This is a genomic window from Undibacterium sp. FW305-107 (assembly GCF_058788535.1).
On sequence record NZ_JBYTAV010000007.1, the window covers coordinates 56,959 to 114,329 of the forward strand.

A 57,371-nucleotide genomic window follows, 5' to 3' on the forward strand; every position below is an offset into this window, starting at 1 on the left:
ATCTGTTTGTGCAACCCACATTAGGAACGGGAATTAGTAAGTCAGCTCATAATGAAGATGATGTATTTGCCACTGGAGATCTTGGAGACGTTATCCCGCAGCATCATGACTGATGCGCAATAAAGATATCTTCAAGGTGTGAAAATTACTCATTGATTCTCGCTACGTGGGAATTGATGGTTGATGTTTCCCATTCTGATGCTAGCATGGATGTATTCAGTTTTACGTGCTAGCTTCCTGTCATGGCTGTCCCTCATAAAATAGAAATTCCTCAAAGCGAACGCGTTTTACAGGTCTTGGCCTGTGTCGCCCGCCATGGACAGGCGTTATCTGCGCGTGAACTGGTAGAACAAACTGGCTTGCCACTCAGCACGCTGTACCGACAACTCGCACCATTAAAGAAATGGGGCCTGGTGCAGGAACATGCGCAAACTGGCCTGTATGAACCTGGCCCATTGGCAGTGCAATTGGCGCGTGGTTTTGACCAGCATTCATGGCTCATGAGTGCTGCGCGCGATGAGCTCACAGATCTGGTGCAAAAGTCGGGTGAAAGCGTGGGCTTGCTGGCCTATGTGAACGGGCAAGTGGTTTGTCTGGATATGCAGGAAAGCCAGCAAGCCTTGCGCTGTTCATTTGCTAAAGGGCGTGCCAGTTCCAGCGTGCGCGGTGCGTCGGCCAAGGCCTTGCTGGCCTACTTGCCGCCAGCTTTGCAAGACGATTTGCTGGCACAGAATTTTTTGGAAAATGCACCATTACCAAATCAGCCCCTGCAAGATTTGCAAACCCAGTTGCACAGTATACGAGAACAAAGATATGCCACCAGTGAGAATGAAGTTGACCTTGGCATCTGGGGTGTCAGCGCACCTGTGTTTTCTGGTCGTGACAAGCTGGAAGCGACCTTGTCCCTGATGGCACCGGCGCAACGCATACAGCAGCGCAAGCAAGAACTCATCAACATGACCCTGGCAGCAGCCGACAGGCTGAGCCGCAAACTACAACATTCATAAATTTGGGAGACATCATGACTGCTTATCACTTTCAACAGGGCAGCCAGCCCCTGCTGATTTCCATGCCGCATGTGGGCACCAGCATACCGGATGATATCGCCGCCCAGATGCTGCCAGTCGCACAAGAAAAAACCGATACCGACTGGCATTTGCGCAGCCTTTACAATATGGCTGCAGAGTTGGGGGCCTCCACCATCGCGGCTGAATATTCACGTTATGTGATAGACCTGAACCGCTCTTCTGACAATGCCAATTTGTATCCGGGGCAAGATACCACCGGCCTGTGTCCGGTTGATACCTTTGCCAAGCAGCCGTTGTATGCGACTGAGAGTCTGCCGACGGAAGCAGAAGTGCAGCGCCTTATCGCCACTTACTGGCAACCCTATCATCAGAAATTGCAGCAAGAGCTGGAACGCTTGTTGAACCTGCATGGCAGCGTCGTCTTGTGGGATGCGCATTCCATCGCGTCTGAAGTGCCCCGTTTTTTTGAAGGCAAATTGCCAGACCTGAACTTTGGTACGGCTGATCAAAAATCCTGTGATGCAGGCATGCAAGCCGCCGTTGCCAATTGCCTGCGAGATTCAGTTCACGCACAAGCCTATACCCATATTTTCAATGGCCGTTTCAAGGGTGGTTTTATCACCCGCAATTACGGCCAGCCATCACGTAACATCCACGCAATACAACTGGAAATGAGTCAGTGCATTTATATGAACGAAGCTGCTCCCTACGAATACCGGCCTGATCTGGCAGCGCAGGTACAACCCTTGCTGAAGCAATTGCTGCAAGCCTGTCTGGACTGGAACAAGACGCAAGGGAGTGCAGCATGAGTAGCCTGTTCGCTCACCAGGCTTTACTGCCACAAGGCTGGACCAGCAATGTACGCCTGCACTGGAATGACAACGGTGACCTCTGCCAGATAGAACTGGGCACTAGCGCGCAGACCCATGAAAACCAGGCTCAATTTGTCGTGCCTGGCATGACTAATCTGCATTCACACGCCTTCCAGCGCGCCATGGCTGGTATGACAGAAATGGCAGGCGAGGGCAAGGACAGTTTCTGGACCTGGCGTGATCTCATGTACCGCTATGCCCTGCATATCACGCCTGAACAAATCCAGGCTATTGCTGCGCAACTGTATGCTGAATGCCTGCGCCATGGCTATACCGCAGTCTGTGAATTCCATTACCTGCACCGTGACCAGGATGGCAGTTTTTATGCCCGTCCAGCCGAGATGGCCGAACGCGTGATTGCAGCAGCAGAACAAACCGGCATGGGTATCAGCATGCTGCCCGTGCTGTACAGTTACGCCGATTTTGGCGAGCAGGCCTTGCGCCATGACCAGCGCCGCTTCTCTACCAATGTGGCAGAGATCATGCAATTGATAGTAGCACTGGAAGGCAAGCGTAATGACCAGGTCGAAATCGGTGTTGCCCCGCATTCACTGCGCGCTGCCAGCATCAGCCAGATACGTGAACTGGTGGCGGTACTTCCTGCCGCACGCCCCATCCATATCCATATTGCCGAGCAACAAAAAGAAGTTGATGCCTGTATCGCTTACTCAGGCAAACGCCCGGTAGAACTCTTGCTCGACAGTGGTTTGGTGAACGAACGCTGGTGCCTGGTGCATGCCACGCATTTGAACAAGGCCGAAGTGCAGGGCATCGCCGCCAGTGGCGCAGTAGCAGGTATCTGCACGACGACTGAAGGCAATCTCGGCGATGGTTTCTTTGATCTGCCAGATTACATCGCAGCCGGTGGCCGCTTTGGCGTAGGCAGTGACAGCCATGTATCACAAAGCCCGGTAGAAGAATTACGCTGGCTGGAATATGGCCAGCGTTTGCGTTTGCAAGGCCGCAATATCGCCAGTATTCCAGGGCAACGCAAAGTTGGTGATTTCTTATATCAGGCCGCTTTGCAAGGTGGCGCGCAAGCCAGTGGTCGCAAGCTGGGGCAACTGGCTACAGGCTATCGTGCAGACATCGTGGTACTTGATGATCAGCATCCCAACCTGGCAGGTATCAGCAGTGCTGACGTACTCAATACCTGGATCTTTGCAGGCAATGATAATCTGGTGCGCGATGTGTATGTGGGTGGAAAGAAAATAGTGCAGGCAGGCCAGCACAAAAATCAGACAGAAATACAGCTTTCCTACGCTAATTGCATGCGACAACTGAGGCAATTGTGATGCCCTGCAAGTACAATTGCAGGCTTATTGAATAGCAAAGGTATACGTGTATAAAAACAGCCAGATAGTCCTTGCCCTGTACCTGCTCTGTGGCGCTGCTGGTCTAGCCCATGCAGCAGGCAATGCCAGCGTTGAAGCAACACGCGTCATCAATTCCAGTGGCATCATCAGAATGTTGAAAGCGACTAGCCAAACTGTGCAGTATCCCTGTATAGACAAAAACTGGAAAAAGTCAGTGCCAGAAGTACGGCGTCTGTTTGTCAGCAATTTTACGATTGACGAATTGCACTCACTTGCCAATTTCTTTGAATCGCCACTGGGTAGCAAATACATTACTGCATTTGAAACCCAGTACTATAACAGCCGTCATCCAGAGCAAACCAGACCGCTTGCCTCGCTCAGCGAAGCAGAACAGAATGAGGTTAAACAATTTTATGAAACTCCGGTGGGTAAAAAATATCTGAATAGTCCAGCGGCGCAAGCTATTACCGACGCGACGATAATGATAGGCGTAAAGATAGGCGTGGCATGCCCCAGGCCCAAATAAGTTAAATAAATCGTGGTAAAAAAATGAGTGCATTATCTGCACTCATTTTTTTTACTATCCGCGCAATCTCGCCGCAGCATCCCGCAACATCTTCTCCGTCGTTTCCCAATCCACGCAGGCATCGGTCACTGAGCAGCCGTATTTGAGCTGCGACAAATCTTCAGGGATGGGCTGGTTACCGGCAATGATGTTGGATTCGATCATGACACCAACGATGTCCTTGTTGCCATTGGCAATCTGGTTGACCACATCTGCCATGACCAGCGGTTGCAGTTCTGGTTTTTTATAGCTGTTGGCGTGTGAGCAATCGACTACGATATTCGGTGGCAGCTTGGCCTTGACCAGGGCTTGCTGAGCCATGGCGACAGACACGGTATCGTAGTTCGGACGGTCACCACCACCACGCAAAACCACGTGGCCATATTGATTGCCGCTGGTGCGAACGATGGAGACGCGGCCCTGACCATTCAAACCCAGGAAAGAATGTGGATGTGAAGCAGACAGGATCGCATTGATGGCGATGCTGATATCACCATCCGTACCATTCTTGAAGCCGACAGGGGTAGACAAGCCAGACGACATTTCGCGGTGAGTCTGTGATTCCGTCGTGCGCGCACCAATGGCCGTCCAGGCAATCAGGTCCCCCAGGTATTGTGGTGAAATCGGGTCCAGCGCTTCGGTTCCGGTCGGCAGACCGAGTTCACAGACATCCAGCAAAAACTGGCGGGCTTTTTCCATGCCCTCATCAACACGGAAAGAATCATCCATATACGGGTCATTGATATAACCCTTCCATCCTGTGGTCGTGCGTGGTTTTTCAAAATAGACACGCATGACCAGCAACATCACATCCTTGACTTCTTCCTGCAGGGCTTTCAGTCGGCGTGCATAATCCAGCCCGGCAACCGGGTCGTGGATGGAGCAGGGGCCAACGACGACGAACAGGCGTTTGTCCTTGCGTTCCAGGATGTTGCGCAGGCTCTCGCGGCTTTGTTCTACGACATCGCCCGCCAGATCACTCAAAGGCAGGCGCGCATGCAATTCTTCAGGGGTGGGCATGTTCTCGAAAGAACTGACGTTGATATTTTCCAGTATGGTATGTGTCATCTTGAGTAAGTGGCTTTTGCCTTCATTTATTGCGTTAAATTTGGCCTACATTATCACCTATTACGGGATTTTAATTGTGACGTCCTAATCACAATCGCGCTTAAATTGCCCTGATCTGTTCTGATCACCAGAAGATAATTCACCTAAAATCAAGAGTGCGCCATTTTAGTGGACTGTAACAGTGAAAGGCGAAGTGCCTGCCATGCGCACGCCGACCATGACGGCGTTGCAAATACTCGCGAAAGCCCCGCTATCGCTGTGTTTTGCGCCTTGTCCTGGTTCATCGGGCACATGTCCTTCACTTACGCTTTCACTGCTACAGTCCACTATGCATCACAAACGATGCACAGCGATGGCATTTTGCTCACTGAAAATGATGACCATGTTAAGTACTGCGCAACAAGAAGAATTTGCCAGCCAGGGGTTTCTGGTATTGCGGCAACAGGCCAGCGCGGCCTATTGCGAAGAAGTAATCGCCTATTGCGAGCAGCAACTGGCTGGCCAGGTACAACCCATAGAATATGAGGCGGATACCCGTTACCCCGGTGCTCCCGCATCACGTGACGCCGAGGGTGGTTTGACTGCCAGACGGCTATTGCAGGCCTACGCCCGTGACCCGCGCCTGGCGCAATGGGCAACAGGCCAGGCCCTGGCAGAACCTTTGTTGCAATTACTGGGGGCAGGTGCCTTGCTGTCGCAGTCGCATCACAATTGCATCATGAGCAAGCAGCCGCAGTATTCAACCGCCACAGGCTGGCACAGGGATAGCCGTTACTGGAATTTCCAGCGGGCAGAACTGGTGTCTTCCTGGCTGGCACTGCGCAATGAAACGCTGGAAAATGGTTGCCTGCTGGTGATACCTGGTTCCCATAAAATCGATATTGATGTGGCTCAACTGGACGAAGCGCAGTTCTTGCGTACCGATCTGGAACAAAACCAGGCCTTGCTGGCGCAAGCCCGGCCCGTACCTTTGCAACAGGGTGATGTCTTGCTGTTCCATAGCAATCTCTTTCATGCTGCGGGCAAGAACCAGACTGCCGCGACCAAGTTTTCCATGGTGTTTACGTACAGGGCGGCGGACAATCCACCGCGGCCAGGTACGCGTTCTGCAGCTTATGCTGAAATTGCCTTATAAGCGCAGGCAGGCAGCTTCAATCTGCACTATGCTGTAAGGCATCTCGCAGACAGAAGTGGAGTACTACCATGCTCAGTATGTCAAAGGCCCTGGTTGCGGCTATTATTGTCGCCTCCTGCATCAGTACCCAATTTGCCCTGGCTGCCAGCAAGGATGGCTTCCCTGCCCAACCCGCCCTGACAGGGACCATGCTGAATGGCAAACCCTATAAGCTCGATACCAGCAAAGGTGAGGTCATACTGGTGACCTTCTGGGCGACCTGGTGCCCGACCTGCCAGGCTGAGATGCCCATGTTTCGCAAGTTTTATGAAGCCAATAAAAAATCAGGATTTGAACTGGTCACCGTCAGTATCGACGATGCCATGAGCGATATTGATGACTATGCCAAACAGTCAAAGTGGTTGAGCAAGGACAATCAAGGCTTTCCTTCACTGTGGCGCAATGCCTCGGATTATCAGGATAATTTCGGCAAAGTGTTTGCCACCCCGACTGTTTTTCTCATAGGCCGTGATGGCAAGGTCATGGAGTCATACAAAGGCGGCATCAAGCCTGCGCAATGGGCGCACATCAAAGCAGTCATTCAAAGGCCCGGCACGAAGAAAAGCTGACACGTACTTTCTTGCTGTTTAAATACTTTATTGTCAAACTTGCTGCATTGTCAAATTGACGTTACTATTTGATAAAAATCGTTCACAAGAAATTCAGTGACGATGCTTGTTTGCTTGTCTGTTTTACTCTCCCGAATGATGCTTGATCCTTGCCAGCCGCAGGGATGTTTTTGTCTGCCGGTTTTTTTTGAGAGTCTGGATGAAAGGTGATGGTGAAGTCAAATGCATCTGTGCAACCCTATTCCGCTTATGCGGCTGAGCTTGCTGACTTTGTTATTCACCTTGAGCCAGCAGGCAGCGCAAGCCAAGGAAGTGGTGATACTGACACCTGATCCCATAGACCAGCGCGGCCAGCCTTTTCCCTTGAAACTGGCAGATAAACTATTTGAGTTTATTGAACGGGATGGGAATTTGCAGATACAACAGCAGCGCAGTCCCTGGCCACGCGCATTGCAGGCCGCAGAAAATGGTGAAGGCGTTTTATACGGAGTCAGCAAGACCAAAGAGCGGGAAAAAATCTTCCACTTTTCCTTGCCCATACAATCAAAGTACATGTTCCTGGTCACCAGAAGCGATGCCCAGTTCCGCTTCAATACCATGGCCGACCTCAAAGACAAGACTATAGGTATACCGCGCGGCTTCAGCTATGGTGATCGCTTCGATGCCATGAAAGACAATCTCTTCAAGGTTGAAGTCGATAATTATGCACCCTTGTCGCGCATCTATAAACTCTTGTTCCGGCGCATGGATGCCGGCTTGTTTGGTGCGGTGAATAAAGACCCGCGTATACTTGAAAACCGCTTGCAGGCTTTGCGCGATGAAAACGAGGGCAGCAGTTCGCCATTTGCCGATGTGCGCCTGACAGTCTTACCCAAGCCGCTGCTGATAGATACGATTCATTTCGCGGTAAGGGCAGACAAGGATGACGGCATTATCGACAAACTCAATGTCGCCATCCTCAAAGCCAGGAAGGCTGGCCTTCTCGAAGAACTACGCTAAAAATAGCTTGGATAACAGCTTAGATATTTTCGAGCGCAATCAGTTCCTGCACAGTCTGGCGACGGCGGATTTGTTTGATCTGTTCACCATCCACCAAAACCTCCGGTATCAAGGGGCGGGAATTATAGTTTGATGACATGCTGGCACCATAAGCACCGGCATCATGGAAGACGAACAGGTCGCCAATTTCGCAAGCTGGCAAATCCTGGGTTGTGACCACGCCACCATCTTCTTGCGTGAACACATCGCCAGATTCACATAAGGGCCCGGCCACCACCGTAGGGCGCAGGGCCGTAGTGCGCGCTGTGCCATCTGCCGCATGGCAGCTAATGCGATGGAAACTGCCATACATGGAAGGGCGCACCAGGTCATTAAAGCCTGCATCGACCAGCGCAAAGAAATTGCTACCTACCTGTTTTTGCGCACGCAATTCAGAAATCAACATACCGGATTGCGCCACCAGGAAACGGCCAGGTTCTATCTCCATGCTGATCTTGTGGCCCAGCAGGGTTTCAATTTCTTTCCTGGCTTTGTCCCAGATTTCAAAATAGTGCGCAGTATCGACCGCAGGCTCATCGCCACGGTAAGGGATGGACAAACCACCACCGATGGAAATTGCCTGCAAGTCACGCTTGCAGATTTTGACCTGTTCTATCATTGCATCGCAAACGCTTTGCAAATGATCATAATCAACACCAGAACCTATATGCATGTGCAGACCCACCAGCGTCAAACCATATTGATCGATGATGGCCAATGCGTTTTGCAATTCTTCATGCCAGATACCATGCTTGCTTTGCTCGCCCCCGGTATTGGTCTTGCGGCTGTGGCCGTGACCAAAGCCAGGGTTGATGCGCAACCATACAGCATGACCAGGATGAGCCTGCCCCAGTTGCTCCAGCATTTGTGGTGAGCCGCAATTCACCGGGATATTCAATTCCACTACGCGCTTCAAGGTCGCACGGTCCAGCAAGTCTGCAGTGAACACGATAGGCGCATGGCCACCGTGCTCCGCCTGGCTGGTATAACCAGCAGCTAAGGCACGTTCAACTTCACCGAGGGAGACAGAATCCACCATCACGCCTTCTTCACGCATCAGGCGCAGCAAATGGATATTGCTGGAGGCCTTCTGGGCAAAGCGGATCACATCAAATTGTCGCAGGCGGGCAATTTGCGCTCTTATAATGGAAGCGTCATAGGCCCAGCAGGGTGTTTCAAACTCGTTGGCAATATGGGCAAGCTGGTGTGCAGTTATAGTTGTCATGGCAATTTTTCCAGAGCATCCTGAGGTTTGGTGTAAGCTCTACTTTAACAAGTGCAATCTATGGTTTGAATGGGATTCCATAGGGAATTGTTCATGCCACCAAGGGTTTAATCGGAAATCTACGCAAAATGCTTATGAATCATAAACTCGACCAGTTTGACCAGAAAATCCTGCAATTATTGCAACAGGATGCCCGCATGTCGCATGCCGAGATAGGTCGCCAGGTACATCTGAGCCAGCCCGCTGTGTCCGAGCGCATCAAGCGTCTTGAAGCTGCCCAGGTGATACGTGCCTATCGTGCCGATATTAATCCCAAGGCACTCGGTTATCAAATTACTGCCATGATCAGGCTGTCTACACAGCAGGGGCGGCCCTACGCCCAGTATGTCGCTAACTGCCCCGAAATTATTGATTGCTATACGGTTACTGGCGAAGATGGCGCCGTCATGCGCGTGCTGGCAACCGATGTAGAACATTTACAGCGTATCATTAATGAATTGAATGCCTTTGGCTCAACTTCGACAGCGATAGTCTTGACCACCCATGTTGCTGGTAAAGCCATCAGTGCGCCCAGTGTGCTGATCACAGAATGAAAGGAAAGCCATGCCCAGCATATTCCGCATATCCCACATATTTCGCCTGAGCTTTGTCGTCCTGACTTGTCTGGCTTGCCAGTTTGCACAGGCGGCTGATGAAGAGGTCGACGCCATCACCCCTTACCGTCCTTCGGTATCCAACTCTGCGCAACTGCCAGTAGCAGGGCAGGTGGAACTGGAAATGGGTATTAATTCCAGCAAAACCGGGCTAGCCCTGCGCCAGAGCCTGCCGTATCTATTCAAGCTGGCTTTTTCCAAAGAATGGGGCATTCTGCTTGGTGGTGAAGCACATATTATTAACAATGATAGTGCAGGTCAGCGCGACCGTGGCTTTGGCGATACTTCACTGACGATCAAACGGGCATTTGTGATCGATGACGATACTGCTCTTGGTGTGGAATTTGGCAATAAATTCCCTACTGCCAAAGACTCGTTAGGATCGGGCAAATCAGACTGGACAGTGAATGGCATCGTCAGCCAGGACATGGGCAAGTTCCATGCTGATCTGAACCTGAATCTGACGCATCTGGGGTTTGCTGAAGATGCCACATCTCATTGGCAAACCGGGCTATCGACTTCACTGTCTACTGAGGTGACTGACAAAGTGGGCCTGACTGCCGAGTGGGCTGGCTGGCGTCGGGCTGGTACCAAAAACCAGGGACAAGCTCTGATCGCTTTCACTTATAGCCCAAACAAGCGCCTTACCCTTGATGCCGGTATGACCAGGGGCTTGACGACAGCTTCCCTTGGCCGCGCCTGGTTTGCCGGTGTTGTCGTTCCTGTTGCCCGGCTCTGGTAGAGCACGCACATCCATGATAGGGCGCAAAACCTGATTGTGACTTAGGCCGTATAATGCGCTCTTGTTTTATTTATTGATTTGTTTCTTGCTTTGGGAAAACCATGCTGGCGCCTTCTTCACCGCGTAAATTCGCCATTTTTTCAGTCATCGCTGCGACAGCGCTGATTGCCCTGGCGGTCACCTTTTTTGTGACTTACAAAGCTAAAACCCCTATGCCGGATGTCAGCTTCACCAATCTCAAAGGTGAAAAAATCTCTACGCAAAGCTTGCGCGGCAAAGTGGTCATGGTGAACTTCTGGGCAACATCTTGCACGACGTGCGTCGCAGAGATGCCAAAGATGATAGAAACCTATAATAAATACAATAAGCAGGGTCTGGAATTTGTGGCAGTTGCCATGAGCTATGATCCGCCGAACTACGTACTCAATTACGCAGAAACCCGCAAACTGCCTTTCCATGTCTCCCTGGATCCTCAAGGCAAGCTGGCGCAATCATTCGGCGATGTCAAACTGACGCCAACCACTTACGTCATCGACAAACAGGGCAATATCCTTAAACGCTATGTCGGTGAACCATCGTTCAGCGAATTGCATACACTGCTGGAACAAGCTTTAGCGGCTTAGTCAGTCTTGCAAGCTTAGCCATTCAGCTTTGGCAGCCACCAGCGCTGCCTTTAAAATTCCCGCTATTTCAGGGTGGCTGACCATGCCATCCTCGTCCAGTTTTGCACCTATGATGGGCACCTTTACCGATGCTGCTTCCAGTATCCTGGCCGACATCACGCTTAATATTTCGCGTAATGCTGCGTCCGCATGCATGGCTCTGGGCGAGGCGTTCAATACCACCACAGGCTTGTAGACAAACACGTCGCTGCTGACCGTCCAGTCCAGCGCATTTTTGATGACGCCTGTTATACCATGCGCATATTCCGGGCTGGCAATCAGTATGATGTCAGCTGAGACTATTTGTTCTTTCAAGTTCACCACGCTAACTGGTGGTGTCAAATACAGGTCGGGATTGAACAGAGGCAGCGCTGCCATGCCGTCGTAGGCCAGGATGTTGATATCAGATGGTGCCAGGCGTATCAGGGCACGGATCAGCATGGCGTTCAGCGAGGCAGCGCGCAGGCTGCCGCAGATGGCAAGTATTTTCATTGATTATTTTGAATATTGAAGGCATTGCAGGCATTATGCGACAAACAAGCCTCCCCCTGTTGCCGGGCCCGCCGGGCCAAAAAAGCAACTGATGTTTCAAATCGCGGCATTTGGTTATATTATTTATTGACCAGTAGTAATAAGCAGTCTATTTTTCAAGAAAAATAAGTAAAAAGGTAAATGGATGTCTGCATCATTGAGCAACGACGAAATTGAGGATAAATTTTTCCTGCTGGGGCAGAGAGAAATTCTGGGCATTTTGAATGAGCTGTCCCACAGGCGCGAGCCAGTCACGGTTTACTTTAATGAAGGGCGCGAATTTATCGTCACCCTGATACTCTCAGCCAGGGACGATGGCCTGGTATTTGATATAGGTGGCGATGCGCGTGCCAACAAGTTGCTGGAAAAAGCCAGTTCCTGTGTTTTCCTCGCCAGACCGGATGGCATACGCGTGCAATTCACCGGACTCAACCCCCAGCGTTTCACCTGGGGTGACCAGGACGCTTTTTGGGTACCCATACCTCCGCGCGTGGTGCGTATGCAGCGCCGCGAGTATTTCCGCAATGAATTGCCTATTGTCGACCCGCTCAAAGTCAGGCTGTATGATGAAAAAGGCGAGACCCTCGCTTATTGGCCCATCTTTGATTTATGCGTGGGTGGCCTGAGTGTGCAAGTGTCTGGCCCACCAGAAATCAAGGTGCAGGATCGCATTGCCAAATTACATATCGTGCTTGGCATACGCAATGTAGTACGTTGCGAAGGCGTGGTGCGCCATGTTACCCAGATAGAAAAAAGCAGGCAGGGCAAATACCGCATAGGTATCAGTTTTCACAAACTGCCGCATGAAATGGATGTCGCCATACAGCGGCATATCAACCAGCTTGAATATGAACGGCGCAAGTTGCTGCCTAAGTAAGGGATATTGCGTAGCCGTACTGAATATCTAATCTCCCAGAATGCCGTATTATCAAATTAAAATTTGTGAAGAGTCGGCTTATCGTATCAGTGTCGATTAACCTGGGCTTCAAAGATACTATTATGGCACTGGTACTGCGTACCCTTTTCCAAAGCGAACTCTTGTCTATCCGGCACGGTGTGGCACGGCCTGCGCCTGACGACACAAAAGAGCTGGAGTGTGAAACTGCCGACCTGGTATTGCTCCCCATCGCTGGTGTGCTGGCCAAGCATGATGGCCCCAGGCAGCATGTCATTGCAAACGCCAATCATGCGATTTTTCTGGGTACTGGTCAGCCTTACCGCATCACTTTTCCCGGTAACATAGGCGATGAAGCTTTGGTACTGGATTTCTCAAAGGAAGCACTCATGCAAATGCTGGTCGATGCAGCTGGCGTACAGCAACTGTATGCTCCAGCGCTGAGGTCGCACAGCCTGCTACCGCCTGCCAGCGTACTTAATCGCGAACTTTTATGGCGACATCTGCATGAGCCCGTCGTCGATCAACTGGCGGTGCAGGAAATCAGTGTCTCTGTGCTGACGACATCGGTGCAGGCTGCCTGCGTAGACGGCCAGCAACTGGAACGTGCCAGACATAGCTTGACGCAAAGTCGCAGACGCCAGCAAGTCGAGGCAGTCAAAGAACTGATTTCACTTTATCCTCATCAGGAGTGGGCGCTGGATGACCTGGCCCGCCATGTGCATACATCCCCCTTTCATCTCGCCAGGGTATTCAAGGAAGAAGTCGGCCTGCCAGTCCACCGCTACCTGATACGCACCCGACTGGTCAGGGCTTTGCGGGCCATGCAGGCGACATGCAATGACCTGACCCAGATCGCTCATGCATGCGGTTTTGCCAGCCATAGCCACTTTACGTCCAGCTTCAAGTCTGTATTCGGTGTGACGCCTACACAGTCCCAGCAACGCGGCATGATGTGAGCAAGATCATGATAGCGGTTTGAATGGCGGGTGTTTAAGATGGCCGGAAGTGTAAACTTCCAGGCAAGACACATGTCCCACTACTTTGATACCAGAGCCAACCCGCGTCAGGCATATCCGATACTGGCATTGCTGATCACGATGATGCTGGTTTTCCCCTTCATTGCGATGCAATATGGCAATGCCTGGGTGCGTATCATGGATTTTGCCCTGCTCTACATCATGCTGGCGCTGGGCCTGAATATTGTTGTGGGTTTTGCTGGCTTGCTCGATCTTGGTTACATCGCTTTTTATGCTTTGGGCGCGTATATGACGGCTTTGCTGGCGTCGCCGCAGTTTGCCGTGTTGCTGGAGTCTGTGGTCAACAATTTTCCCATGCTTGGTCATGCGTTGGTATGGTTGTGTGGGCCGGAGATAGCCGAGCATGGCATACATCTGTCGGTATGGATCATCGTCCCTCTTGGGGCGATGCTGGCAGCAGCATTGGGGGCATTGCTCGGTGCGCCAACCTTGAAATTGCGTGGTGATTACCTGGCCGTCGTTACTCTGGGCTTTGGTGAAATTGTGCGTATCTTCATCATCAACCTGAATGCACCGATCAACATCACTGATGGCCCCAAGGGCATCAATATGATAGACCACATCCGCATTTTCGGTGTTTCACTGGGTGGGGAAGCGGGTTCGCAGGCGACGGTGCATTTCGCTGGTTTTTCCATGCCATCCGTGAATGCCTATTACTTTCTTTTTTTAAGTCTGTGCGCAGGCATCATTTTCGTGACTGTGCGTTTGCATGATTCACGTCTGGGCCGTGCCTTTGTCGCCATCCGTGAAGATGAAACCGCAGCCATTGCCATGGGCATCAATACCCGCAATATCAAACTGCTGGCTTTTGCCATGGGCGCTTCTTTCGGTGGTGTGGCCGGAGCAATGTTTGCCGCCTTCCAGGGCTTTGTCTCGCCAGAGTCATTTTCCCTGAATGAATCGATCACTGTCCTGTCCATGGTGATATTAGGTGGCATAGGCCATATACCTGGTGTGATTCTTGGCGCAGTGCTATTGGCGATCTTGCCCGAAGTATTGCGCTATATGGTGCAACCATTGCAGCAACAGTTGTTCGGCCACATGCTGATAGAACCCGAAGTCTTGCGTCAGTTGCTTCTGGGCCTGACCATGGTCATTGTCATGTTGAAACGCCCGGCAGGTCTGTGGCCTGCACCGAAGCATGAAGATCGATTGCTCTCCAAAGTCCGAACAAGTAATTGAGTGAGCTAGAAAAAAAGTTCTAGACAAAAGTTTCTAGAACATTTATTCTGCATCCATTGTTTAATCTGGATGCAGAATATGTCTTCCTCTGTTGCAAAATCATCTATCCCCAAGCCCACGGCATCTGAGCTGAATTTACTCAAAGTGCTGTGGCAGCATGGCCCCATGAGTGCCAAACAATTGCATGAAACCATACAGGATGAGCGTCCCGACCTGGCTTATGCAACCGTCTTGCGCCATCTGCAAATCATGCATGGCAAAGGGATACTGACGCGGGATGAAAGCCAGCGCTCACATGTATATGCACCTTCGCAAGAGCAGGATTCCCTGCAAACCAATTTGCTCAAGGACATGATACAAAAAGTCTTTGCCGGTTCTGGCAAGGCTCTGGTGCTGGCTGCCTTGCGCGGCCATGTTACCGACAAAGAACGTGATGAAATCGAACAGATCCTGCAGGATGAGAAAAAATCATGATGCCAGCTTCCGCATACACCGAATACACGCTCACTGAATTGCTGGGCTGGCCCCTGCTGCATTTTGTCTGGCAGGGTGCATTGATCGCCAGCGTTTGCGCCATCCTGCTGGCCCTGGCCCGCAATGCCCGCCCGCAATTACGTTATGTGCTGGCCTGTATCGCGATGCTGGCTTGTTTGCTGTGGCCTGCGCTAGGCATATTGCAGCAATGGCAAGACCCGCAAACCATCAACCTGGAAACAGCCATACAACTGGCCAGCAAGGCCAGCATTTCGCTGGACCTGGTCTGGGTCAGGCAAAGCCTGCTTGCTGCGCAGATAGAGGCCTGGTTGCCGCTGGTGGTCAGCCTGTGGAGCATGGGTGTGCTGCTGATGCTGATGCGTCTGGCATTAGGTTTGATGTGGGTGTATCGCCTCGGTCAACATGGCAATGATATTGCAGTCCTGACACAGCAATGGCAGGCACGCACCAATCAACTGGCCTATCAATTTTCCATACGCCGCCAGGTGCAGGTGAAGTTCCAGAAAGACTTGTTAAGCCCGGTCACGTATGGCTGCATCAAGCCTGTCGTGGTCATGCCTGCATCCTTATTGACCGGCATGGCACCCGACATGATAGAGGCCTTGCTGGCACATGAACTGGCCCACATCAAGCGCTGGGATTATGTTGTCAATCTCTTGCAAAACCTGGTCTTGTCGCTGCTGTTCTATCACCCTGCAGTGTGGTGGATATCCAAACGCATTGATGCTGAAAGAGAATTGATTGCCGACGACATGGCAGCCGCCATGCTGGGCCAGGCCCGCCCACTGGCGCGTGCCCTGCAAGTGCTGGATAAATTGCAGATAGCCGCAATGCCGCAAGCTGCGGTGGCAGCTAACGGCGGCGACTTGTTGTCACGCATCAAGCGTCTGGTGCGCCCTGATACACAGCCATGGCACTGGAAGATGGCAGCACCCGTGCTGGGTATCGCGGCGGCCTTACTAATGGTATTGCAAACCCAGGTGAATGCCACACCAGAACCTTCAGTGCCATCAGCCCCAGTTGCTGCCACAAAAGCAGAACCAGTTACCCATATCAGCGCCTACGTCAAAACCAGTTCAGAACATGTGCTGGTGGTGGATGAGCAAAGCGGCAAAGTTTTGCTGGAAAAAAATGCCGACACCATCGTACCTATCGCATCTATCAGCAAACTGATGACAGCCATGGTGACGCTGGATGCAAAGCTGGATAAAGATGAGGCCATCACCATCACCAAAGAGGATGTCGCGGGCTGGCATACCAACCAGGTCAAGCTGCAGCCTGGTACGGTACTGTCGCGCCAGACCCTGCTGGAGTTGGCGCTGATTCCTTCCAGCAATGCGGCTGCCAAGGCATTGGCCAGGACTTACCCCGGCGGTAAGCCTGCCTTTGTGGCCGCCTTGCAAAGCAAGACGGCCAGCCTGGATTTGCAGGCTACCCATCTGGAAGAAGCGGCAGGTATTTCACCCAATAACCGCTCGAATGCCAGAGATATTGCCCGCCTGGTCAAAGCTGCAGCCAGTTATCCAGAATTGCGCAACCTGGCCAGCCGCAGCGAAGGCCAGTACACGGTAGCCGGACAAACCTATGATTACCAAAGCACCAACAGCCTGACCGCCAGCAAGGACTGGGACATCAGCTTGTCAAAAACCGGCTACTCAAAAATTGCTGGCCGCTGCCTGACCATGCGCACCACCATCGCTGGCAAGCCCGTCATCATGGTCTTGCTGAATGCAAAAAACAGCGATGTGCGTACTGACGATGTCATGCACATACGCACTGCACTGGAAGCTGCCAAGCCTGGCTAAAACAGGCTAAACCTCTTCCCCTATTCAACGCATGACTATCTTGCGCCCAGTGAGGCGCAAGGACCAGTCACGTCCTTTAACCTGTAGATGAAAGAAAACACCATGCTTTTTAAGCAGACCTCAACACGTCTGTCCACCATTGCCCTGAGCGTTCTGGCCCTGTTCGCCAGTAGAGCAGTATTGGCACAACAAGCGCCACAGCAAGTAGAAATCAGCGCTAAGTCACAACCTGTCCGCGACCGGCAGGACGATGTCGGTATGCGCAGTGTGTACGGCCGTGAAGACATAGAAAAATACGGCGACACCAATCTCAGCGAGATATTAAAACGCCTGCCCGGCATCAGCGTCACCGAGAGCAAAGGCAAGGGTGCAGAGATACGCATGCGCGGCCTGGGCAATGGCTATACCCAGATATTGCTGAACGGTCAGACCACACCGGTAGGTTTCACCATAGACAGCATTGCTCCCGACTTGATAGAAAAAATAGAAGTCATGCGCGTCGCCAGTGCAGATGTCAGCGCCCAGAGCATCGCCGGTACCATCAATGTCATCCTCAAGAAAAAAAGCAGCAACCAGACTACAGAAATCAAAGCCAATGCAGGCCTGCAAGCCGGGCGCTTGTCGGGTAACCTGTCATGGAGCATGGGGGATCAGTTTGATGACAAACCTGAGATTTTCTACGTGCTGGCAGGCACATTAGAGAGCAATGTCAACCAGCTCAATACCTTGGCGACAGAAAGCCAGGCCACTCGTAAAAACATGAGTGATACATGGCAAACACTGGCCGACAGGCTGTTGCAGCAAAGCCAGCAAAACCGTCGTGATGCTGCCAGCCTGTCGCCACGCCTGAACTGGAAAATCAATGCGCAAGACAGTCTAAGCTGGCAGGGCAATCTGACTCTCGCCAGGCAAGAGCAGACCAAGCAGGAAAAAGAAAATACCTATGTGGGTGACAGTACGGACTTCCCTGATAATCATTCCATCTGGACAGCTCATGTATTCACTTCGCGTAACGATCTCAGTTGGGAACGTCGCCTTGCCGACAGTGCCAGACTGAGCTTGAATTTCGGCTGGAACAGCCTGGACAGGTCTACCAAATTCCACTTCTGGGGCAAGGACAAGAGCGGGGCATTGGGCATACATCGCTATGTTACCGGTGATGCCGATGAAAATGAATACCGCTTCAATGGCAAATACCTGGCACCGTATTCAGAATCACATGTACTGAGTCTGGGCTGGGAAGTCAGCCGTGCCTTGCGGCGTGAGAACCGCGATGAACAGGAATTTGCCCTGCTCACTGGCAGTGCTGATGGCAGCGCCCATACTTACCAAGCCAGCCTGCAAAAGCTGGCAGCCTATATACAGGATGAGTGGGCCATCAACAACGCTTGGTCTGCCTATCTGGGTTTGCGCATGGAACGCATCAGCAGCAATAGCAGAGAAGCAGGGAATTTTGATTTTCAAAACAATGCCACCATGGTCAGCCCCATATTGCAAAGCGTCTGGAAGCTCGATGCACAAAGACAATGGCGCATGGCAATCAACCGCAGTTTCAAATTGCCTGCCGTTGGCAACCTGGTGCCGCGCCTGTTCCGCATCGACAACAATAATACCCCTCTCAATTCAGATTTTCAGGGCAACGCCAACTTGCGGCCAGAACGTGCCTGGGGCATGGAACTCGCTTATGAACACTATCTGACAGAGAGCAGTGTCATCAGCGCCAACACCTATTGGCGACGCATAGATGATGTCATGCTCGAGCAGACTACACAAAATGGCAGTACCTGGGTCAGCAGTCTCGCCAACAGTGGCCGCGCCCGTATTCTTGGCCTGGAAATTGAAGCAAAACTGAACTTGCAGCAACTGGCGGCCAGCATGCCAGCGCTGGAGCTGCGCGCCAATGTCAACCGCAACTGGTCAAGGGTAGAACAAGTGCCCGGCCCTGACAACCATCTGGCACAACAGGCGGGTTTGCTGGCCAGTGCCGGTGCCGACTACCAGATTGATCCCGCCTTGCGTGTGGGGGCAGATTACAGCTATCAGGCCGCGAATGATATACGCGAATCAGCTTACCTGACAGGGCGCAATAATCCCAGGCGACACCTTGATATTTACCTGGCCTGGAAGCAAAGCAAGCAAAGTCAGTTGCGCTTTTCAGTCAGCAATGTGTTGCAGCAAGACAAGCTCGACAGTGGCAGCTATGCCAATGCCGTATCACGCTGGATAGATATCAATCAGCAGCAAACAGCAAGAACCTGGAGGCTGGTTTGGGAATTGAAGTGGTGATTTCCCTGTCAGAATCCACTCATTAAAAACAATGTAGACGCAACATCTTGACGAACTTTAGGAGCATTAAATGAAATCACCAGTCCTGCAATATTTACGAATCAGCATTCTGTCCATAGCTGCCACATTCAGCCTGACAGCCATGAGCGCCGAAGCGGATACTGTCAAACATATCGCTGATGAAGCCATACTCCCGGTCATGAAAACGCATGCCATCCCCGGCATGGCCATCGGTATTTTTGCCAATGGCAAGCAATATGTATTCAACTATGGGCTCGCCTCCAAGGCAGAAAATACAGCCGTCACCGATACTACTTTGTTTGAGATAGGCTCAATCAGCAAGACCTTTATCGCCACCATGACGACCCTGGCACAGGGCAGAGGAAAACTGGCGCTGACTGACAAGGTCGCAGATCATCTGGCGAGTTTGAAAGGCTCGAAGTTTGGAGAAACTACCCTGCTGAGCCTGGCCACGCACACCACAGGTGGCTTGCCTCAACAGGTTCCAGATGAAGTGACAAATGAGAAGCAACTGACCACCTATTTAAAAAAATGGAAGCCCGACCATCCAGAGGGGCAATACCGGACATACAGCAATATCAGCATAGGTCTGCTTGGCGTTATCACCGCCCGGAGCCTGCAGCAGCCTTTTGCCACCATCATGCAAGAACAGATCTTCCCCACCCTTGGCATGAAAAATAGTTATATCGCGGTACCAGACAGCAAACGGGCAGACTATGCACAAGGCTATAAAAAAGATGACACCCCGGTACGCCTGCGTGAAGATATCTTGTCTACAGAAGCCTACGGTGTCAAAACCACCGCCAGCGACCTCGTGCAGTTTATCAAGGCCAACCTAGGCGAGATGAAACTGACACCAGAATTTGCACTCGCCCTGAAGAATACCCACACCGGTTATTTCAAAGCTGGCGGCATGACCCAAAGCCTGGTCTGGGAGTTATACCCCTATCCAACAGACATCGCCGCCATCATCGAAGGTTCTTCAACTCACATGGCCTTTGACGCCACACCCGTAGAAAAAATCACGCCACCGATGATACCAGGCACAAATGTATTCATCCACAAGACCGGTGCCACCAACGGCTTTGGTGCCTACATCGCCTTTGTGCCTGAAAAGAAAATGGGGATAGTTATCCTGGCCAATAAAAACTATCCAAGCCAGGTAAGGATTGAGGCTGCGCAGCAAATTTTGAGGCAGTTAGGGATGTGAGTTATTTGAGAAAATCGATGGTGGCGCATTATGTTTTCAATTTGCAGAATGCAGGAAATATTATGCTCACCTGAAGATCAAAGTGCAGGTGAGCGTAGATGGTAATGGCAACCTGTTTGCGAAAATTAATTAAGGGTATCTCAATCTGTTAGGCTCGCGCTATGCACAAAAGACGTGATCGCTTGTTAAAACGCAAGGCTCGCATGATACGTTCACTCATCGAACATCGCTTTTTCCCGGTCGACGAAGATGCTAGGAAAGCTTTGGAAACACTAAACCCTTATTTAGACTAAAGTGGTTGAACCCAAATCCAATGCCAAGCGGTACCTCATTTTTCCCAGCATACCTTGCCTCTACGTGTATTTTTGTTAATACATTGACTTTACATTAAGTCCATACTATTATTCAAGCATTATCAGATTGGGATATGTGTTCTGAACGCTAACAAGCTGAAAGATGCACCAAATGAAAAGGCCGCTATATGCGGTCTTTTGCTTTTGCTAATGAAGATACCCATTGTTTATCGCTCAATTGGGGCTGCAATCGTTGATGCTTGCAAATTAGCAACACCCATCAAGCGCGCTCACAGCAGAACGCCTCCAAATCACCCCCATCGCATGAAACATGTAGACGGGGCGCTATCGCTTCAGTATTCTTTCATTATTCCAACAGACTTTGCGCCTGTTCAATAGAGGATGTGCCTGGCTGGTTTTGGGTATGTCTTGTAATCCATAGTGGGAGTATGCTGTTAATTGCTATTCCAGATAAGTTTCGTATTGCCGTTACCGATAACGTCGGGGCGGGAATGCTGTGTCTCTACCTGGCCAGGATGTTGAGTGTGACCGCAAGCTTGCGGTGCTTAATGTTAATTGGAGTTCATTGGGCGGGGTGGATTGATTTTTCATGTAATAAATTCGGGAGTTGGTCATGGCCACAGAAGAAACTAGCGTTGTCTACGGTACAGAGGACTTGCTGACCAGTTTGTGTAACTCGGTGATACGGGTATTGAATGTCGCCACGAACAGCAAGGTACATTATTCTGCCATGGTGCAGCGCATCACAAAGATAGGCTTAAAGCCGGATATCGGTTGCTTCGTACTGTTTGATGGTGGCTTTTCTGGTTTGGTGGTGTTGAATTTTGATGGTGATACGGCGCTGGAAATCTATGAGAAGTACATGCTCAACATGGGCATGCCCAAGTCTGAGCTGGCGACTTCGTTTACTTCAGATGAAGTGGCGAATATCCTGGGTGAGTTGATGAACCAGATCGTTGGTGACTTTACCGGCAAGGTACGCCGTGAGCTGCAGACCAATATCACCCAGAACCAGCCCAAGATGCTGGTGCTGACCAAGCAAGTCATGCTGAGTGTGGATACGCCGCTGGACAGGCCGGAATTGCGCCGCGTGTCTTTCTTCACCGAGAAAAACAATATCTTCTATCTTGAACTGGCGATAGACAGGACAGAATTCATCAAATTGCATGATTTTGAGACGCACGAGGTGCCTGATCCTGATGCACTGCTCCATATGCAGCAAGCTGCGGATCAGAATGCCGCAGGGGCAACAGCAGCCGCTATTGATGATGACGACGAAAATTCTGAATTGCTGAAGTCTTTGGGTATGTAAGACATCAGTATCCGTCGTATGTGCTGATCACTAAAACAAAAGGCCGCATTGCGGCCTTTTAGCTATTCAAGTCAAATGGAAGCTGCTAGCTCAGCTTTTTAACCACCACGCAGCCTATCGAATAACCTGCACCAAATGAGCAGATGACGCCTACATTGCCAGTTTCCAGGTCATCCTGGTATTTGTGAAAGGCAATGATGGAGCCAGCCGATGAAGTGTTGGCGTAAGTGTCTAGGATTGTAGGTGATTCTTCCGGCGTAGCATCGCGCCCCAGTATCATGCGGGCGATCAGCAAATTCATGTTCAGGTTAGCCTGGTGCAGCCAGTAGCGTTTGACATCGAGGATGGCGATGTCGGATGCCTGTACCGTAGCGGTAATTACTGAGGCCGCCATGGGGCAGACGTCCTTGAATACTTTGCGGCCTTGCTGGCGGAACAGTTTGTCTGGCTTGCCTATGCCGCTTTCATCAGCGCGGTTCAAGAAACCAAAATTGTTGCGAATGTTGTTGGAGAATTGTGTCTTCAGTTTCATGCCGACGACTTCAAACTGGTGTTTGGATGTCGCCAGGTCTGCACGCTCTATGATGATGGCGGTGCAGGCATCACCAAAAATAAAGTGGCTGTCACGGTCGCGCCAGTTCAGGTGGCCGCTGGTGATCTCGGGGTTGACCACCAATACCGCACGCGCCTGGCCGCTTTGGATTGCGGTGACGGCAGCCTGTATGCCAAAGGTGGCAGATGAGCAGGCGACATTGATGTCATAGCCGTAGCCGTCTATACCGAGGGCATTCTGGATTTCCACTGCCATGGCGGGGTAGCCACGTTGCATATTGCTGGCGGCGCAAATGACAGCATCGATGTCGGCAGCGGTACGGCCTGCGCGTTCCAGCGCCTGATTGGCGGCAGCGACTGCCATTTCACACATGATGGACGGTTCTTCATCGCTGCGTTCTGGCAGGCGCGGCACCATACGGTTGATGTCAAGCACACCTTCTTTGTTCATGACAAAGCGGGATTTGATGCCGGAGGCTTTTTCTATGAAAGCGACGCTGGACTCTTCCAGTGCAACCACTTCACCACTGGCGATGGCCGCGGCATTCTGTGCATTGTGTTGCTGGACATAAGCATTGAAACTGGCGATCAGTTCTTCATTGGAAATGGACTGGGAAGGCGTGTACAGGCCGGTGCCGCTGATGACTACTTTACTCATCTCTTGCTTTCTGGTTATGTCGTTCTGAAGTATGCGCAAAAATGCGCGACGAAGTCGCTCGATTTTACACAATAAAGATGACAGTTAAACGAGAAACGCACAGAAATAGAGTGCTTGTTCCAGTTTGGTGCGTCTGGAACAAGCTATCTTTTACCTGGTAATGCGAGGTATCAGGCAGTCAATTGCTGTTTGTGGTGCAGCAAATGATCTTCAATGAAAGTGTTGATGAAGTAGTAACCGTGATCATAGCCTTCATGGTAGCGCAGGGTCAGCGGCTGTTGCACGCTGGTGCAAGCAGTCTTGAAAGCTTCCGGGTATAGCTGCTCTGCCAAAAATTTGTCGGCAAATCCCTGGTCGATCAGTATGCCTTTGGGGAAGGGCGGCTGGCTCTGCTTTTGCATGAGTGCTGTGGCGTCATAATCGGCCCAGGCACTTTCGTCAGTTCCCAGGTAGCCAGAGAAGGCTTTTTGTCCCCAGGGGCACTGGCTGGGGGCGGCTATCGGGGCGAAGGCAGATACACTATTGAACAGATCCGGATGGCGCAAGGCTAGTACCAGTGCACCGTGGCCACCCATGGAATGCCCCATGATGCCGATGCGTGACTTGTCCATAGGCAGGCTGGCCAGCAGCATGGGCAGCAGTTCATCTACGATATAGCTGTGCATGCGGTAGTGCTTGCTCCAGGGCGCTTGCGTAGCATCCAGGTAAAAACCGGCAGCCACACCAAAATCCCAGTTATCGCTGTCGCCGGGGATATTGGCATTGCGCGGGCTGGTATCTGGCGTGATGAGGATAATGCCTTCGCGTGCAGCAATGGCTTGCGCCCCCGCCTTGATCATGAAGGTTTCTTCCGTGCAGGTCAGGCCAGCCAGGTAAATAATGGACGGGCAGGTTTCACCCGCCATGGCCTGTGGTGGCAGGTAGACTGAAAACCGCATGGGCAAGCCTATCTCGGCAGATTCATGCTGATAAAAGCGTTGCACGCCGCCATGGCAGGCGTGCTGGCTCAGCAATGTCACTTCTTCCGCGTTGTCTGCCGCGATGTTTCTTGTATCGGATTGCGTCATCAGAACAACACCACAGAACGTATCGATTCGCCACTCTTCATCAGGTCGAAACCTTCATTGATGCGTTCCAGCGGCAACCTGTGGGTGATCAGGTCATCGATATTGAGTTTGCCTTCCATATACCAATCAACGATCTTAGGCACGTCGGTGCGGCCACGCGCGCCACCAAAGGCTGAACCTTTCCATTCACGGCCAGTGACGAGCTGGAAGGGGCGGGTAGAGATTTCTGCTCCTGCCTCAGCGACGCCGATGATGATGGATTTGCCCCAGCCCTTGTGGCAGCATTCCAGCGCCTGGCGCATGACCTTGGTATTGCCTATGCACTCGAAAGAATAATCAGCGCCGCCATCGGTCAACTGTATGATGTGGTCAACCACGTTTTCTACTTGCGTAGGGTTGATGAAGTGGGTCATGCCAAACTGGCGTGCCATGCTTTCACGGGCAGGGTTCAGGTCCACGCCTATGATCTTGTCTGCACCCACCATCTTGGCAGCCTGGATGACATTGAGGCCTATGCCACCCAGACCGAATACCACAACGTTTGCACCAGCTTCAACCTTGGCGGTAAAAACCACGGCACCAACGCCGGTCGTGACGCCGCACCCGATGTAGCAAATCTTGTCGAAGGGCGCGTCTTCACGCACCTTGGCGACGGCGATTTCTGGCACCACGATGTAATTGGAAAATGTCGAGGTGCCCATGTAATGGAACAGCGGCTTGCCATCCAGCGAAAAGCGCGATGTCGCATCCGGCATCAGGCCTCGGCCCTGGGTAGAGCGTATAGCCTGGCAGAGATTGGTCTTGCGGGACAGGCAGAATTTGCACTGGCGGCATTCTGGCGTGTACAGCGGGATCACATGATCGCCTTTGCGCACACTGCTCACGCCAGGGCCGGTATCGACGATAACGCCCGCACCTTCATGTCCAAGGATGGCCGGGAACAGGCCTTCGGGATCAGCGCCAGAGAGTGTGTAATAGTCGGTATGGCAAATGCCGGTGGCCTTGACTTCGATCAGCACTTCACCAGCTTGCGGGCCTTGCAGCTCAACTTCTTCTATTGTCAGTGGTGCTCCGGCTTTCCAGGCGATGGCGGCTTTGGTTTTCATGGCTGTCCTTTACGAAGTGAATGCAAGCATTGTAAAGGAAGACAGGCATTTGTGGCTTGACCTCACATCGCCTTACATTGCCATATAGCGGCCCGGCCTGTGGTTCAGGCTGATTGCCAGGTTCAGGGCAAAAGCACCCAGTACAGAAGCCAGCAAAGCCATCGGGGTGACGACTGCCAGCGAAGCCAGTACGATGATGAAGTCAAGGCCCATCTGCAGTTTGCCTGCACGTATGCCGCGTTTTTCTTGCAGGTACAAAGCCAGGATATTGATGCCACCGAGGCTGGCCTGATGGCGGAACAAGACGATAAAACCCACGCCCATCATCAGGCCACCAGTCAGGGCAACATAAAAGGGAGCCATGACAGTTGTGGCGGTCAGATGCAAGAGCTTGGGATGCAGGCTGGAAAATACCGAGACCAGGGCCACTGCACAAAAAGTCTTGAGGGTAAAGCGCCATCCCATGCGTCGCCAGGCCAGCCAGTAAAAAGGCAGGTTGATCAGAAAGAACACCATGCCAAACGACCAGCCTGTTGTGTAATGCAGCAAGAAGGCCAGGCCTGCTGTACCGCCCGTCAATAAGCCCGCCTGATTAAATAGGGCAACCCCGAGCGAAACCAGCAAAGTGCCGGTGATAATCGCCAGCACATCTTCCAGCAGGCTATGCGTGATAAAGCGTTTTGATGCAGTGGCGGTTTTCATGAAAGCGCAAAGAATGGGAATGAAAGGCAATTGTACGCCGCAGTTTCCAGCCCATAATCATGCTTCAGTGTGCATTCCCGCTTTCATTGACCTGTGTCAAACCGGCTGCTTCAGTTTAGCAACAGACAGATGCCAGTGGTGAATAAAAAAGCATGACTTACCGCGGTGGATAAGTCATGCCTGTTTTTTTAACTCAATGTGCTCTGGTATTTTTGTAATCAGGCTTTCAAAGCCTTTAACTGTTCTTCTGCATCTGCACGCAGTTTTTTGCTCAAGGCTGGTTTGAAGCTCAGTGCTTTTTCAAAATACGAAATTGCCTTGGGTTTTTCATTCACAGCTTGCAGGCATTGTGCAAGGCGGTAATAGATGCCTGCGTTGGTATCAAGTGTCTGGGCTTTTTCAAACCAGCTCAGGGCTTCCTTGTGCTTGCCCTGTTCCTGTAATGAGCGGCCCATGCCAAATGCACCGTGATATTTGGAAGGGTAGCGTTGTTGCAGGTCCGCAAAGATGCGCTCGGCATCGCTGTATTTCTTTTGCTGTACATAATTCGCACCTATGCTGTACAGGATGTTGCGCTGCATGGTGATGAGTGACTCAGTATTGCCGGGGATTGCACTCAGGGCTGCCGTTTCGGCACTGGCAAATTTATCGTCTGCCAGATCCATGTTTGCCTGCAATAAATTACCAGCAGCGCTATTTACTTTCGCAGTCTCTATGACGAGGTTTTGTGCCTTGCTTTTGCCGCCACCGGCAATCGCCGGTGCCTGCAAATAAAATTGCAGCAATGAGCTACGGGCGCTGTAATTTTTGGGGTCCAGTTCTACGGCCTTGATAAAGGCATCGCGGATTTTGCCAGCATACGACATGGCGGCAAACATGCTGCCGGACGTGGCCTTGGTACCTAAAACATTGCCCAGCATTTCATGGCATTCAGACAGTTGAGGATGGGCACTGACACATAGTTCTGCGTATTTCGCCGCTTCATCGAGTTTATCGAGTTTGCCTTCGGCCAGTATCAATTCTGCTTTCACCAGCAAGGCGTCAGCATTATTGGCATCTGTGCTTAATTTGGCGTTCGCTGCTTTTTCTGCTTCAGCGTATTTCTTGGCCTTCATCAAGGCATCATATTCATGGGCACTGGCGGCTTGCGTTGTAAGCAAGGCGATAGCGCTGGCAAGCAGTGCAGGTATGAGTTTCATGGATTACCCCGGAAAAGAGTTGATCCGACGTAAACGCTGCGCCAGACATTTGGTTGACTGGCGCAGCAATGAATGAAGGTGACAGTGCCGTTGACCAAAGACAGTTCAATCTCACTCTTTCTTTTCCGTTTCTATTTCGCTTTCACTTTCTTTTTTGACTTCCCTGGCCGGGAAGAAATAGTCGCGTGGATTTTCTTTGAAGCGCGCCCATAGCAATACCGTCAGCAAACCACCCTGACCGAAACTGACACGGCGTGAGCGCAAGGCCACCAGCATCGCCAGGCTGAAGCTGACGCCCAGGTTGACCATGCCTATGCACATGATGCCAAACAATGAGTAGGCCGCCACTTGCCAGCTCATGACATTGTCAAGGCCGACTAGGGCAAAGGCAAAGTTGGCACTGGCAAAAGTGATGTGGCGTATGTCTATCGGCAGACCAAAGAAACTGCCCAGTTGCCCTATCGTGCCCAGCATGATGCCAAAGAAAAAATTACCTGCCAGCGCGCCCAGATTATTACCTATGTAAGTAGTGACACGTAGCAAGCGCGTTTCACCCAGCAGACTCTTCAGCCAACCCAGCTGGCGCAGGCGCTCAGGAATATTTCCATAGCTGGCCTTGTTATCGTAATAGCCTGAGATCAGGCCAGACAAAAACAGGCAGACACCTGCGATGGCCGCATGTGGCAGTGCCAGGCTGCCAAATGGGTCAATGTCGTGCAGCAGATGCGCAGCTTTTTCTGGTGACACCAGATGCTTGCCAGTGATGGCGACCCAGGCCCAGGCAATGCCATACGCAGTGGGCATGGCCAGGCCAATATTGCCTATGATGGCAATGAATTGTGAGCGCAATACCTTTACGATGAGTTCAGCCAGTTCATCGAGTTTCTGTTTGCCGCCATCAATGGCGCGTGCCAGCAAGGCTGCAGTCATCGCCGGTTGTTTGGTGGCGATAGTGAAGTGCAGTACATGCACCAGCATGAAGCCGCCAGAATAATTCAGGCTGTACAGCACTGCATAACCAAACGGTGCCATTGCCAGGGTGCCAAACAATATCTTGATGAGCGCCATGAAGCCGACGATGAAACCAGCCCCCAGGGCTGAGCGCAACATCTCCAGCCATTCTGCCCGGTTATTTGTCACATAGTGTTCACCACTTTTTCCGGCTCTTTCTGTCACTTGCAGTGACAAGAGTTCAGTATTGCTTTGCATCAGATTGCGCAGACTATGGCGCTGGTTTTCAGCAATGGACAATTCCTTGAACAGGGCAGTGCCTATGGCTGTGGCATGGTCAGTGCTGCGGCTGTCGAGCATGTCGAGCAGCTGGCGCAAGCGCGCTATGCTTTGCATTAACTGTAGTAACAAACGCGTCAGGCTGATTGATACACCCTGCAGAGCTGCGGTACGGCGTATGCGGTTGGCGATGTCTTCGCATTGCGTCAGCAAGACTTCAATATGTTTGCTGTCTTCGCGTTCGCATGACTTGTCTGCCAGCCACTTGTTATAGCAAATCACATAGTCATTGATGGCATCATTCTGGCGTAAAAAGGGCGACTCGAATTTTTCTATGTCTGGATAATTGCGTACCAGTTCGGCTTCCAGTCCGATGTTCGTGATGCGGTAGGACAGCACCTGTACTGCACTCAGGATTTCACATGTCAGCGCAGCATAGGTGGTGCGTGGGGAGCGTGAGCGAAATCCTATGGCCTTGAGCAAATCCATCCAGGACTGATCTGCGACTGCATTGATCCAGACATGATCTGTTTTTTTATGGAACAACTGGCCAAACACATCCTTGATGTAGGCATCGTTGACCAGCGGTGGTAAAAATTTATTGAAAAATCTTTGCCTGGCTGCCGACCAGAAACCAATATTCTGGGTAATACCCACGTCGGTGAACAAATGCACCAGCTTGCGCGTAGTCAGCACCTGCACCAGATAGCAGCGCAAGGCCTTGCGCCACGCGGGGTTATTTTGCAACACAAAGCACAGGGCACGCAGATTGTCGGTGGCCCGTGCGGTATCTTGTGGGCGGGGCGGGCGTATTTCTGCAATCAGGTCACGCAAATGCTGGATATCATTGAGTGCAGGATATTCGCCAAGGCGGACTTCGATTTCCGCTAAAACACTGTCTAAGCTCAAACCTTTCTCCTCAAAATGCCATGAACATAAGCTTTTAACGCAATTCATGGGTTTTGTCATGCAGCTAATGAAAGTGGAGAGCCTTCCATTAGCATACGTAAGGCTTTAAGAGGTGTGGCAAATTGCTGATTTTTCAAGAGCTGCCTGAGGCTGGTGATTGCATTTGCATGCAAAAAGAGGCAATTTAGTCTAAAGTGTCGGGGTGTTCATTAAAAAGGTTAAGCGTTGGATAATTTATTGTTGGTGCTGGCTGCCCTGTTACTGGTCTTGTTAAATGGCTTTTTCGTGGCGGCAGAATTCGGTCTGGTGAAGTTGCGTCAGACCAGGGTGCGCAGTATTGCGAAGACTTCAGGTTTGCGAGGCCGCCTCTTATTCACGGTGCATCAACACCTGGATACCTATTTATCCGCCTGTCAGTTGGGTATTACCCTGGCATCGCTTGGTCTGGGCTGGATAGGTGAGCCCGCCTTTGCCCGTTTGTTGCATCCCCTGTTTTCACTGGTCGGTGTCGATTCTGCTGAGTTGATACACGGCATCTCTTTCTTTTTCGCTTTCTTTGTTATTTCCTTCCTGCACATCGTGGTTGGTGAGCTTGCTCCCAAATCCATGGCGATACGCATGCCAGAGCGAGTCTCTTTGTGGACAGCGCCAGCCCTTTATGCGTTTTACTGGGCCATGTACCCTGCTATCTGGACGCTGAACTTCAGTTCCAACAAGGTCTTGAAATGGATAGGCCTGAGTGCTGAACATGGTGGCGACGCCCATTATTCGCCCGAAGAACTCAAGCTCATCCTGCGCGGCAGCCATGGCGGCAAAAAAGAAACCCGCGATGAATGGAGCATCATGGCCCAGGTGCTGGACTTTGGTGGTCTGGAGATATCCGACCTGATGCGCCCCATCAATGAAGTCGTGGCCATGTACAAGGGTGCCAGTATTGAAGAAAACATGCAGACTGCAGCGCGCAACCGCTTCAGCCGTTATCCCTATTTCGATGAAGATGAAGAAACCGTGCTCGGCATGCTGCATCTGAAAGACCTGTTCCTGGCGCAGCAGGCAGGCAAGCCTCTGGATGACCTGAGCAAGCATTTGCGTCAGGTTGAATTTGTGCCGCCTACCATGCCGGCGCTGGAGTTGTTCCGCCGTTTCCGCAAAGGTGCACCACATTTCGCCATCGTTGGCGTGCGCGGCAGCAAGCCAGTCGGCTTTTTGACGCTGGATAATTTGCTGAGTGCCCTGGTAGGCCAGATACGCGACGAGTTCCGTCAAAATGAAAATGACTGGACCTCGCTGGATGACGGGACACTGATAGGCAAGGGTAGCCTGCCCCTGTTCACGCTGGGCAGCGCCCTGGGCTTTGATGTGGACAGTGATGAGGTCGAATCCATAGGCGGCCTGATCATGCATAAACTCGGTGACTTGCCGGTTGAAGGGCAAAAAGTTGAATTCGAACGCTTTGATGCGGTCGTCAAGAAAATGAATGGTCCACGTATTATCCTGGTCAGGATACATCCCAAAGCTGAGGCATAAGCGTCACAATAAGCCATAGTCAGGCAAAGTAAGGCTTGCTTCAGGAGAAACTTGTTTTAGAATAGGTGCTTACCTCCGGTCAGCGCTTGTTCTGCGCACTTTGGCTGTTTTTTTGCTGACCCTTGTTGCCCGGTTCTTGAAAGCACTGACGCAATGGCTACTCATGACAGCTTATCCATCTACTCGCGCAGCTTTTGGCTGACGCTGGTGGTATTCGCTGTGTTTACCCTGGTTTTTGGCTGGTATGTGTATTCAGAGAAAACTGTAGATCGCCTGAATGATTTGCGCTTTGAATCCCATGCCCTGTCCCTGGAGCTGGAGCAAAGCTCAGAAGACCTGACACGCATGGTGCGCAGCTATGTGGCGACGAGCAACCCCGACTATAAGCGCTATTACCAGCACATCCTTGATGTGCGCAATGGCAAAGCTGTCAGGCCTGCGCTGGGCAAAAATTTGTTCTGGGACCTGGTGCCAGCCAGCCAGACCCAGCTCGCAGATACTGCTGAGCAGGCTGGCCTGCGTATCCCCTTGATAGACCTCATCCGCAAAACCGGTATCAGCCAGGAAGAACTCAAGCTGCTGGAAATGGCCAAGCATAATTCTGATGCTCTCACGGCGATAGAGTACAAAGCCATGGAGATGATAGAACATCCGGGCACGGATGTATCTGCGGCCAGGGAGCAGGCCAGCAAGCTGCTGCATGACGAACAATACAGACTGGCCAAACTGGCGATCTTGCGCCCTATTGCTGAAGCCAGTGATTTGATGGAAAAGCGTGGGCTTGCCCTGGTAGAGGATGCTGCCCAGTTTGCTTTGCACGTACGTAGCTTGTTTATTTTTGTCGGCATCCTGCTGGTTGGTTTGCTCTGGCGCGCCTATCGTTCCCTGAACATGAGCCTGGGTGGTTCCATACACGAAGTGTCTGCCAGCCTGATTAATCTGGGCAAGGGCAATTTCACTGCACCTGTCATCGTCAAACCCGGTATGGAAGAAAGCATCATGGGCTGGCTGGCCGTCACCCAGGCCAGGCTGGCCGAGATAGATGCAGCACGCAATCAGGCAGCACAAAAAAATGAGCGGCTGAGCCGCTTGTACAATGCCCTGAACCAATGCAATCAATCGATCTTGCGTGTGGAAAACAAGGACGATTTATTGCCACGCATCTGTGAAAATGCAGTGATCGTAGGCGGCCTGAAAATGGCCTGGATAGGGCTGGTGCCTGAAGGTACACAAATGCTTAAGCCCGTGGCTTCTTTTGGTGCCGGGGCTGGCTATCTCGATGGCATGCAGCTCTCAGTTCATCCTGAACAGGTGGAAACACATGGCCCCAGTGCTATGGCATATCTGCAAAACCAGCCCTACTGGTGTCAGGATTTTTTACACGATGCCCTGACTGCGCCCTGGCATGAACGCGGTGCCGTGCAGGGTTGGCGTTCTTCCGCTGCCTTGCCCTTGCTTAAAAACGGCAAGGTGGTTGGTACCTTCAATTTATATGCCGAAAATGAAAATGCCTTTGACGAAGCGGTACAAGGCTTGTTGATAGAATTTGCCACGGATATCAGTCATGTCCTGAATCGCTTTGAGCTTGAAGATGAACGCCTGCATGCTTTGCAGATGGAAGAATTGCGCAGTTATATGCTGGAGAGGATTGCTGCCAACACCACACAAAAAGAATTGTTTCATGATGTCGTCCTGAAGGTCGAATCCTTATTGTCAGATTGCCTGTGTTCCATCATGTTGCTCGATAAGGATGGCATGCACCTGCGCACTGGGGCTGCCCCCAGCCTGCCCGTGGCTTTTACTCAGGCCATAGAAGGCGAACCGATTGGCGTTGGCGTAGGTTCTTGTGGCAATGCCTTGTTCACTGGTGAGCGTACTATTGTCACCGATCTTTCCACCCATACTTACTGGCGCGATTACTGGAAGCTGGCAGAACAGTTTGAGTTGCGTTCATGTTGGTCCGAGCCCATACGCTCAACCGATCGCAAGGTTATAGGCGCATTCGCGATTTATCACCATCAGCCATCGGTGCCAGATACCTTCTCCCTTAACTTGCTGGAGATGGCCGCCAACCTGATCGCCATAGGCATGGAACGCAAACAATCTGAAGAAAGTTTGTACAAACTCTCCCAGGCCGTTGAGCAAAGCTCGAATGCCATTGTGATTACTGATATGGCAGTCAATATTGAATATGCCAATGCGGCTTACCTGAAAAACGCCGGTAAAGAACTCAAAGAAGTTGTAGGCCGCAAACCCAGCATCATGCGCTCGCGCAGGACTTCGCCAGAAGTATATGCCGACATGTGGCAGCAACTGGGGCGGGGCGAAAACTGGAAGGGGGAGTTGATCAACCGCTATGCCGATGGTCTGGATCATACTGATCTTGCCCATATCTCACCCATCAGAAATAGCGAAGGGGTAGTGACGCATTTCCTGTCGATACAGGAAGATATCAGCGATAAAAAACGCACCGAAGAACGCATCAAATACCTGGCGCATTATGATGCCCTGACCGGTTTGCCTAACCGTACGCTGCTGGATGAACTGGCGCGTTATGCCTTGAGCCTGGCGGAACGTAATCAGGATGCACTGGCCGTTATTTTTTTTGATCTTGATCATTTCAAGGACATCAATGACACCCTGGGTCATAGTCTGGGCGATGTTTTACTGGTTGAACTGGCCAAGCGACTGGTGGCTGCCATGCGTGAAAACGATACGATCTCACGCCTGGGGGGCGATGAATTTATTTTGTTGTTGACCGGTGTCGATGAACACAAGGTTGAGCAAGTCGTGCAAAAGCTCATGCAAGTCGTGAACGCGCCTTTCCATCTGGGTGAGTATGATTTGAATGTGACAGCCTCCATGGGCATTGCAATCTACCCGAATGATGGCAAGGATCTGGAGATGCTCTCGCGCAATGCAGATGCCGCCATGTACAGGGCCAAGCGCGAAGGCCGGAATTCCTACCGCTTTTTTACGCAGGAAATGCAGGAGCGTTCTACCCGTCATCTGGAGTTGGTCAATGCCTTGCGCCAGGCACTGGAGAAGCAGCAATTCCAGTTGCATTTTCAGCCGCAGCTCTCCATGCAAACCGGCCATGTGCAGGGGGCAGAAGCATTGCTGCGCTGGCACCATCCTGTGCTGGGCCATGTATCACCAGCAGAATTCATCCCTGTGGCAGAAGACAGCGGTTTGATTTTGCCCATAGGTGAATGGGTCTTGCGCACAGCGGTAAAACAATGGAAGCAATGGCAGGCCAGTGGCTTGCCAGACTTGCTGATTGCGGTAAACCTGTCAGCAGTCCAGTTCCGCCATCATGATTTGCCTGCACTGGTGACACGCATATTGCAAGAGGCTGATATGCCCCCCGCATGCCTGGAACTGGAATTGACAGAAGGCGTAGCCATGCATGACCCGCAAGGGGCCATAGCCGTCATGAACAATCTGCATGAGCGCGGCGTACGCATGTCTATTGATGACTTTGGTACTGGTTATTCTTCACTCAGTTACCTCAAGAAATTCAAGGTCTACAAATTAAAAATAGACCAGAGTTTTGTGCGCGATATCACCAGCGACCCGGAAGACCGCGCCATTGTCAGCGCCGTCATCAGCATGGCCAAGAGCCTGGGTTTGCTGACAATAGCCGAAGGTGTGGAAACTGCAGAACAACTGGAATTTTTGCGACAACAAAAATGTGATGAAGTGCAGGGCTATTATTATTCACGGCCTTTGCCTGCAGAGGAGTTTGCAGATTTTTTCAGGAATAGTCTGAAATAGGACTTACGCAAAACCGCCCCAAAGCATTGAAACTCCTCTCCTGGGCGCCGTGTACTCAAGACTGTCTTCGTCGCTGCGGTGTAGCCGGTGTTTCAGGCAACATGCTGACTGCCGACGTAAGGAACTTCCCTTGCAAGGGAAGTTTCCTTCAGCGATTGTCTTGTCGGGACAATTTTGCCTAAGTCCCATGAAATAATTTTGAGTCGGTTTTGAGTTGAATTCACCGCGTCAATCACCAAAACAAATTCCTATGTCTCTGCCTGTTTGCAGCGTATCGCTATCCATGGGCACGGCTTTCATGCGGCCTGCCACTTCTTCCAACGCTACATAATTTACATTCGGAAAAGCCAGCGCCACCATGATGCCGGAATGACCTTCGTCAAGCGCACGTACTGCCGCTGCGCCAAAACGCATGGCAGATAAACGGTCAAAAGCAGTCGGACTGCCGCCTCGTAATAAATGCCCCAGTACGACGGCGCGTGACTCCTTGCCTGTCAGTGTTTGCAAATCATGAGCCAGTCGCTCACCTATGCCGCCCAGTCTTTCTTCATGGCCAGCCGCAGCACCCTCTTGCACTACATGCATGCCATTGATTGGCAATGCCCCTTCGGCAGCCAGCACGATGGAATAGTTGCGGCCATTGGCGTCACGATTGCGTATCATCGTCGCAATTTTCTCTATGTCATAGGGTATTTCTGGTATGACTATCGCATGCGCGTTTGCCGCTATGCCAGAGTGCAGGGCGATCCAGCCTGCATAGCGTCCCATGACTTCCACCACCATGATGCGCTGATGGCTTTCTGCCGTGCTATGCAAGCGATCCACGCATTCAGTGGCAAACGAGACGGCAGTGTCGAAACCAAAGGTGGTAAAGGTTTTGTCGAGGTCATTGTCGATGGTCTTGGGTACACCCACCACACGCAAGCCTTGCAGGTGCAGGGCATTGGCTATGGTCAGCGTGCCGTCGCCGCCTATGCAGACCAGGGCATCGATACCCATTTGCTTCAGGTGACGGTGTATGTCGGCGCTACGATCTAATTCCTGCACGCTGCCATCAGGCATGGTCGTGGCAAAGCGCAGCGGATTACCATGATTGGTGGTGCCCAGTATGGTGCCACCCAGATGGCCTATGCCGCGTACCTGGTCCACCGTCAGCCGTGCTACCCCGTTGTGCGGATAACGTTCAGGCAGCAGGATGCCATTGAAGCCTTCGCGTATGCCATAGCATTCCCAGCTGCGCAGTTCGGCGGCCAGTACCACGGAACGTATGACCGCATTCAGCCCCGGGGCGTCGCCGCCGCCGGTGCTGATGGCAATGCGCTTGATACTTGCAGACATGCTCAGCCTGTCTAAATGAGTTAACGACGGATGTGGTTAATTGTAGGGGATGTATTCAATACCGTGTGAAATTTGTCCTATGACCTGGGCGATGTTTTCTGTACTCTCACTGAAACTGGCCAGTATGTCCGGACGTGTCATGCCTGCACTGATGCGGCCATTCCAGTAATCAAAACCTGCCTGGTCCGGGTTGCGGTGCAATACATTGTTATACATTGCCGTCAGGAAGCCATTATCTGAAATATTGGCACCATACATTTGCTTGAATTCAGCCGAATTGACAAAGCCGGCAGCAACATGGTTGAGGTTTTCTGCACCTTTGTCGAGCTGGCCTATCCAGTAGCCAAGTCCAGCTTTGTCTGGTGTACGGTTAAATGCAGCCTGGTACAGGCGATAAGCCTGGCCTGCATTGCCATCCAGGTCGAGTGCGACCATCTTGTCTGAAAACTGTATTCTCTCGATATTGCTGAGGTTGCTGACCTGGCCGGAAATATTCGTGCCTGTCTTGGTCACGGTCATGCTAAAGCCACTGGCTGTCTTGCTGATGGAAAAAGCGCCGCCTTCGACTGCAGTATAGAGCGTATCAAAACCTGCACCGCCATCAAAATTGTCATTGCCAAAACCATAGACGAAAGTTTCATTGCCTGCCGTACCTGACCAGTTATCGTTACCCTGCAATAATTTGCCCAGGCGCTGATCCAGTGGAAGGCTGAGGTCGGAAGCCTGGATCTGGTAGTTCAGGTTGCTCAGGGTCAGCTGGTCTACACCATTTGCCCCTGTCGTCGTGAATGAAGTCAGCGTGCCACCAGTGGGCATGACAGTATTTGGGTCTTGATACACCAGGTTGATACCTGTCCATTCTATGGTGGTGGTCAGGCCTTTGTAGTAACCGCCATTGGGGCCGGTAGAAATATTGCTGGAAGGTTCTGTCGTGTAAGTGATGAGCATGCCACGTTGCGTAACTTTGATATTCGCCATGGGTATCCTGTCAGGTTTTGTCGGTAGAAAGTCAGTGCAAGGTCTTTGTATATTGCACAACAATAATTATTCTACTTGAAAATAATTGACATTCATGCATTGCAACAATTTGATACAGAATCAAATTGCGGTGATCTTTAAATACGTTCTCTTCAAAGACCATTCACTGGAATTTTCAGGTAGTGAATACCATTCGTTTCAGCTGCAGGCAGGGATCCTGCGCGTATGTTGACTTGTATGGCCGGTATCAGCAGGTAGGGCATTTCCAGCCCGGCATCACGCTTGCTTCTCATGGCTACAAAATCGGCTTCTGCGACGCCATCGCGTACATGGATATTTTCATTTTTCTGATTGGCGACCGTGGTGTGCGTACAGACTTCTCGTCCGGCAGGTGGGTAATCATGACAAAGGAATAGCCGCGTTTCTGGTGGGTAGGACAGGAGTTTTTGTATGGAGTGATATAACTGCGTGGCATTACCGCCGGGGAAGTCGCAGCGTGCCGTACCGACGTCTGGCATGAACAGGGTGTCACCAACAAAAATGCTGTCACCTATCAGGTAAGCCATGTCAGCGGATGTATGACCGGGTACATACAAAGCCACTGCCTTTAATTCACCAATGAAAAATTCCGCATCTGCAGCAAACAGCACGTCAAACTGTGAACCATTCACGGGAAATTCTGCTTCGAGATTGAAAAGGGTTTTGAATACTTTTTGCACTGCACCGATTTGCTCGCCTATGGCGATTTGTCCGCCTGCTTTTTCTTTCAGATACTGGGCACCTGACAAATGATCGGCATGGGCATGGGTTTCCAGCAGCCATTGCAACGTCAAGTTATTCGACGCAAGAAATTCCAATACCTGATCGGCAGATTTGCTCGTGGTGCGCCCTGACTTGGGTTCATAATTCAGTACCGGATCAATAACCGCAGCATGACCGCCAGGCGCATCAAATACGATATGGGTGGCGGTACAGGTTTGCGTATCGAAGAAACTGTGTACGTGAGGCTTGGTGTCTGGATTCATGATGAACTCGCGCATGGCGATGAAATGAGTTCTCGAATAATAACAAAAATGTTGCTGATTTTGACATCCGAAATGCGAGCGCCACATTAAGCCTGGTTTCACACTCGACGTGAAGGCTAGCCAGGAATACTATAGTGGACTTTTGTAGTTAAAACAGAGTGCCTTCCGCTTGCGCGACGATGATGGCTGCGTTGCAAATGTTCGCGATAGCGCCACTATCGCTTTGCTTTGCATCTTGCCCTAATCGCCGGGCAAGCGTCTTTCACTTCTGTTTTAACTACAATAGTCCACTAGCATATTTTTTAATCCAGGCTTTCGATATGTTCCTCTCTGCAGCAGAACTTGTAGTGGCTCTCATCGGTGCCTTGGTCGGTCTCATCATGGGTCTGACCGGGGCTGGCGGCGGCATACTGGCAGTGCCTGCGCTGGTGTATACCCAGGGTTTCAGCATGCAGCAAGCCATGCCCATGGCCTTGCTGGCCGTCAGCAGTGCCGCCATGATAGGCGCGATTGAGGGACTGGTACGCAAGCTGGTACGTTACCGTGCTGCCATCCTGATGGCAGTTGCGGGTAGCCTGCCTACCCTGCTGGGCGTACAAGTTGCACAGCGCATGTCGCAGCAATGGCTGATGCTGGTGTTTGCCATGATACTGAGTGTGGTGGCTGTGAGACTGTTTGTGCAATTGCGTTCACCTGACTGTGACGATGACAAGCGTGCTGCCATGGCGCGTATCAATAGTAGTACCGGTCGCTTTGAATGGTCTTTCAAGACCGGGGCAGTGATTGCCGGCATAGGTGCGGTTTCCGGCTTCATGACAGGTTTGCTGGGTGTGGGCGGTGGCTTTGTCATTGTCCCCATGCTCAGGCATTACACCAACGCCAGCATGCATGTGGCAGTGGCGACTTCGCTGCTGGTGGTCAGCATCGTTGGTTCCATGGGGGTGGGATCAGCCCTGTTGAGTGGTGCACATTTGCCGGTCTTGCTGTCAGCCATGTTTGTGGCGACTACGGTAGCCGGTATGTTGCTGGCCAGGCGCATAGCCCTGCAATTGCCGCAGCAAAAGGTACAAATGATTTTTGTCGCTGTGCTGGTATGTGTGGCTGCCAGTCTGGTCTATCGTGCTATGGCTTAGTTGAGACTGCGGCTGCTGCCATTCAATATGGCAGCCTGCGATTCCAGTTGTCGGGCCACGTTGCCGCACACGAGGTCACACAGGGCATAAATCGATTCGTCAGCGATATGGTAATACACAGAAGTACCGCGTCCTTCGCGTGCCACCAGGCCATGCTTGGCCAGGGTAGACAGATGGCGTGAGACATTCGCCTGAGAGCAGGCGCAACGCTCGGCCAGTTCGCCGACATTGTGTTCTTTTTCGCGCAGGCAATTCAGGATACGCAAACGCGTAGGCTCAGCCAGCGCCGAAAAATAATGGGCAATCTGTATCAAAGCCTGATCAGATAATCCGTCCATGACAATCAATGTAGTAGTGGGAATGTTTCTATCATACCCCTAGTCGCGATGATTGCACATGCTTAATTTACTATTTGCGTAATTGCGCAAATAAGCATATTATATTTTTGCAGCGCATGTAAAGAACATCTGCAAAAAGCATCTGCAAAAAGCATCTGCAAAAAGCATCTGCGAAAAAACTGCTATCCATGCCACCAACAATCATTCATGAATCCAGAACCTTTGATTACTCCATGATGAAGCAAGTGCTTACTTTATTGATTATTCTGTTTGCAACAGCAAGCGCAACTGTCGCTACGTCTGCCGCGGAGCTGGAGGTGGCTGCGGTCAGGTCCAGCAATGCAGCCAGCCAGATTACAACAGATGGCGTGGTCGAAGCTGTCAGGCAGACGATTATCGCTGCCCAGGTATCGGGTGCGATCACAAATTTACCAGCCAAGGCTGGCGACAGCATGAAGGCCGGGCAAATGCTGGTACGCATCGATGGCCGTGCTGCCAGCCAGCAAGCACGTGCCAGCCAGGCGCAAGCCGGAGCAGCGCGAGCCGCCTTGCAGGTGGCAAGCAAAGACTATGAACGGCAAAAGCAGTTGTTTGCGCGTCTATACATCAGTCAGGCCCAACTCGACAGGGCCGAGGCACAATTCAAATCCGCCGCTGCTGATGCAAATGCTCAAATAGCCCAGGCTGGCGCGGTGCAGACGCAATCAGGGTTTTACACCTTGGCAGCACCATATGCCGGTCGCATTGCCGATGTCTATATCAGCCAGGGTGACATGGTCACACCCGGCAAGCCCCTGATGGCGGTATTCGATCCTGCCGCCTTGCGCATCACGGCTACATTGCCAGAAGCGCAGCTCACCAGTCTGGCGCAAGGGCAGGCTATCACGATAGAAATCCCGGCTCTGCCAGACAGGCAGCGTATTATCAAACTCGATAAATTTACCGTCTTGCCCGTAACAGATGCCAGTACGCATACCGTGCAATTGCGTCTGGATTTGCCAGTTGTGCATGGGTTGGCTCCGGGCATGTTTGCGCGTCTGCAATTACCAGCACAAGCCACGCAGGCCGCACAGGCGGGCAAGGATGATGCTGCTCGCCTGTATGTACCTGCCAAGGCAATAGTGCGGAGGGCGGAATTGCATGCTGTCTATGTCGTTACTCCGCAAGGCAAGCCCATGCTCAGGCAGATCAAACCTGGCCCCGTCATCGGTAGTGAACAAGAAGTGCTGGCGGGTGTCGCTGCGGGTGAAAAGGTGGCGCTCAATCCCCTGGCTGCAGCGCAGTCACGCTGAGGATATGCCATGGCAAAACAACTGGGATATTCTGGCCGCATCGCCAAGTTTTTTCAGACTGCACAAATCACGCCCTTGCTGGCGCTGGTGGCATTTTTACTTGGCGTATTTGCCGTCATCGTCACGCCGCGTGAAGAAGAACCGCAAATCAATGTGACGATGGCGAATGTGCTGATCCCCTTTCCCGGTGCATCGGTGAAACAGGTGGAGCAGCAAGTGGCAATACCGGCAGAACAGGTGCTGGGACAAATCGCCAATGTAGAACATGTAATGTCGGTATCGCGGCCAGGCATGGCGATTATGACTGTGCAATTTGAAGTTGGTATACCGCGTACTGAAGCACTGGTGCGTTTGTACGATGTGGTCCACAGTAATCGCGACTGGTTGCCCGCCAAACTGGGCGTGCTGGAAGCCATCGTCAAACCCAGGGGCATTGATGATGTACCCATCGTCGCCCTGACTTTATGGAGCAAAAATCCGCAGACCGCAGCCTATGACCTGGAGCGTGTTGCCCACAGCATGGAAGCTGAACTCAAGCGCGTAAAAGGCACGCGTGAAGTAAGCACTACAGGTGGCCCCGGCCACGCCATCAACATAGAACTTGATCCGGCCAGGATGGCAGCGAATGGCTTGACAGTGGCTGACCTGCAAAGCAGTTTGCAAGCTGTTAACCTGGGTTTGCCTGTCGGTGAGTTGACGCGTGCCAATCAAAGCATTGTTATCGATGCCGGGCCATTTTTGCATGATGCACAAGCCGTGACTGAAGTAGTGGTTGGCGTCAAGGCTGGCAAACCCATTTTCATGGGGGATGTGGCAAAAGTCGTGGATGGCGCGTTGCCCGTGAGCTCTTATGTCTGGCATGGTTTGGCAGGTAAAGATGCTGCGGAATATCCAGCCGTCACCATTGCCATCAGCAAGCAGCCGGGCCAGAATGCAGTCGCCGTTGCTGACGCTATCAAACAGCGCGTGGCAGAACTGCGTAATACCGTCATACCCGAAGGTATGGAAGTCAGCATGACGCGCAATTACGGTCAGACAGCTGACGACAAGGCAAAAAAACTCATACAGAAATTATTGTTTGCAACTGCCTCCGTGGTGGCCCTGGTATTTATTGCCTTGGGGCGGCGTGAAGCAGCCATCGTCGGCACAGCAGTGATGTTGACTTTAACAGTGACCCTGTTTGCCTCCTGGGCCTGCGGTTTTACGCTGAACCGCGTATCCCTGTTTGCTCTGATTTTTTCCATAGGCATACTGGTCGATGATGCGATTGTCGTGGTTGAAAATATACACAGGCATCAGGCGCTGTGCCCGGATAAGTCGCTGACAGAAATCATACCCGGCGCGGTTGATGAAGTCGGTGGCCCCACGATACTGGCAACGCTGACTGTGATTGCGGCATTATTGCCCATGGCCTTTGTCAGCGGCCTCATGGGGCCGTATATGAGCCCCATCCCCATCAACGCCAGCATGGGCATGTTGCTGTCGCTGGCGATAGCCTTCATTGTCACGCCATGGCTGGCACGTATCTGGATGAAGCATGGTAACAATGTGCATGAAAGTGAATTGCAGAAAAAAATTGGCAGTATTTTTAAATGCATGTTTCGTCCCCTCCTTGATGAGCGCAAGGGACGATGGAATGGCTGGAAGCTGACGCTGTTTATCGTTGCTCTGATTGCCATGTCCATCATCTTGCCGGTACTTGGCTGGGTACAATTGAAGATGCTGCCCTTTGATAATAAATCAGAGTTTCAAGTCGTGGTCGATATACCTGCTGGTACGCCAGTAGAAAAAACTGCAGCTGTCTTGCGCGAACTTGGTGCTTACTTGTCCAAAGTGCCGGAAGTGGCTGACTATCAGGCTTATGCAGGTATAGCCGCACCCATTAATTTCAATGGCCTGGTGCGTCAGTATTATCTGCGTTCTGGTGGCAATGTCGGTGACCTGCAAGTCAATCTGGTGGACAAGCAGCATCGCAGTGAGCAAAGCCATGCCATCGCCAGCCGCTTGCGTCCCGCACTCCAGGAAATTGGCCGGCGTTTTTCTGCCAATGTCAAAGTAGTGGAGGTGCCTCCCGGTCCGCCAGTCCAAGCCGCCATCGTTGCAGAAATTTATGGCCCCACAGATGAAGGCCGTCAGCAAGTCGCCCGCGCTGTGCGTGCAGTATTCAACAAGACTGCCGGTGTGGTGGATGTTGATGACAGCAGCATTATCAACGCGCCTCGCAAAGTCATGCTGATAGACCAGCGCAAGGCTGCAGCACTGGGCATCAGTCAGACAGCCATAGTAACAACCCTGCGCGCTGGTTTGCATGGTGATGCGGCCAGCTATCTGCATGATGAAAGCAAATATGCGACCGCCATACAATTGCAATTGCCGGTCACTGAACAAGGCAGTCTGGAAAGCCTGTTGAGCCTGGGTGTCAGATCAGCGCAAGGCAAGCTGGTACCGGTGCGTGAGCTGGTGAATATCTCGGACACCCTGCGTGAGCAACCGTTATTTCATAAGGATGGCCTGGCAGTCAATTACGTCATCGCTGACATGGCAGGCAAGATAGACAGCCCGCTATACGGCATGTTTGCGATGCGCAGCGACATCGGAAAAATTATTGCTCCCGATGGTGGCAAGTTGCATGAGTTTTTCATCCATGCCCCATCCGAGCCTTACCGCGGCTTCAGTCTGAAATGGGATGGCGAATGGAAGATTACTTATGAAACTTTCCGCGACATGGGTGCCGCCTATGGCGTAGGTCTGATACTGATTTACTTGCTGGTAGTGGCGCAATTTGGTTCTTATCTGACACCGCTGATCATCATGGTACCAATACCTCTGACCATCATCGGCGTCATGCCGGGTCATGCCTTGCTGGATGCACAATACACCGCCACCAGCATGATAGGCATGATCGCCCTGGCAGGCATCATTGTCAGGAATTCTATCTTGCTGGTGGATTTTATCCATGTGCAGGTGGCTGCAGGCATGGCGTTCAAGGATGCGATAGTCAGCTCTGCCATCACACGTGCACAACCTATTGCATTAACCGGATTTGCCGCCATGCTGGGTGCTTTTTTTATCCTCGATGACCCCATTTTCAATGGGCTGGCGATCTCGCTGATTTTCGGCATCCTGGTGTCTACCCTGCTGACATTGATAGTGATACCGCTGCTGTATTACCACGTTTATAAAAACTATCCTGAATACCAACAAGGAGCTTCATCATGACTAGCTGGCAAATAGTACGCATCGTTGCAGGTTGTTTTATTATTTTGAGCCTGGCGCTGGGCATACCCGGTAGTCCACTGTTCGTGCATCAATGGTGGCTGGGCTTTACTGCCTTTGTCGGGATTAATTTATTGCAGAGTGGCATCACCAAATGGTGCCTGATGGAAGGTATTTTACGTAAGCTGGGCGTGCGTGCAGGCAACTGAAAAGCCTGCACTTAACCCTTGATAGAAAAATGAATGCGTGAATTTGGTGCAGCCAGTTTATCGCTTAATCGTCGCCCCGGATCTTTGCGCCTGCCTTGCAGTTTGCGGGTATTTAATAAAATGGCTTGCTGTTTTTCACGGCGGTCGGCATTGCGCCGGTTTTCAACTTGACGGCGTTCTACCTCTGGCCAGGTGACTTCTTCACTGGCAGATTTACCATCTTGTGCTTGCCCATGTGCAACAGGTCGACGGTATTGGTTGGTGGCATGCGGCGTTTCTGCGGCTTGCTCAAAGATACGGAATACTTTTAGAGGAAACATGACATAAGTGCAGGAAATAAGGCTGTTCGCACTTAGAACGGTCAAATTGCCTAAAACTTTAGCAGCCCACTTTTACAGGCAGGCTCAAGCTCCAATAAAATTTCCAGAGTGAAATTTTTATACTGCTTATACTTTTAACTGGAAAGGTGTGAAATTGGTATCTTTGTCATAGTAATCTTCATTCTCTTTTCTCTTCAGGAAAGCGACTACTTTATAAGTTACGGGCGTCATGACGACTTCCCAACTGGTCTTCAAAATATATTGTGCGACCATGACCGTGATCAGCTGACTGTCTGACCAGATGCCGTAAAAGGCAATCACATAAAACAGGCTGGAATCAACAAACTCGCCGCAAATGGTCGAACCTATGGTACGCATCCACAGATGTTTGCCTTCCATTGCCACCTTCATCTTGGCCAGCACATAGCTATTCACAAAACTGCCACACCAGAATGCGGTGACTGATCCCAGGATAATTCTTGGTGTATTGCCAAATACCGCATTCAGGTGAGTCTGGTACTCGGTATTAAACGGGTCCGCCGCCGGTGTCAGTGCCAGTACGACGACTGACATGATGGCAGCAAACAGAACCGCACCAAAACCTGCCCAGATCACGCGGCGGTCACGTCCATAGCCATACACTTCAGTCAGTACATCACCAAAAATATAAGAGATAGGGAAAAACAGTACCCCGGCACCAAAAGTCACCGTTCCCACTATTGGCAGCGTCACCTGTGCAGCCTTGGCTGCACCGATGAGATTCGAGCATAACAACACAGTGACAAAGGCCGCCATAACAAAATCGTAATATTTATAACTGGCAAGTGGGCGTGTCATCAGATTCATCCTGGAGTGTGTTGCTGTATGTTGGTATGTTGGTATGTTGCTATGCCATCAGGCAGAGCCTTAGCTTCAGCCATATTCCTGCACCCGGTTCAAACTTGTCAACCTTGACTCAGGTTTTTGTTGGAAAATAGACCAATACGGCATTTTGCTACAATGAGCTTAGTTCAGTTCAATCCGCTTTAAAGTGTTTACATGTGCGCAACCCCAATTACCGTTGATGTTCCAGTTGAGCAATTATGCATAGGCTTATATGTGCATCTGGATATTTCATGGCTGGAACATTCCTTTGCCCTTAATAGTTTCAAGATCAAGAGCCAGCAAGAGATCAATGCGATAAAGCAGTTGGGCCTGAAAACCATCAGGGTCAACCCGTCCAAATCTGATAATCGTCCCTTGCCGCCACAGCCAAAAACTGCAGTGGCAGTGGAGCCAGAACCGGCCATCGTGCACAGCCCGGAAGAACTGGCCCTGATTGCTGAAAAAAAAGCGCGCATAGATCGCTTGATCAAGGAGCGCAACGCCATCGCCCAATGCGAAAAGCAACTGCTGAAGGCTGCCAATACCCTCAAAAATATTACCAAGAACCTGTTCTCTCGCCCGCAGGAATCTGTGCGCGAAGCTGAGCAACTGGTGCAGCAAATGCTGGACTCTTTGCTGGTCGACAAAGACATCGCCATCCATCTCATGAACGACAAGATAGTCGGCGAAGAAGCCTATTATCATTCCCTTAATGTGGCCGTGCTGACCATGATGCTGGCAAAAGAATTATCTTTCCCGGCAGATGACATCAAGCAATTGGGCATGGGATGCATGTTCCACGACATAGGTAAAGTTGAGATCCCTGACCGTATCGTCAACAAGGCTTTTGCCCTGACCAAGGCCGAGCAAAATCTCTTGCAGATGCACTGTCATTATGGCCAGCAGATTGCCGAGAAACTCAACCTGCCCAAAGGTGTGACCGAGATCATCGCGCAGCACCATGAACTGGCTGACGGCAGCGGTTATCCGCAACAACTCAAAGCTGAGCGCATCTCACCGCTGGCGCGCATCGTCGCCATCACCAATGCCTACGATAATCTGTGCAACAAACCCAACCCTGCCGATTCACTCAGTCCGTATGAAGCCATGTCCTATATGTTTGCCCATCAGCGCAAACAATTCGATGCAACGGCACTGAACCTGTTCATACGCTGCATGGGTGTCTATCCGCCAGGTACCATCGTCAAGCTCAGTGACGGTACTTTTGGCATGGTGGTGGGCGTCAATTCCAGCAAGCCTTTGCGCCCCAGCGTATTGATCTATGACCCAAGCGTACCCAAGTCCGAAGCCATCATCCTTGACCTGATACACGAACCCATACTCGACATCACTGCCAGCCTCAAGCCCGGCCAGCTGTCGCCAGAAGTGTATGAATACCTGAGCCCGCGCAAGCGCATGACTTATTTCTTTGATACGCAAAAAGCAGAGAATCAGCGCAAGCCATAGTAGAATAATTGACATTCATAAATGTTAATTATTCTACTGCTCTATCCGGGGACTCCATGCGCGCCAGACAGCTACTGCAATACATCATTATCGCGACTGCATTTGCAGGTATTACGGTTGTCAGCTGCGCCGCATCCAATGACAGTGTTCGTGTCATGTATGAGGCAGACCAGAGCGAGCGCAAGGCGCAACAGCCCGACTTTGCCCGCATGAATAAAAACGACCAGGACAGACGCGCAAGAGTGCTCAAGCTATTGCAGGCAAGTCAGTTGAAAAGTGCTGAAGATTATTATCATGCCGCCATGATTTACCAACATGGCGCAAGCCTGGCAGACATACGCCTGGCATACAGCCTGATCAATATTGCGGCGACATTGCAGGCTGATCAACTACGCTACCAACGCATGCGTGCGCTGGCATGGGACAGAATGATGTTGCAATTGAACCGTCCGCAATGGTATGGCTCTCAATCAATCAACAAGCCAGGTAGTCAGCTTTTGCAATTGTATGAAGTGGACGAAACCGCAGTAAGCGATGAGGAAAGAAAAGCCTTGGGCCTGCCTGCATTGGCAGAGGCAAAGGCTGAGATAGAAAATATTAATGCCCAGATACTCAAACAGCAGGCAGCCATGCCCGCTAATGCCGTGGCCGCCAGCCAGACTGCTGATAAACCTGTGAGTGTCAGTTTTCACCGTGCCGCAGGTTCCGGACATGAACTTCTTGCCGTCGATCATTGCGTAGCAATGTTCTGGATCAAACTCAGTGATATGGGTTTGCCGGAACCGCTGCTTGCCAACCTCAGGGTGGCGCAACCTCGCATGATGGTCGTTCGCCGGGATGAAAAAGAAATTCTGTCACTGCTGGATGACAAGACGAAAATTGCTAATCCATCGACAGGTAATGAAGCCTGTTTCTTCGACTATATTGCTTATACAGATGCCGACCGCCACCTCGTCCTGGATCTGATGCTGGACGATAAAGTCGTGCCCGGCCCGACATTTGAAGTGAAACCGTATAAATATTTCCGCGTCAGACTGGGGCAGCTTGATGCTGACCTCAAAGGCAAGCAAGTGGAGTTATTGCAGGCTGAAAAAATTCAGGCGGACGCTATTCAACGTTGATCAATTTCTTGCGGATAAACCGGAGCCAGGAAATCAGTTTGATGCACGTGGCAGCGATGCAATCAAATCCGCAAAGCGCTGCCCCTGTATCATGATATGGCCGCGCAATAAATTCGCGGTCAGTTCTGCCTCACCTTGCAAGATGGCCTGCACCACCTGGTCATGCTCATTAAAGGAATTGGCAACGCGGTCACGCACGCGCAGTTGCAGGCGGCGGTAAGGCCGCAGGCGGCGGTGCAGGTTAATTGCCTGCGTTTCCAGAAAATCATTGTGGCTGCCGCGATAAATCAGGTAGTGAAACACTTCATTCTTGTAAAAATATTCGTCCGGGTCTTCGGCATCGCGGGCATCCTTGCAGGCTTCATGGGCAGTTTTTAAATCTGCCTGTTCCTGCTTCGACATGCGACGCGCGGCCATGCGGCCACACATGGCTTCAAACTCTGCCATGACTTCAAACATTTCTACCAGTTGCTGCGGGCTGATGGTAGCCACCTGGGCACCACGCCGTGGCCGCATTTCTATGATGCCCATGGACGCCAGTTGTATCAGCGCCTCCCGTATCGGGGTGCGGGATACGCCAAAGCGTTCTGCCAGTTCGGTTTCATCGAGGTGATGACCTGGCTGAAGTTGTCCTGTTGCTATCAATTCTTCTATTTCTTCTCGCAGGCTGGCTGAGCGGTTTTTCATTTTTCTTGTGTATCTAATTAATTCGTAAGTCTAGTATATATTCAAGTTGACTTTGAATGCAAAATAGTCGATCTTGTATACAAGAATTTTAATAAGGCATACAAAGCGCAATTGTCAGCGGGATATGCAAAGAGAAAAAGGCAGGGCAAAACCTTGTCAAAAAGAGATGTCTCATCCATAAAACCTTAGGAGTAATCATGTCGCAATTGAAGAGAAGAACAGTCTTGCAAGCTTTAAGCCTGGCACCAATGGCAGCGACATGGTCGCCATCCTGGGCACAAAGTACAGCCCTGAAAATTTCCCACCAATTTCCTGGCGGCACGCTGGAAGAAGGTGATTTTCGTGACCGCCTCTGTCGCATGTTTGCCGCAGAAGTACAAAAACGCACGAGTGGCAGCCTGAAGTTTGAGGTCTACCCCGGTTCCTCACTGATGAAGACCAATGCGCAATTCTCTTCCATGCGCAAGGGCGCGCTGGATCTGTCACTGGTACCCTTGTCGTATGCTGGGGGTGAAGTACCAGAAGTGAATATCGGCCTCATGCCCGGCCTGGTACCATCCTATGAAGTGGGTGCTGCCTGGAAGAATGCCGAAGTCGGCAGGGAACTCAATAAACTCTTGCTGGACAAGGGCATCGTTGTCGTTAGCTGGATCTGGCAGGCCGGTGGTGTGGCATCGCGCACCAAGGCTGTGGTCGATCCGGACGATGTCAAGGGCATGAAAATACGCGGTGGCTCCCGCGAAGTCGATCTGGTATTAAAAGCGGCAGGTGCGGCCGTGGTATCCCTGCCATCCAATGAAATCTATGCCGCCATGCAGACAGGTGCGATGGAGGCTGCCATGACTTCATCGACTTCGCTGATCTCTTTCCGCCTGGAAGAAGTATCCAAATTTCTGACCAGTGGTCGCGGCCAAAGTTACTGGTATATGTTTGAACCACTGATGATGTCGAAAGTGATTTTTGACAAGCTGACGAAAGACCAGCAAAACGCCATCATGACTGTGGGGGCAGAACTGGAAGCCTTTGCCATCAAAGCCGCCAAACAGGATGATATTGCTGTTGCCACCGTCTATGAAAAGAAAGGTGCCAAGGTAGTTGACCTGAATGCCGCCACCGTCAAGAAATGGCAGGCAATCGCCCGCACGACGGCGTGGAAAGACTATGCCGACAAAAATGAAAACTGCGCCAAATTACTGAAGCTGGCGGAGAAATTATTATGAGTCATGGCTTTGAAATGGCAACTCCTAAAGGGCCTCCAGTTCCGGACCATCCCTTTGTAGCCCGGTTGGCAAAAGTACTGGAATGGATCAACAAAGCCATCGTGCGTATTTCCATGTTCGCCATGTTGTTGACGGCCTTCATCCTTACTTATTCTGTCGTCACGCGTTACCTGTTCAAGATACCGACAGACTGGCAAGATGAAGCTTCAGTCTTCATGCTAATAGGCGTGACTTTCTTTTCTGCGGCTTACGTACAATCCTATCGTGGCCATATAGGTATAGAGGTCTTGTCTTCCATCCTGCCCCCGGCAGTCAACCGCTTTCGTCTGTTACTGGTGGATATTATCAGTGCGACGTTTTGCCTGTTCTTTTCATGGAAATCCTGGACGCTGTTCCATGAAGCCTGGGTGGATGGGCAAACTACCTCGTCCACATTTGCACCACCCTTGTGGATACCCTATGCCATGATGGCAACCGGCATGACCCTGTTGTCGCTGCAAATCCTGGTACAGATACTGGCTGCCGCCACCAATAAGAGGGGGCCAGCATGAGTCCGCTAACCCTCGGTGTTTTATATGGCATCGTCACCCTGGTCGTGATGTTTTCCGGCATGCCGATTGCCTTTGCCCTGGGTGTAGTGGCAACCGGCTTCATGTATTTTTTCATGCCTGCTGCTTCACTCGATACCATCACCCAGAACGTCTATGAAGAAATGGCATCGATCACCTTGTTGTCGATACCGTTATTCATTTTAAAAGGCGCGGCGATAGGTAAATCACCTGCCGGACGTGACCTGTATTCTGCCATCCATGCCTGGTTGCACAAGGTGCCGGGTGGCTTGGGTATTGCCAATGTCTTTGCCTGCGCCATGTTTGCGGCAATGGCAGGTTCTTCACCTGCGACCTGTTCTGCCATCGGTTCTGCTGGCATACCAGAAATGCGCAGGCGTGGTTATTCGCCCGGCTTTGCTGCTGGCATCATCGCCGCCGGTGGCACTCTGGGCATCTTGCTGCCGCCATCGATTACCATGATCCTGTATGCAGTTGCTGCCGAACAGTCGCTCGGACGTTTGTTCCTGGCTGGCATAGGTCCGGGTGTCTTGCTGGTGATTTTGTTTTCTGGCTATGCCGTCTACAGGGCACGCCGTGAGTATGCGATTGCGTACAAGGCGTACGAGCAGGGTGGTGTCAAATCAGCTTATCTGGAAGAAGAACATTTCACCCTCGCGCAAAAAGTCGAGATGCTGCCACGGGTTTTGCCCTTCGTTATCTTGCTCATTGGTGTCATGGTGGCTCTGTATGGAGGCTATGCCACGCCTTCAGAAACTGCAGGCCTGGGTGCTTTGTTGGCCATGGTGCTCATCGCGATTGTGTATGGCGTCTGGCGACCAAAAGATATTTCACCCTTCATCACCTCTACCATCAAAGAATCAACGATGCTGCTGTTCATCATAGGCATGTCGCTGCTATATTCTTATGTCATGAGTTATCTGCACATCAGCCAGTCTGCTGCACAATGGGTAGTCGATCTGCACTTGAGTAAATGGATGTTGTTGACGGTGATCCTGCTGATGGTGGTGGTGTTTGGTTTCTTCTTGCCGCCGGTCTCGATTATCCTGATGATGTGCCCCATCATCTTGCCACCATTGAAGGTAGCTGGCTTTGACCTGATCTGGTTTGGCGTGGTCATGACCATTGTCATGGAGATGGGCCTGATACATCCACCCGTGGGCTTGAATATTTTTGTCATCAAGAATATCGCACCCGATATACCCTTGAAAGATATCGTCTGGGGTGTCATGCCTTTTCTGTTACTGATGTTGGTGGCGGTGATTTTATTATGTGTATTCCCGCATATCGCCACCGCATTTCCTGATGCCTTGATGGGAGCAAAATAATGACCGCAGCCGGTCGCTGGAACACCCTGCAAACCAACCGCCAGCAGCGCCTGCAAAGAGCTGCCGACGTGTTGGGTAATGATTTGCAGGGCAAACTATTTCCGCAGCAGCGCATAGGCGACTGTCTGCATGCGGTACTGGAAACAGGCGACCGGGTTTGCCTGGAAGGGAACAATCAGAAGCAGGCAGATTTCCTGGCCAAAGCACTCACCAAACTGGATGCGACACGCGTGCACGATTTGCACATGCTGCTATCCGTGCTGGCCCTGCCTGAACATCTGGATGTATTTGACAAGGGCATCGCCAGCAAGCTGGATTTTTCTTTTTCCGGTCCGCAGGCTGCGCGCTTGGCCAAATTGGCTTCGGCTGGCAAATTGAATATCGGTGCCATCCATACTTACCTGGAATTGTATGCACGTTATTTCGTCGATCTGACACCGCGTGTGGCCCTGGTTGCCGCGCAGTCGGCTGACCGCGCAGGCAATTTATATACCGGCCCCAATACCGAAGACACGCCGACGATAGTCGAAGCCACCGCATTCAAATCCGGCATCGTGATTGCGCAGGTCAACGAGGTCGTCGATGTCTTGCCGCGTGTCGATATCCCGGCGGGCTGGGTTGACTTTGTCGTGCAGGCGCCAACGCCGCATTACATAGAACCCCTGTTCACCCGTGACCCGGCCTTGATCTCGGAGATACAGGTCTTGATGGCGATGATGGCCATCAAGGGCATCTATGCAGAATATGAAGTCAAGCGTCTCAACCACGGTATAGGCTTTGATACCGCCGCCATAGAATTGCTCTTGCCCACCTATGCAGCATCGCTGGGTCTGAAAGGCAAGATCGCCAGCCATTGGGCGCTGAACCCGCATCCGGCATTGATACCTGCGATAGAAGCGGGTTTTGTCGAATCAGTGCATTCCTTCGGTTCTGAACTGGGCATGGAAGACTATATTCGTGCCCGCCCGGATGTTTTCTTTGTTGGTGCAGACGGTTCCATGCGCAGCAACCGTGCGCTGTCACAGGCGGCGGGGCATTATGCCTGCGATATGTTCATAGGTTCCACCCTGCAAATTGATTTGCAGGGTAATTCATCAACCGCCACCCTGGGCCGTATCGCCGGTTTTGGCGGCGCACCGAATATGGGTGCTGACGCACGTGGCCGCCGTCACGCCAGTCCGGCATGGCTAAAAGCAGGGCGCGAAGCACGTGCAGGCAGCAATCAGATACCGCGCGGGCAAAAACTGGTGGTGCAGATGGTAGAGACTTTCCGCGAACATATGCAACCCGCCTTTGTAGAAAAACTCGATGCCTGGCAACTGGCAGAGCAAGCCAATATGGCGATACCACCGGTGATGATTTATGGTGATGATGTCACCCACATCCTCACTGAAGAAGGCATCGCCAATCTTCTTTTATGTCGTAGTGAAGAAGAGCGCGAACAAGCCATACGTGGTGTCGCAGGTTACACGCCAGTCGGCCTGGCACGTGACAAACGCTTGGTAGAAAATCTGCGTGACCGCGGCATCATCAAACGGGCAGAAGACCTGGGCATAGACAAGCGCATGGCCACACGTGATTTGCTGGCCGCAAAGAATATGAAAGACCTGGTGCGCGCATCGGGTGGTTTATATCAACCGCCCAAGCGTTTCAGGAATTGGTAAGGATCATTATGGAAACTTTGGTATACCGTTTTGAACAAGGGCAGCGCAAGCTGGGGTCAGCCGCGCAACTGGTCGGTGTCGTCAGTTCGGGCAATCTCGAAGTGCTGGTGCAATCGCTGGATTTACAATCTGCCTGCGAAATAGAGATCAGCACGGCCGCTACGGGTTTCGGTGCGATCTGGCGAGCAGTCATGCATGACTTTAACCAGCGCTGGCAACTGGCCGATTGCCGCATCGCCATTAATGACATGGGGGCTACCCCCGCTGTTGTCAGCCTGCGCATGGATCAGGCGATAGAAGCCTGTCTGGAGCAAGCCAAATGAGTAGCTATCTGGAAGCAACTGCCAGACAAAGAGTGGCCGCACTGATCAGCAATTTCACAGAATTCCTGCCACCCTCAAAAGAGTGGACCAGCCCGCATCTGCCACAATTGAATGCACCTGTGTCATTTGATGATGGCGTTGTCATCGGCCGTGGCACTATCGATGGCAAGCAGGTATACGTAGCCGCGCAGGAAGGTGGCTTCATGGGCGGTGCAGTCGGCGAAGTGCATGGTGCCAAGCTGGTGGGTCTCATGCGTGCAGCTGTCATCCACAAACCGCAGGCACTTGTCCTGATGGCAGAGTCAGGCGGCGTGCGCCTGCATGAAGCCAATGCGGGACTGATTGCCGTGTCTGAAGTCATGCGCGCCTTGCTGGCTGTGCGTGCGGCGGGCATACCCGTCATCGTCGCCATTGGTGGCAGCAATGGCTGCTTTGGTGGCATGGGCATAGTCTCGCGCTGTGCGAATGTCATTATCATGTCGGAAGAAGCGCGCCTCGCCATGTCCGGCCCTGAAGTCATAGAAACCGCAAATGGTGTAGAAGAATTTGATTCGCGCGACCGTGCACTGGTATGGCGTACCACCGGCGGCAAACACCGTTACCTGCTGGGTGATTGCCAGATGCTGGTGGCCGACGATGACGCCGCATTTAAGGCAGCCATAGTGCAAGCCATGCAGGACAGCGCACAAAGCGAAGTCACTCTCAGCCTTGCCGCACTGGCAGATGAACAAAAAATGCTGACAGCGCGCCTGCAAGATTTTGGCAACAAGACCGAACCTATGGATATCTGGGCTGCCATGGGTGTAGAAAATCCCGAAGATATTGCCGTGCTCGATACCCAGGCTTTCTTGCAACTGAGCGCCAGCATCAGACAGACGGAGCGCCAACATGGATAGCATGCAATTACTTGCGCAATTATTCCCGCAAGGGCATGAGGTCACCATCGTTGACGATTTCATTGCTGGCACGGCGGCTATCGATGGACAGAACATCAGCGTCATTGGTACCAGCGGCCATACACCCATAGGCGTAGAGATTGCACTGGCACAGGCGAGAGCTGTGCTGGCGACGGTGCGTGATCATCCCCAAAGGCCGATATTGCTGCTGGTCGATACCCAGGGCCAGCGCTTGCGTCACAGAGATGAAATGCTGGGTATTAACAGCTATATGGCACATCTGGGTAAATGCATAGAGTTAGCACGACAAGCTGGCCACAAGATCATCGCCCTGGTCTATGACCAGGCCCTGTCAGGCGGCTTTATCACCAGTGGCATGATGGCTGATGCCTGTTATGCCTTGCCAGAAGCCACCATACGCGTCATGGGCTTGCCAGCAATGGCGCGTATCACCAAAGTAGCTGAAGAAAAGCTTACTACACTGGCACTGCACAATCCCGTGTTTGCACCTGGCCCCAAAAACTATGAACGCATGGGGGGCGTACAGGCAATATGGGAAGGCGATCTGGCACAGAGCTTGCGCGATGCCCTGTTGCAGGCCGATGCAACTGACAGACGCAGTGAACTGGGTCAACAGCGTGGTGGCCGTCGCAAGTCGCAGCAAGTGATAGAGGCTGTTCTATCTCAGGCGGCACAAGTACAATAAGGTATGGATAGTATCGCGCAATATCAAAGGCATGATCTGGTCTGGCTTGCTGATGAAGCATGGCTGGCTGTCTTGCAGTCTTTTGGCGCGCCAGATCTGCTCAGTCAGTGGCAGCAGGAAGAATGGCCTGCCGTAGTCACACGCCGTCATCCTGATGCGGCCGAAGATGAAGTCTGCATAGGTTTCCCGCTTCCTCCTGTTAATGGCAACAAGCCGCGCTTTGCTGCCAGGGTAAAGGCTGAACATATCGCCATTCATCAGTCTGCCTTGTCCTTGCATACAGTCGTGGCGATTGTTCCACCTGCATGGCAGTCAGGTTTGCAAAACCTGCACCAGCAAGCCCTGATGGCGGGCATCAAGCTGCGCGTGTATGGCTCGGTCGCCATGCAATTTTTAACCGCGCAAGATTATCTGAGTCCGGCTTCAGATATCGATATCCTGTTCCGGCCTTATCATCAGGCGCAATTACGTGCTGGCCTGGCTTTGCTGCAAGAGCAGCAAAATTTACCGATTGATGGTGAAATTATTTTCTCTGGTGAGGCCGCAGTTGCGTGGAAAGAGTGGATGCAGCCAGCCCATCCAGGTCAAGATTTTAATCAGCAGCGCGTGATGGTCAAAGACATGCATGGCGTCAACCTGCGCACGCGCCAAAGCTTGCTTGATCTCTTGGCTGAGGGTGAATTGCCATGTTAGGGCAAGCACATGTGCTTACTGAATGGTGTTCAGTTCAGGCACAGATAGTTTCATCTCAAAGAAAACATGTCGCTCGTCAGATCGCTATCTTTGCAATTCGCAGCCTGTATGCCGAGCTGGTCTTGTATCCCAAACCCGGTCTGGTATCCCTGCGTGACAATGGCAGCCATATTGACATGAATGCTGCCTGCTTCATGCGCAGCCTGTTTTCGCTACGCCATTATTTCAGAGACATTGCGCTCGCTGGTGCGGATGGCGCTGAATTCCAGGTACTAAAGCAACTGGGCATCGCAGCAGAACAGCGCATGTTTAAAGCGACCAGAGGTATCAATACACATCGCGGTGCCATCTTTGCTTTGGGCATGCTCAGTGCAGCGGCAGGATATTGCTTGTCACGCAGCGATGTATTGTCGGCTGCAACTTTACGGCAAGTCCTTGTCTCGCAATGGGGGAAGGCATTGGCTGCGCATAGTGCTCCTGAAGCCGTCCAGCAACTGAGTCATGGCTTGCAGGCCGCAAAACTATATGCTGCCAGTGGCGCGAGAGAAGAAGCAACGCTGGGTTTTCCCTCCATCTTTGAACTGGCTTTGCCACGGATGCAGCTGAGTTTGCATGAAGGTCGCAGCCTGTATCTGGCACAAGTAGATTGCTTCTTCACTCTGATGGCGCGTATCAGCGACACCAATCTTTATCATCGCGGTGGCGCAGCAGGCATAGTTTATGCCAAGGATGCAGCACAAAATTTTCTGGAGCAGGGCGGTACAGCCAATCCGCAATGGTTGACCACGGCAGAAAATTGTCATCAAGAGTTCATCACCCGCAGGTTGTCACCAGGCGGTGCAGCAGATATGTTGGCTGCAACTTGCTTTGTGCATCACTGCCTGGAAAAATTTTCAACAATAGAAAATCATGAATAAGTTCGCACTACTGTGTCCGGGGCAGGGGGCGCAATCTGCGGATATGTTTGCGCTGGCCATGCAACACAAGCAAGCTGCCAGTTTTATTCAAGAGGCGTTGAGTCATAAGATAGGACAACACACTCTGGCAGATGCACTTTCGTCGAATGAGCTGCGGTTCGAGAATCGCTATGCCCAGCCTTTGATCGTTACAGCCACGTTGGCAAATTGGCTGGCGCTACGGGATAACTTACCCATGCCGGATTTGATTGCCGGATATAGTATAGGTGAGATCACTGCACATGCCGTCAGTGGTAGCATGGACGTACACGCGGCAATGCAACTCGCTACCACCCGC

Annotated in this window: 52 protein-coding genes (1 of these 52 running past the window's edge); 36 read left to right on the top strand and 16 right to left on the bottom strand. The window is 51.7% G+C overall.

Annotated features, from left to right (window positions below; all coding sequences use genetic code 11):
- Positions 1 to 242 precede the first annotated feature (242 nt).
- Genes AC3WQT_RS16270 through AC3WQT_RS16285 form a run of 4 tightly spaced genes read left to right on the top strand, consistent with a single transcriptional unit; the run spans position 243 to position 3,742 of the window.
- Positions 243 to 1,007, top strand: coding sequence for an IclR family transcriptional regulator (locus AC3WQT_RS16270; protein ID WP_492705159.1), 765 nt, complete (start codon positions 243 to 245; stop codon positions 1,005 to 1,007).
- A gap of 14 nt (positions 1,008 to 1,021) precedes the next feature.
- Complete coding sequence (gene hutG / locus AC3WQT_RS16275) at positions 1,022 to 1,837, top strand: N-formylglutamate deformylase (protein WP_492705160.1); 816 nt, start codon at positions 1,022 to 1,024, stop codon at positions 1,835 to 1,837.
- Positions 1,834 to 3,195 (top strand): formimidoylglutamate deiminase, encoded by a 1,362-nt coding sequence (locus AC3WQT_RS16280; protein WP_492705162.1) that lies wholly within the window; start codon positions 1,834 to 1,836, stop codon positions 3,193 to 3,195. The genes hutG and AC3WQT_RS16280 overlap by 4 nt, the downstream gene beginning before the upstream one ends.
- 46 nt (positions 3,196 to 3,241) lie before the next feature.
- On the top strand, positions 3,242 to 3,742 hold the full coding sequence (locus AC3WQT_RS16285) for a DUF2059 domain-containing protein (RefSeq protein ID WP_492705164.1): 501 nt from the start codon (positions 3,242 to 3,244) through the stop codon (positions 3,740 to 3,742).
- A 54-nt stretch (positions 3,743 to 3,796) separates the two neighbouring features.
- Here AC3WQT_RS16285 and AC3WQT_RS16290 read toward each other — a convergent pair whose 3' ends face one another.
- Positions 3,797 to 4,849, bottom strand: a complete 1,053-nt coding sequence (locus AC3WQT_RS16290) for a 3-deoxy-7-phosphoheptulonate synthase (RefSeq protein WP_492705165.1) — start codon at positions 4,847 to 4,849, stop codon at positions 3,797 to 3,799.
- 373 nt (positions 4,850 to 5,222) lie between these two features.
- On the opposite strand from AC3WQT_RS16290, the gene AC3WQT_RS16295 reads away from it, so the two are divergent.
- From AC3WQT_RS16295 to AC3WQT_RS16305, 3 genes are all read left to right on the top strand, one after another.
- Entirely contained in the window at positions 5,223 to 5,984 is a 762-nt protein-coding gene (locus AC3WQT_RS16295) for a phytanoyl-CoA dioxygenase family protein (protein WP_492705167.1), read from the top strand.
- Between the two features lie 68 nt (positions 5,985 to 6,052).
- Positions 6,053 to 6,592 carry a TlpA family protein disulfide reductase gene (locus AC3WQT_RS16300; protein ID WP_492705169.1) on the top strand — a complete coding sequence of 180 codons (540 nt, stop codon included), beginning with the start codon at positions 6,053 to 6,055 and terminating at the stop codon, positions 6,590 to 6,592.
- Between the two features lie 222 nt (positions 6,593 to 6,814).
- Positions 6,815 to 7,591 carry a substrate-binding periplasmic protein gene (locus AC3WQT_RS16305; RefSeq protein WP_492705171.1) on the top strand — a complete coding sequence of 259 codons (777 nt, stop codon included), beginning with the start codon at positions 6,815 to 6,817 and terminating at the stop codon, positions 7,589 to 7,591.
- A gap of 19 nt (positions 7,592 to 7,610) precedes the next feature.
- Here the strand turns inward: AC3WQT_RS16305 and lysA are convergent, their stop codons facing one another.
- Positions 7,611 to 8,855, bottom strand: coding sequence for a diaminopimelate decarboxylase (gene lysA, locus AC3WQT_RS16310; protein WP_492705173.1), 1,245 nt, complete (start codon positions 8,853 to 8,855; stop codon positions 7,611 to 7,613).
- Positions 8,856 to 8,989: 134 nt separating this feature from the next.
- On the opposite strand from lysA, the gene AC3WQT_RS16315 reads away from it, so the two are divergent.
- The 3 genes from AC3WQT_RS16315 to AC3WQT_RS16325 all read left to right on the top strand — a co-directional run bounded on the left by AC3WQT_RS16315 (position 8,990) and on the right by AC3WQT_RS16325 (position 10,873).
- On the top strand, positions 8,990 to 9,448 hold the full coding sequence (locus AC3WQT_RS16315; protein WP_492705175.1) for an Lrp/AsnC family transcriptional regulator: 459 nt from the start codon (positions 8,990 to 8,992) through the stop codon (positions 9,446 to 9,448).
- A 10-nt stretch (positions 9,449 to 9,458) separates the two neighbouring features.
- Positions 9,459 to 10,250, top strand: coding sequence for a transporter family protein (locus AC3WQT_RS16320; RefSeq protein WP_492705177.1), 792 nt, complete (start codon positions 9,459 to 9,461; stop codon positions 10,248 to 10,250).
- 101 nt (positions 10,251 to 10,351) lie between these two features.
- Positions 10,352 to 10,873, top strand: coding sequence for a TlpA family protein disulfide reductase (locus AC3WQT_RS16325; protein ID WP_492705179.1), 522 nt, complete (start codon positions 10,352 to 10,354; stop codon positions 10,871 to 10,873).
- Here the strand turns inward: AC3WQT_RS16325 and AC3WQT_RS16330 are convergent, their stop codons facing one another.
- Positions 10,874 to 11,404 carry an NADPH-dependent FMN reductase gene (locus AC3WQT_RS16330; protein WP_492705181.1) on the bottom strand — a complete coding sequence of 177 codons (531 nt, stop codon included), beginning with the start codon at positions 11,402 to 11,404 and terminating at the stop codon, positions 10,874 to 10,876.
- Between the two features lie 184 nt (positions 11,405 to 11,588).
- On the opposite strand from AC3WQT_RS16330, the gene AC3WQT_RS16335 reads away from it, so the two are divergent.
- The 8 genes from AC3WQT_RS16335 to AC3WQT_RS16370 all read left to right on the top strand — a co-directional run bounded on the left by AC3WQT_RS16335 (position 11,589) and on the right by AC3WQT_RS16370 (position 22,003).
- Positions 11,589 to 12,320: a flagellar brake protein gene (locus AC3WQT_RS16335; protein ID WP_492705183.1), complete on the top strand. Its 732-nt coding sequence runs from the start codon at positions 11,589 to 11,591 to the stop codon at positions 12,318 to 12,320.
- A gap of 122 nt (positions 12,321 to 12,442) precedes the next feature.
- Entirely contained in the window at positions 12,443 to 13,297 is an 855-nt protein-coding gene (locus AC3WQT_RS16340) for a helix-turn-helix transcriptional regulator (protein WP_492705185.1), read from the top strand.
- A 72-nt stretch (positions 13,298 to 13,369) separates the two neighbouring features.
- Positions 13,370 to 14,560, top strand: coding sequence for an ABC transporter permease subunit (locus AC3WQT_RS16345; RefSeq protein WP_492705187.1), 1,191 nt, complete (start codon positions 13,370 to 13,372; stop codon positions 14,558 to 14,560).
- 78 nt (positions 14,561 to 14,638) lie between these two features.
- Positions 14,639 to 15,034 (top strand): BlaI/MecI/CopY family transcriptional regulator, encoded by a 396-nt coding sequence (locus AC3WQT_RS16350; RefSeq protein ID WP_492705189.1) that lies wholly within the window; start codon positions 14,639 to 14,641, stop codon positions 15,032 to 15,034.
- On the top strand, positions 15,031 to 16,860 hold the full coding sequence (locus tag AC3WQT_RS16355; RefSeq protein WP_492705191.1) for a M56 family metallopeptidase: 1,830 nt from the start codon (positions 15,031 to 15,033) through the stop codon (positions 16,858 to 16,860). The genes AC3WQT_RS16350 and AC3WQT_RS16355 overlap by 4 nt, the downstream gene beginning before the upstream one ends.
- Positions 16,861 to 16,962: 102 nt before the next feature.
- Complete coding sequence (locus AC3WQT_RS16360; protein ID WP_492705193.1) at positions 16,963 to 19,146, top strand: TonB-dependent receptor plug domain-containing protein; 2,184 nt, start codon at positions 16,963 to 16,965, stop codon at positions 19,144 to 19,146.
- A gap of 70 nt (positions 19,147 to 19,216) precedes the next feature.
- A complete protein-coding gene (gene ampC, locus AC3WQT_RS16365; protein ID WP_492705195.1) occupies positions 19,217 to 20,377 on the top strand; it encodes a class C beta-lactamase in 1,161 nt (386 codons plus the stop codon).
- A 927-nt stretch (positions 20,378 to 21,304) separates the two neighbouring features.
- A complete protein-coding gene (locus AC3WQT_RS16370; protein ID WP_492705197.1) occupies positions 21,305 to 22,003 on the top strand; it encodes a DUF3334 family protein in 699 nt (232 codons plus the stop codon).
- An 85-nt stretch (positions 22,004 to 22,088) separates the two neighbouring features.
- Here AC3WQT_RS16370 and AC3WQT_RS16375 read toward each other — a convergent pair whose 3' ends face one another.
- The 6 genes from AC3WQT_RS16375 to AC3WQT_RS16400 form a co-directional block, all read right to left on the bottom strand.
- A complete protein-coding gene (locus AC3WQT_RS16375; RefSeq protein ID WP_492705199.1) occupies positions 22,089 to 23,213 on the bottom strand; it encodes a beta-ketoacyl-ACP synthase III in 1,125 nt (374 codons plus the stop codon).
- Positions 23,214 to 23,383: 170 nt separating this feature from the next.
- Positions 23,384 to 24,280: an S-formylglutathione hydrolase gene (gene fghA, locus AC3WQT_RS16380; protein ID WP_492705201.1), complete on the bottom strand. Its 897-nt coding sequence runs from the start codon at positions 24,278 to 24,280 to the stop codon at positions 23,384 to 23,386.
- Positions 24,280 to 25,386 carry an S-(hydroxymethyl)glutathione dehydrogenase/class III alcohol dehydrogenase gene (locus tag AC3WQT_RS16385; protein ID WP_492705203.1) on the bottom strand — a complete coding sequence of 369 codons (1,107 nt, stop codon included), beginning with the start codon at positions 25,384 to 25,386 and terminating at the stop codon, positions 24,280 to 24,282. The genes fghA and AC3WQT_RS16385 overlap by 1 nt, the downstream gene beginning before the upstream one ends.
- Before the next feature lie 72 nt (positions 25,387 to 25,458).
- The gene (locus AC3WQT_RS16390) at positions 25,459 to 26,088 is read right to left on the bottom strand and encodes a YitT family protein (protein WP_492705205.1); all 630 of its coding nucleotides are present in this window, start codon (positions 26,086 to 26,088) and stop codon (positions 25,459 to 25,461) included.
- 218 nt (positions 26,089 to 26,306) lie between these two features.
- The gene (locus tag AC3WQT_RS16395; protein WP_492705207.1) at positions 26,307 to 27,287 is read right to left on the bottom strand and encodes a tetratricopeptide repeat protein; all 981 of its coding nucleotides are present in this window, start codon (positions 27,285 to 27,287) and stop codon (positions 26,307 to 26,309) included.
- A 111-nt stretch (positions 27,288 to 27,398) separates the two neighbouring features.
- Positions 27,399 to 29,426, bottom strand: coding sequence for a site-specific recombinase (locus tag AC3WQT_RS16400; protein ID WP_492705209.1), 2,028 nt, complete (start codon positions 29,424 to 29,426; stop codon positions 27,399 to 27,401).
- A gap of 225 nt (positions 29,427 to 29,651) precedes the next feature.
- Here AC3WQT_RS16400 and AC3WQT_RS16405 point away from each other — a divergent pair, with 225 nt between their 5' ends.
- Positions 29,652 to 30,953 carry a hemolysin family protein gene (locus AC3WQT_RS16405; protein WP_492705211.1) on the top strand — a complete coding sequence of 434 codons (1,302 nt, stop codon included), beginning with the start codon at positions 29,652 to 29,654 and terminating at the stop codon, positions 30,951 to 30,953.
- Between the two features lie 153 nt (positions 30,954 to 31,106).
- On the top strand, positions 31,107 to 34,730 hold the full coding sequence (locus tag AC3WQT_RS16410) for a bifunctional diguanylate cyclase/phosphodiesterase (RefSeq protein WP_492705212.1): 3,624 nt from the start codon (positions 31,107 to 31,109) through the stop codon (positions 34,728 to 34,730).
- Between the two features lie 228 nt (positions 34,731 to 34,958).
- Here AC3WQT_RS16410 and AC3WQT_RS16415 read toward each other — a convergent pair whose 3' ends face one another.
- From AC3WQT_RS16415 to AC3WQT_RS16425, 3 genes are all read right to left on the bottom strand, one after another.
- Positions 34,959 to 36,068, bottom strand: coding sequence for a 6-phosphofructokinase (locus AC3WQT_RS16415; protein ID WP_492705214.1), 1,110 nt, complete (start codon positions 36,066 to 36,068; stop codon positions 34,959 to 34,961).
- A 36-nt stretch (positions 36,069 to 36,104) separates the two neighbouring features.
- Positions 36,105 to 37,046, bottom strand: a complete 942-nt coding sequence (locus AC3WQT_RS16420) for a DUF4214 domain-containing protein (RefSeq protein ID WP_492705216.1) — start codon at positions 37,044 to 37,046, stop codon at positions 36,105 to 36,107.
- A gap of 152 nt (positions 37,047 to 37,198) precedes the next feature.
- Positions 37,199 to 38,071, bottom strand: coding sequence for an MBL fold metallo-hydrolase (locus AC3WQT_RS16425; protein ID WP_492705218.1), 873 nt, complete (start codon positions 38,069 to 38,071; stop codon positions 37,199 to 37,201).
- 320 nt (positions 38,072 to 38,391) lie between these two features.
- Between AC3WQT_RS16425 and AC3WQT_RS16430 the strand changes: the two genes are divergently transcribed.
- Positions 38,392 to 39,204 carry a sulfite exporter TauE/SafE family protein gene (locus tag AC3WQT_RS16430; protein WP_492705219.1) on the top strand — a complete coding sequence of 271 codons (813 nt, stop codon included), beginning with the start codon at positions 38,392 to 38,394 and terminating at the stop codon, positions 39,202 to 39,204.
- Here AC3WQT_RS16430 and AC3WQT_RS16435 read toward each other — a convergent pair.
- The gene (locus AC3WQT_RS16435) at positions 39,201 to 39,542 is read right to left on the bottom strand and encodes an ArsR/SmtB family transcription factor (protein ID WP_492705220.1); all 342 of its coding nucleotides are present in this window, start codon (positions 39,540 to 39,542) and stop codon (positions 39,201 to 39,203) included. The two genes, AC3WQT_RS16430 and AC3WQT_RS16435, sit on opposite strands and share 4 nt — an antisense overlap.
- Positions 39,543 to 39,775: 233 nt before the next feature.
- Here AC3WQT_RS16435 and AC3WQT_RS16440 point away from each other — a divergent pair, with 233 nt between their 5' ends.
- From AC3WQT_RS16440 to AC3WQT_RS16450, 3 genes are read left to right on the top strand one after another with little or no spacing between them, the layout of a single operon-like run.
- Complete coding sequence (locus AC3WQT_RS16440) at positions 39,776 to 40,834, top strand: efflux RND transporter periplasmic adaptor subunit (RefSeq protein WP_492705222.1); 1,059 nt, start codon at positions 39,776 to 39,778, stop codon at positions 40,832 to 40,834.
- Between the two features lie 9 nt (positions 40,835 to 40,843).
- On the top strand, positions 40,844 to 44,053 hold the full coding sequence (locus AC3WQT_RS16445) for an efflux RND transporter permease subunit (protein WP_492705223.1): 3,210 nt from the start codon (positions 40,844 to 40,846) through the stop codon (positions 44,051 to 44,053).
- On the top strand, positions 44,050 to 44,259 hold the full coding sequence (locus AC3WQT_RS16450; RefSeq protein ID WP_492705224.1) for a YgaP family membrane protein: 210 nt from the start codon (positions 44,050 to 44,052) through the stop codon (positions 44,257 to 44,259). The genes AC3WQT_RS16445 and AC3WQT_RS16450 overlap by 4 nt, the downstream gene beginning before the upstream one ends.
- Before the next feature lie 11 nt (positions 44,260 to 44,270).
- On the opposite strand, the gene AC3WQT_RS16455 is transcribed toward AC3WQT_RS16450, so the two are convergent.
- Together AC3WQT_RS16455 and AC3WQT_RS16460 are read right to left on the bottom strand one after the other, a co-directional pair.
- Entirely contained in the window at positions 44,271 to 44,579 is a 309-nt protein-coding gene (locus AC3WQT_RS16455; protein WP_492705225.1) for a hypothetical protein, read from the bottom strand.
- A gap of 126 nt (positions 44,580 to 44,705) precedes the next feature.
- Positions 44,706 to 45,425, bottom strand: a complete 720-nt coding sequence (locus AC3WQT_RS16460; protein ID WP_492705227.1) for a queuosine precursor transporter — start codon at positions 45,423 to 45,425, stop codon at positions 44,706 to 44,708.
- Between the two features lie 192 nt (positions 45,426 to 45,617).
- Here AC3WQT_RS16460 and AC3WQT_RS16465 point away from each other — a divergent pair, with 192 nt between their 5' ends.
- Together AC3WQT_RS16465 and AC3WQT_RS16470 are read left to right on the top strand one after the other, a co-directional pair.
- Complete coding sequence (locus AC3WQT_RS16465) at positions 45,618 to 46,910, top strand: cyclic di-GMP phosphodiesterase (protein WP_492705229.1); 1,293 nt, start codon at positions 45,618 to 45,620, stop codon at positions 46,908 to 46,910.
- Positions 46,911 to 46,966: 56 nt separating this feature from the next.
- Positions 46,967 to 48,031: a hypothetical protein gene (locus tag AC3WQT_RS16470; protein ID WP_492705230.1), complete on the top strand. Its 1,065-nt coding sequence runs from the start codon at positions 46,967 to 46,969 to the stop codon at positions 48,029 to 48,031.
- A 33-nt stretch (positions 48,032 to 48,064) separates the two neighbouring features.
- Here AC3WQT_RS16470 and AC3WQT_RS16475 read toward each other — a convergent pair whose 3' ends face one another.
- Entirely contained in the window at positions 48,065 to 48,718 is a 654-nt protein-coding gene (locus AC3WQT_RS16475; protein ID WP_492705232.1) for a GntR family transcriptional regulator, read from the bottom strand.
- 197 nt (positions 48,719 to 48,915) lie between these two features.
- Between AC3WQT_RS16475 and dctP the strand changes: the two genes are divergently transcribed.
- The 10 genes in view from dctP to AC3WQT_RS16525 are tightly spaced (at most 8 nt apart) and all read left to right on the top strand, a layout consistent with a single transcriptional unit that may run on beyond the window.
- On the top strand, positions 48,916 to 49,938 hold the full coding sequence (gene dctP, locus AC3WQT_RS16480; protein ID WP_492705234.1) for a TRAP transporter substrate-binding protein DctP: 1,023 nt from the start codon (positions 48,916 to 48,918) through the stop codon (positions 49,936 to 49,938).
- Positions 49,935 to 50,489, top strand: a complete 555-nt coding sequence (locus AC3WQT_RS16485) for a TRAP transporter small permease (protein ID WP_492705236.1) — start codon at positions 49,935 to 49,937, stop codon at positions 50,487 to 50,489. Before dctP ends, AC3WQT_RS16485 begins: the two co-directional genes overlap by 4 nt.
- Positions 50,486 to 51,835 (top strand): TRAP transporter large permease, encoded by a 1,350-nt coding sequence (locus AC3WQT_RS16490; RefSeq protein ID WP_492705238.1) that lies wholly within the window; start codon positions 50,486 to 50,488, stop codon positions 51,833 to 51,835. Before AC3WQT_RS16485 ends, AC3WQT_RS16490 begins: the two co-directional genes overlap by 4 nt.
- Positions 51,835 to 53,499 carry a malonate decarboxylase subunit alpha gene (mdcA, locus tag AC3WQT_RS16495; RefSeq protein WP_492705240.1) on the top strand — a complete coding sequence of 555 codons (1,665 nt, stop codon included), beginning with the start codon at positions 51,835 to 51,837 and terminating at the stop codon, positions 53,497 to 53,499. The genes AC3WQT_RS16490 and mdcA overlap by 1 nt, the downstream gene beginning before the upstream one ends.
- An 8-nt stretch (positions 53,500 to 53,507) precedes the next feature.
- Positions 53,508 to 53,822, top strand: a complete 315-nt coding sequence (gene mdcC, locus AC3WQT_RS16500; protein WP_492705242.1) for a malonate decarboxylase acyl carrier protein — start codon at positions 53,508 to 53,510, stop codon at positions 53,820 to 53,822.
- Positions 53,819 to 54,718: a biotin-independent malonate decarboxylase subunit beta gene (locus AC3WQT_RS16505; RefSeq protein WP_492705243.1), complete on the top strand. Its 900-nt coding sequence runs from the start codon at positions 53,819 to 53,821 to the stop codon at positions 54,716 to 54,718. Before mdcC ends, AC3WQT_RS16505 begins: the two co-directional genes overlap by 4 nt.
- The gene (gene mdcE / locus AC3WQT_RS16510; protein WP_492705245.1) at positions 54,711 to 55,424 is read left to right on the top strand and encodes a biotin-independent malonate decarboxylase subunit gamma; all 714 of its coding nucleotides are present in this window, start codon (positions 54,711 to 54,713) and stop codon (positions 55,422 to 55,424) included. Before AC3WQT_RS16505 ends, mdcE begins: the two co-directional genes overlap by 8 nt.
- Before the next feature lie 3 nt (positions 55,425 to 55,427).
- Positions 55,428 to 56,117: a malonate decarboxylase holo-[acyl-carrier-protein] synthase gene (gene mdcG, locus AC3WQT_RS16515; RefSeq protein ID WP_492705247.1), complete on the top strand. Its 690-nt coding sequence runs from the start codon at positions 55,428 to 55,430 to the stop codon at positions 56,115 to 56,117.
- Positions 56,111 to 57,034: a triphosphoribosyl-dephospho-CoA synthase MdcB gene (mdcB, locus tag AC3WQT_RS16520; protein WP_492705249.1), complete on the top strand. Its 924-nt coding sequence runs from the start codon at positions 56,111 to 56,113 to the stop codon at positions 57,032 to 57,034. The genes mdcG and mdcB overlap by 7 nt, the downstream gene beginning before the upstream one ends.
- A protein-coding gene (locus AC3WQT_RS16525; protein WP_492705251.1) for an ACP S-malonyltransferase crosses the window boundary here: on the top strand, positions 57,027 to 57,371 show its start. It continues 591 nt past the right edge of the window; only the first 345 of its 936 coding nucleotides appear in the window; its start codon is at positions 57,027 to 57,029; its stop codon lies off the right edge, out of view. The genes mdcB and AC3WQT_RS16525 overlap by 8 nt, the downstream gene beginning before the upstream one ends.

What these genes read in the sequence shown, in the direction of transcription:
- AC3WQT_RS16280 (WP_492705162.1), top strand. Translation starts at nt 1,834, where the DNA reads ATGAGTAGCCTGTTCGCTCACCAGGCTTTACTGCCACAAGGCTGGACC.
- AC3WQT_RS16450 (WP_492705224.1), top strand. Translation starts at nt 44,050, where the DNA reads ATGACTAGCTGGCAAATAGTACGCATCGTTGCAGGTTGTTTTATTATT.
- mdcG (WP_492705247.1), top strand. Translation starts at nt 55,428, where the DNA reads ATGGATAGTATCGCGCAATATCAAAGGCATGATCTGGTCTGGCTTGCT.
- mdcB (WP_492705249.1), top strand. Translation starts at nt 56,111, where the DNA reads ATGTTAGGGCAAGCACATGTGCTTACTGAATGGTGTTCAGTTCAGGCA.
- AC3WQT_RS16370 (WP_492705197.1), top strand. Translation starts at nt 21,305, where the DNA reads ATGGCCACAGAAGAAACTAGCGTTGTCTACGGTACAGAGGACTTGCTG.
- mdcA (WP_492705240.1), top strand. Translation starts at nt 51,835, where the DNA reads ATGACCGCAGCCGGTCGCTGGAACACCCTGCAAACCAACCGCCAGCAG.
- AC3WQT_RS16270 (WP_492705159.1), top strand. Translation starts at nt 243, where the DNA reads ATGGCTGTCCCTCATAAAATAGAAATTCCTCAAAGCGAACGCGTTTTA.
- AC3WQT_RS16340 (WP_492705185.1), top strand. Translation starts at nt 12,443, where the DNA reads ATGGCACTGGTACTGCGTACCCTTTTCCAAAGCGAACTCTTGTCTATC.
- AC3WQT_RS16385 (WP_492705203.1), bottom strand. Translation starts at nt 25,386, where the DNA reads ATGAAAACCAAAGCCGCCATCGCCTGGAAAGCCGGAGCACCACTGACA.
- lysA (WP_492705173.1), bottom strand. Translation starts at nt 8,855, where the DNA reads ATGACAACTATAACTGCACACCAGCTTGCCCATATTGCCAACGAGTTT.
- dctP (WP_492705234.1), top strand. Translation starts at nt 48,916, where the DNA reads ATGTCGCAATTGAAGAGAAGAACAGTCTTGCAAGCTTTAAGCCTGGCA.
- AC3WQT_RS16360 (WP_492705193.1), top strand. Translation starts at nt 16,963, where the DNA reads ATGCTTTTTAAGCAGACCTCAACACGTCTGTCCACCATTGCCCTGAGC.
- AC3WQT_RS16440 (WP_492705222.1), top strand. Translation starts at nt 39,776, where the DNA reads ATGATGAAGCAAGTGCTTACTTTATTGATTATTCTGTTTGCAACAGCA.
- ampC (WP_492705195.1), top strand. Translation starts at nt 19,217, where the DNA reads ATGAAATCACCAGTCCTGCAATATTTACGAATCAGCATTCTGTCCATA.
- AC3WQT_RS16395 (WP_492705207.1), bottom strand. Translation starts at nt 27,287, where the DNA reads ATGAAACTCATACCTGCACTGCTTGCCAGCGCTATCGCCTTGCTTACA.
- AC3WQT_RS16325 (WP_492705179.1), top strand. Translation starts at nt 10,352, where the DNA reads ATGCTGGCGCCTTCTTCACCGCGTAAATTCGCCATTTTTTCAGTCATC.
- AC3WQT_RS16460 (WP_492705227.1), bottom strand. Translation starts at nt 45,425, where the DNA reads ATGAATCTGATGACACGCCCACTTGCCAGTTATAAATATTACGATTTT.
- AC3WQT_RS16470 (WP_492705230.1), top strand. Translation starts at nt 46,967, where the DNA reads ATGCGCGCCAGACAGCTACTGCAATACATCATTATCGCGACTGCATTT.
- AC3WQT_RS16465 (WP_492705229.1), top strand. Translation starts at nt 45,618, where the DNA reads ATGTGCGCAACCCCAATTACCGTTGATGTTCCAGTTGAGCAATTATGC.
- AC3WQT_RS16390 (WP_492705205.1), bottom strand. Translation starts at nt 26,088, where the DNA reads ATGAAAACCGCCACTGCATCAAAACGCTTTATCACGCATAGCCTGCTG.
- AC3WQT_RS16505 (WP_492705243.1), top strand. Translation starts at nt 53,819, where the DNA reads ATGAGTAGCTATCTGGAAGCAACTGCCAGACAAAGAGTGGCCGCACTG.
- fghA (WP_492705201.1), bottom strand. Translation starts at nt 24,280, where the DNA reads ATGACGCAATCCGATACAAGAAACATCGCGGCAGACAACGCGGAAGAA.
- AC3WQT_RS16320 (WP_492705177.1), top strand. Translation starts at nt 9,459, where the DNA reads ATGCCCAGCATATTCCGCATATCCCACATATTTCGCCTGAGCTTTGTC.
- AC3WQT_RS16475 (WP_492705232.1), bottom strand. Translation starts at nt 48,718, where the DNA reads ATGAAAAACCGCTCAGCCAGCCTGCGAGAAGAAATAGAAGAATTGATA.
- AC3WQT_RS16345 (WP_492705187.1), top strand. Translation starts at nt 13,370, where the DNA reads ATGTCCCACTACTTTGATACCAGAGCCAACCCGCGTCAGGCATATCCG.
- AC3WQT_RS16330 (WP_492705181.1), bottom strand. Translation starts at nt 11,404, where the DNA reads ATGAAAATACTTGCCATCTGCGGCAGCCTGCGCGCTGCCTCGCTGAAC.
- AC3WQT_RS16305 (WP_492705171.1), top strand. Translation starts at nt 6,815, where the DNA reads ATGCATCTGTGCAACCCTATTCCGCTTATGCGGCTGAGCTTGCTGACT.
- AC3WQT_RS16430 (WP_492705219.1), top strand. Translation starts at nt 38,392, where the DNA reads ATGTTCCTCTCTGCAGCAGAACTTGTAGTGGCTCTCATCGGTGCCTTG.
- AC3WQT_RS16420 (WP_492705216.1), bottom strand. Translation starts at nt 37,046, where the DNA reads ATGGCGAATATCAAAGTTACGCAACGTGGCATGCTCATCACTTACACG.
- mdcC (WP_492705242.1), top strand. Translation starts at nt 53,508, where the DNA reads ATGGAAACTTTGGTATACCGTTTTGAACAAGGGCAGCGCAAGCTGGGG.
- AC3WQT_RS16355 (WP_492705191.1), top strand. Translation starts at nt 15,031, where the DNA reads ATGATGCCAGCTTCCGCATACACCGAATACACGCTCACTGAATTGCTG.
- hutG (WP_492705160.1), top strand. Translation starts at nt 1,022, where the DNA reads ATGACTGCTTATCACTTTCAACAGGGCAGCCAGCCCCTGCTGATTTCC.
- AC3WQT_RS16350 (WP_492705189.1), top strand. Translation starts at nt 14,639, where the DNA reads ATGTCTTCCTCTGTTGCAAAATCATCTATCCCCAAGCCCACGGCATCT.
- mdcE (WP_492705245.1), top strand. Translation starts at nt 54,711, where the DNA reads ATGGATAGCATGCAATTACTTGCGCAATTATTCCCGCAAGGGCATGAG.
- AC3WQT_RS16410 (WP_492705212.1), top strand. Translation starts at nt 31,107, where the DNA reads ATGGCTACTCATGACAGCTTATCCATCTACTCGCGCAGCTTTTGGCTG.
- AC3WQT_RS16290 (WP_492705165.1), bottom strand. Translation starts at nt 4,849, where the DNA reads ATGACACATACCATACTGGAAAATATCAACGTCAGTTCTTTCGAGAAC.
- AC3WQT_RS16315 (WP_492705175.1), top strand. Translation starts at nt 8,990, where the DNA reads ATGAATCATAAACTCGACCAGTTTGACCAGAAAATCCTGCAATTATTG.
- AC3WQT_RS16490 (WP_492705238.1), top strand. Translation starts at nt 50,486, where the DNA reads ATGAGTCCGCTAACCCTCGGTGTTTTATATGGCATCGTCACCCTGGTC.
- AC3WQT_RS16300 (WP_492705169.1), top strand. Translation starts at nt 6,053, where the DNA reads ATGCTCAGTATGTCAAAGGCCCTGGTTGCGGCTATTATTGTCGCCTCC.
- AC3WQT_RS16435 (WP_492705220.1), bottom strand. Translation starts at nt 39,542, where the DNA reads ATGGACGGATTATCTGATCAGGCTTTGATACAGATTGCCCATTATTTT.
- AC3WQT_RS16445 (WP_492705223.1), top strand. Translation starts at nt 40,844, where the DNA reads ATGGCAAAACAACTGGGATATTCTGGCCGCATCGCCAAGTTTTTTCAG.
- AC3WQT_RS16375 (WP_492705199.1), bottom strand. Translation starts at nt 23,213, where the DNA reads ATGAGTAAAGTAGTCATCAGCGGCACCGGCCTGTACACGCCTTCCCAG.
- AC3WQT_RS16425 (WP_492705218.1), bottom strand. Translation starts at nt 38,071, where the DNA reads ATGAATCCAGACACCAAGCCTCACGTACACAGTTTCTTCGATACGCAA.
- AC3WQT_RS16485 (WP_492705236.1), top strand. Translation starts at nt 49,935, where the DNA reads ATGAGTCATGGCTTTGAAATGGCAACTCCTAAAGGGCCTCCAGTTCCG.
- AC3WQT_RS16455 (WP_492705225.1), bottom strand. Translation starts at nt 44,579, where the DNA reads ATGTTTCCTCTAAAAGTATTCCGTATCTTTGAGCAAGCCGCAGAAACG.
- AC3WQT_RS16415 (WP_492705214.1), bottom strand. Translation starts at nt 36,068, where the DNA reads ATGTCTGCAAGTATCAAGCGCATTGCCATCAGCACCGGCGGCGGCGAC.
- AC3WQT_RS16295 (WP_492705167.1), top strand. Translation starts at nt 5,223, where the DNA reads ATGATGACCATGTTAAGTACTGCGCAACAAGAAGAATTTGCCAGCCAG.
- AC3WQT_RS16335 (WP_492705183.1), top strand. Translation starts at nt 11,589, where the DNA reads ATGTCTGCATCATTGAGCAACGACGAAATTGAGGATAAATTTTTCCTG.